The sequence below is a fragment of the Rivibacter subsaxonicus genome (assembly GCF_004217215.1).
Lineage (GTDB): Bacteria > Pseudomonadota > Gammaproteobacteria > Burkholderiales > Burkholderiaceae_C > Rivibacter > Rivibacter subsaxonicus.
Genome location: NZ_SHKP01000006.1, coordinates 282,789 through 336,285, shown reverse-complemented (window position 1 = coordinate 336,285; position 53,497 = coordinate 282,789). Strand labels below are relative to the sequence as shown.

Sequence of the window (53,497 nt, the reverse complement as noted above, 5' to 3'; positions counted from 1 at the left end):
ACCGGCTGGATCGTCTTCGACCCGTTGACGGCCAAGGAAACGGCGCGCGCCGCGCTCGCCTTCATCAACGAGAAGCTCGGCGCGCGGCCGGTGCTCGGCGTCGTCTATTCACACTCGCACGTCGACCATTTCGGCGGCGTGCGCGGCGTGGTCGACGAGGCCGACGTGGTCAGCGGCAAGGTCAAGATCATCGCGCCCGAGCACTTTCTGCAGGAGGCGATCTCGGAGAACGTCTTTTCCGGCAACGCGATGTCGCGCCGCACGCAGTACTCGTACGCCGTGCTGCTGCCGCGCGACCCGCATGGCCATGTGGACCAGTCGATCGGCAAGAACGTGGCCAACGGCAACACGGGCCTGATCGCGCCCAACCTGATCATCAGCAAGGACTTCGAGGAGGTGACGCTCGACGGCGTGAAGATGGTGTTCCAGAACACGCCGGACACCGAGGCGCCGGTCGAGATGAACACCTGGTTCCCGCAATTCAAGGCTTTCTGGGCGGCCGAGAACATCACCGGCACCATCCACAACATCTACACGCCGCGCGGCGCGCCGGTGCGCAACGCGCTGAACTGGTCCAAGCAGATCAACGTGGCGCTCTACAAGTTCGGCCAGGAGGCCGAGGTGATGTTCGCCTCGCACAGTTGGCCGCGCTGGGGCAACGATCGCATCCAGGAAGTGATGCGCGCGCAGCGCGACACCTACGCCAACCTGAACAACCAGTCGCTGCACTACGCCAACCTGGGCGTGACGATCAACGAGATCCAGAACGTCTACCAACTGCCCAAGAGCCTGCAGGGCCAGTGGCCGGCACGCAGCTACCACGGCTCCGAGATGCACAACAGCCGCGGCGTCATCAACCGCTTTCTCGGCTACTGGGACGGCAACCCGGTGAACATCACGCCGCTGTCACCCAAGGACTCGGCACCGCTCTACGTGGAGATGATGGGTGGCTCCGACAAGATCATGGCCAAGGGCAGGCAGCTGGTGGCGCAGGGCAAGTACCTCGACGCCTCGGAGATCCTCAACAAGCTGGTGTTCGCGCAGCCGCGCAACCAGCCGGCCAAGGACCTGCTGGCCAGCGCCTACGAACAGCTCGGCTACCAGAAGGAGAGCCCGACGCTGCGCAACATCTTCCTGCAGGGCGCCTTCGAGCTGCGCAACGGCCTGCCCGGCGGCTTGCCACCGCGGTCTTCCGGGCCCGACACCATCCGCGCGATGTCGACCGAGCAGTGGCTCGACTTCATCGGCATCAGCGTCGATCCGCGCAAGGCCGACGGCATGCGCTTCACCATCAACCTGCTTACGCCCGACAACGGCGAGAAGTACCTGGTGGAGATGAGCAACGCGACGCTGACCAGCATCAAGGGCGAGCAGGCCCGGCGGCCCGACCTGACGATCACCATCGACCGCGCCAACCTCAACCTGGTGATGATGGGCGCGAGCTCCTTCGACGATCTGCTCAAGGCCGGCAAGGCGAAGTTCGACGGCGACCGCAAGCCCTTCGATCAACTGCGCAGCATCGTCGTCGCGTTCACGCCGGACTTCGAGATCCTGCCGGGCACGGCGGCCACGAAGCCGTCCGCCGCCGGCAAGGCCTTCGAGGTACCCGACCTGCTGCCGCCGGAATCGGCCGGCGATTGAAGCTGGGCCGGGTCGTCGCGCGGCGCTGCGCGAAGGCCCGCTAGGAGCAGGTCGAGCGCAGCCTGCGCAAGGTCTCGTTCGAGGCCGGCAGCTTGGCCGGGTCCTCGTCGGCGAAGTAGCGCTTGCCGGCGGGCAACTCGTTGCTGCCCTTGGGCGGCCAGCCGCGCACCGCCACCACGGACGGCACCAGCGCATCGGCCCTGAGCTTGCCGTTGTCGATGTCGCGCCGGCACACCAGCAGCACACCGTTGGCGGCGACGACGCGATCGCGCACCACCGCACGCGCGCCGGTGGTGGTCGCGTAAAGCGCCTCGGTCTCGGGCGGCAACGACAGCAGGAAGAAGCGGCGCCCGCCCGGGTTCTGCGCCATCGCGCGCTCGGCCGCCGCCTCGAAGCCGAAGCCCGCGCCGGCGACATAGAGCCCACCCTGCGTCTGCGCCGCCGCGGCCACCGCCAGCAGGGTGGTCGCGACAGCAACCACGGCGAATCGCCACCCGGTTCGTGCGGCAGACGGATGCATGCGTGGTCTCCTCGTTTCAGGTGGTCGAGTCGGCAAGAGATTGCCGCGTGAACAGGCCCTAGGACCGCAGTCCCGTGATCCCCGCGTGCAGGAACAACAGGCCGAACAGCAGCGACACGGCGATCACGATGCCGCGTTCGTTGGCATCGAGCCAGCGGCCCACGGCGGCGATCGTCGGCGCGGATCGCTCGGGCAGCGCGGCGCGCAGCGCGATCGGCACCAGCACCAGCGACTGTGCGAACACGATGAACAGCAGGTAGACCGCCGCGCTGCCGGCCAGGCCGACGTGCGCGTCGGCGATGGTCGCCAGCGCTCCGAGCGTGAACACCCAGAGCTTGGCGCCGAGCAGCGGCAGGCCGAGCCCGAGCGCGAAGGCGCGCAGCGGTGTGGCCTCCTCGACCAGCACCCGCCAGCGCGACGGCGGGCCGTCCGGATCGTCGTCGCGGCGCCAGCTGCGCCACGCGGCCACGAGGAGGAGGATGCCGAGCACCAGCACTAGAGCAGAGATCACCGGCCTTTTGCCGTCCTCGCGCGCGGCCCAGTCGCCGAGCACGAGCAGGAACAGCAGGCCCTGGACCACGCGCGCGAGGCTCATGCCGCTCAGGTAGGCCGCCGCCTTGCGCAGGCCGGCCGAGGGGTGGTTCAGCAGCTTCAGGCCGATGATCACCTGCACCGGCACCAGCGCGCTGCCAACGATGTAGGGCGTCAGCGACAGCAGCAGGGCCGACATGGATCGAAGGTCAGCGGCGCGTCGAGGCGTCGAGCAGCCGGACCAGCCCGTAGACCGCCTCGATGGACGGCGTCGGCCGCCCGGTGATGCGACCGAGTTCGATCACCGAGCCGACCAGCGCCTCGAGTTCGAGCGCGCGGCCGGCTTCGAGGTCCTGCAGCATCGAGGTCTTGTGCGCGCCGACCGCCGCGGCGCCGGCGATGCGCTTCTCCAGCGAGACCTTGAACTCGACGCCGAGCGCCTCGCCGACGGCCTGCGCCTCGCGCATCATCTGCGCGACCAGCTGGCGCGTGGGCTCGAAGGCGCAGATGTCCTCGAGCGTCGCGCGCGTGAGCGCCGAGATCGGGTTGAAGCTCAGGTTGCCCCACAGCTTGAGCCAGATCTCGCTGCGGATGTCCTTGCTGACCGGCGCCTTGAAGCCGGCGCGGATGAAGGCCTGCGACAGCGCCTCGATGCGCTCGCTGCGGCTGCCGTCGAGCTCGCCGAGCGTGAAGCGGTTGCCCTCGATCACACGCACCACGCCGGGGGCTTCGAGCTCGGCCGCCGGGTAGACCACGCTGCCGATCACGCAGCCGGCATCGATGCTCGACGCCAGCAGCCCCTGCGGATCGACGCTCTGCAAGCGCTGCCCCTGGTACGGGCCGCCGAGCTTGTCGAAGTACCACCACGGGAGGCCGTTGATCATCGTCACCAGCATGGTCCGCGGGCCGACGAGCGCGCGCAGCTGCGGCAGCACGTCGACGACCTGGTGTGCCTTGACGGTCAGCAGCACCGCGTCCTGGGCGCCGACCTCCGCTCCGTCGGCCACGGCACGCACCGCGCGCGCGTGCTGCTCGCTGCCGTCCTCGCCGATCAGGCGGAAGCCACCCGCGTTGATCGCCTCGAGGTTGCGGTTGCGGGCGATGAAGCTCACGTCCTCGCCGGCCAGCGACAGCTTGGCGCCGAGGTAGCCTCCGATGGCACCGGCGCCGACGACCGTGATCTTCATGGTGCCGCCGCTCCCAGCTCACGCGCGCGGACCCGGCTCTTCAGCGCGCCCCACAGCGGCCACAGCAGCAGCGCGAGCGCCAGCGCCACCAGGCTGCCGACCAGCGGGTTCGACCAGAAGATCGCCAGACTGCCCTGGCTCAGCAGCATGGCCTGGCGGAAGCTGGCCTCGGCCATGTCGCCGAGCACCAGCGCCAGCACCAGCGGCGCCAGCGGGTACCTGAGCTTCTTGAACAGATAGCCGAGCACGCCGAACACCATCATCATCACCACGTCGAACATCGAACTGTGCACGGTGTAGGCACCGATCGCGCAGATCACGATGATCACCGGCGCGATCACCGAGAACGGGATGCGCAGGATCGCGGCCCACCATGGCACCGTGGTCAGCACCACGATCAGGCCGACCAGGTTGCCGAGGTACATCGAGGCGATCAGGCCCCAGACGAAATCCTTCTGCTCGATGAACAGCATCGGCCCCGGCTGCAGACCCCAGATCAGCAGGCCGCCGAGCAGCACCGCCGCGGTCGGCGAGCCGGGGATGCCGAGCGTGAGCATCGGCAGCAGCGCGGCGGTGCCGGCCGCATGGGCCGCGGTCTCGGGCGCGATGACGCCCTCGATGTTGCCCTTGCCGAAGCTGTGCGGGTCCTTCGCGAAGCGGCGCGCCATGCCATAGCCCATGAACGAGGCCGGTGTCGCGCCGCCCGGCGTGATGCCCATCCAGCAACCGATCGCGGTGGAGCGGATGAAGGTCTTCCAGTAGCGCGCGATCTCGGCCCAGGTCTGGAACACCACGCGCGGGCTGATCTTGGCGCTCTTGCCCTTGAAGGCGAGGCCCTCCTCCATCGTCAGCAGGATCTCGCCGATGCCGAACAGGCCGATCACCGCGATCAGGAAGTCGAAGCCCTTGAGCAGCGGCGGAAAACCGTAGGTCATGCGCAGCTGGCCGGTGACGGAGTCCATGCCGACCGCGGCCAGCGCGAAGCCGAACATCATCGCGCAGATGGTCTTGGCCGCCGGCTCGCGGCTCATACCGACGAAGCTGCAGAAGGTGAGCAACTGCACCGCGAAAAACTCGGCCGGGCCGAAGCGCAGCGCAAAGCTCGCCAGCAGCGGCGCCGTGAAAGTGATCAGCAGCACCGCGAACAGCGCACCGACGAAGCTCGAGGTGAAGGCCGCGGCCAGTGCCTGTGCCGCCTTGCCCTGCTGCGCCATCGGGTGGCCGTCGAAGGTGGTCGCCACGCTCCATGGCTCACCGGGAATGTTGAACAGGATCGAGGTGATCGCGCCGCCGAACAGGGCCCCCCAGTAGATGCAGCTCAGCATGATGATCGCCGAGGTCGGGTTCATGCTGAAGGTCAGCGGCAGCAGGATGGCCACGCCGTTGGCGCCACCCAGCCCGGGCAGCACGCCAATCAGCACGCCGAGCAGCAGGCCGACCAGCATGAACACCAGGTTGGGAACGGTGAGTGCGACGCCGAAGCCGCCGATCAAGTTGCCGAGTGCTTCCATGTCGCGATCAGAGTCCGATCAGGGCTTCGAGCGGTCCCTTCGGCAGCAGCACCAGGAACCAGCGCTCGAAGACGAAGTAGAAGAACAGCGGCACGCCGACGCTGACCGCCGCGATCAGGCGCCAGCGGTAGGCGCCGTGGCGGCGCATGAACCAGCCGATCAGCAACGCCGATGCAACGTAAATGCCGATCAGGGCGATCAGCGCCACGTAGACCAGCATCGGCACCAGCACCGCGATGACGCTGCCGAGTTGTGCGCGCGTGGCGAAGGCCGGATTGCGGGCGCGCCAATGGAGCAGCTGGCGCACGAGCAGGAAGCCACTGGCGCCGGCCAGGATCAGGCCGATGTAGAAGGGAAAGTAGCCGGCGCGCGGCCCGTCATCGGCCCAGCCGATGCCCACGCGCAGGCTGTCCTTGATGACGAGCAGCGCCACGCCGAGCAGGAACGCGGCGACCAGCAGTTCGGGCCATCGGCTGCCGACCGGCGCCTCTTCGGGTTGATCGCTCACGGCCCGGCTCACTGCGCGATGAAGCCGGCTTCCTTCATCAGCACGCGGTGCAACTGCTCGTTCTTGCCGAGCCACTCGAAGTACTCCTGGCCGCTCATCGTGGTCTGCTTGAAGGCGCCCTTGTTCATGAACTCCTTCCACTCCGGCAGCGCGCGCACCTTGGCCATCAGGTCGACGTAGTACTTCTGCTGCTCGGGCGTGACGCCGGGCGGCATGAAGATGCCGCGCAGCATGAGGTAGTCGACCGGAATGCCGGCGCTGGCGCAGGGCGGGATGTCGGCCCAGCTCTGGGTCGCCGTCATCTTGGCCGGGTACGGCATCTTCTCCTTGTCCATCACGCACAGCGCGCGCAGCTTGCCGGCGCGCCAGTGGCTCTCGGCCTCGATCGGGTTGTTGACCGTCGAGTCGACGTGCTTGCCGACCAGTTGCACCGCCACGTCGCCACCGCCCTTGAAGGGGATGTAGGTGATCTTCTTGCCGGCCGCCTTCTCGAACATCACGGTGATGATCTGGTCTTCCTGCTTGGAGCCGGTGCCGGCCATCTTGAACTGGTTGGGCGTGCCGGCCTTGACCGCGTCGAAGTAGGCCTTGGGCGTCTTGTACGGCGACTCCTCGTTGACCCACAGCACGAACTGGTCGAGCGCCATCATCGACACCGGCGTCATGTCGCGCCAGTTGAACGGCACGCCGGTGGCCAGCGGGGTGGTGAACAGGTTGGACAGCGTGATGACGATCTTGTGCGGGTTGCCCTTGTCGCCCTTGACGTCGAGAAAGCCTTCGGCGCCGGCGCCGCCCGACTTGTTGACCACCACCAGAGGCTGCGACATCAGCTTGTTCTTGGCGACCACGCCCTGGATGAAGCGCGCCATCTGGTCGGCGCCGCCGCCGGTGCCGGCCGGCACGACGAACTCGACCGGCTTGGTCGGCTCCCAGGCGTGGACGGCCGAGGCCAGGAGCAGCGTGGAGGCTGCCATCAGGGCCGAGGCGAGCCGGCGCGGCTGCAGCCTGGATGCACGGGTGCGGGTGGCGAAGGTCAGTCTCACGGTGTCTCCTCGTTGGATTGGATTCACAGAGCGCAACTCGTCGCGGCGCAGGGCGCGGCGACGCACAGTGTCACAGACCCAGCCACTGCCCCAGCTTGAGCATCGCGGCCTCGTCGTAGGCCTCGAAGCCGGACCACTTGGTCGGCTCGAGCTTCTTGCGTCCGTCGTCGTTGCCGTTGAGCTCGAGCAGGTACTCGCGCACCTTGGCGATCTCCTCGGCCGACAGGCTGGGCCCTGCGATCACATGCTTGATCGGCACGGGCCGTGACTTGATCAGAATCTTTCCGCCCTTGGCGGTCCAGGCCTTGATCACGCTGCCGGCCGCGGTGGCACCGGCCGGCGTGAGGTTGTTCTCGACGAAGAACGGCACCGCGTCCTGGTAGCGGGTGTAGACCATCTTGACGTCGCCCGGTTCGAGCCCGGCATCGCGCAGCACCGCGCGCACCATCCACGAGGTGATCGAGTCTTCGTCGGGTGCGCCGAGGCGCTTGCCCTTGAGATCGGCCAGCGACGTGATCGGCGAGTCGCTGCGGACCAGGAAGTTGGCCGAGTAGTTCTGGAAGCCCTTGGTCACCGCCACCAGGTGGTAGCCCGAGCCCTTGATCGCCTCGATCGAGACATGCGCCGGGTGCACCAGCGCCAGGTCGAAGCGCTTGTCGGCGAGACCCTTGCGCAGGCTCGTGTAGTCGCCGACCGGCTCGATCGTGACCGGCTGCTTGAGCAACTTGCTCAGGTCCGCCGCGATCAGGGCGTAGCGGCCGCGGATCTCTTCGAGCGGCACGCGGTAGGTCACGCCCTCGTTCACCGCAAAGACCAAGGCATTCGCCCAGGGCGCGAACAGCAACATCAGCGCCGCCAGCGCGAGCCGGCCTTGAACTGCAAACATTCGGAATCTCCCAACGACATGCACGGTGCGTGCTTCTTTCGGTACCGAACTCATCTTTGCACCGGCCACGTTGCACGCAAGCTGCAAGCTCTTACAGATGCAGGCATGCCGCGCCCGTGCCTCAACCCAGCCCCAGCTTCTGCGCCAGGCCGATGCGCTGCAGCTTGCCAGTGGCGCCCTTGGGGATCTCGTCCATGAAGAGGATCTTGGCCGGCACCTTGTAGTCGGCGACGCGGCCGGCGACGAAGGTCTGCAGATCACGCTCGCTCACCTGCTGCCCCTCGCGCAACACAACGCAGGCCGCGACCTCCTCGCCCAGCTTGGGATGCGGCATGCCGAAGGCAACGACCTGCGCCACCGCCGGGTGATCCATCAGGATCTCGTCGATCTCGCGCGGGCTGATCTTCTCGCCGCCGCGGTTGATGATCTCCTTGAGCCGACCAGTGATGCTGAGGTAGCCCTCGGCGTCCATCACGCCCTGGTCGCCGGTGCGGAACCAGCCGTTGCTGTAGGCCTCGGCGTTGGCGCCCGGATTGCTCTCGTAGCCGGCGGTCACGTTAGGCCCGCGGATGACGATCTCGCCGGTCTCGCCGCGTGCCAGCAGCGCGCCGCCGGGCGCCATGATCGCGATCTCGGGCCCAGCCGCGATGCCGACCGTGCCGGGCTTTCGGATGGCCGGCGGCAGCGGGTTGCTCGCCATCTGGTGGGTCGCCTCGGTCATGCCATAGGCCTCGACCAGCGGCGCGCCGAACACTTCCTCGAGCTCGCGGATCACCTGCGGCGGCATCGACGACGACGACGAGCGCAGGAAGCGCAGCGGATGCCGCGCGATCACCTCGCGGTTCTTGCCGGCGCGGCCGACGATCGCCTGGTGCATGGTCGGCACCGCCGTGTACCAGGTGGGCGCGGCCTCGTCCATCCAGCCGAAGAACTTCAGCGCATTGAAGCCCGGCGTGCAGAACACGCTGGATCCGGCCGACAGCGGCGCCAGCACCCCGGCGATCAGGCCGTGGATGTGGAACAGCGGCATGATGTTCAGCCCGCGATCGGCCGCGGTGAAGCGCAGCGTGTTTCGGATGTGCAGCGCCGAGGCCACCAGGTTGCGCTGCGACAGCGGCACGATCTTGGGCCGCGAGGTGGTGCCGGAGGTATGTAGCACCATCGAGATGTCGTCCGGCTCGGCGATGCCACCGAGCGCGGCGGGCCGGGTCGACGGCTCCGGCGCGGCGGCCAGCGCAAAGCTGCCGGCTCCGCCGTCGAGCTTCGGCACCAGTTCGATGACCCGCACGCCCAGCTTCTGCGCCACCGCGATCGCCGGCGTCGTGCTGCCTTGAGCGACGATCAAGGCCTTGGCGTTCAGGTCGCTCAGGTAGAACTCGAACTCCTCGGCCCGGTAGGCCGGGTTCAGCGGCGCGCTGGCGACCCCGCAGGCGCAGGCCACGAAACAGGCCGCCATCTCGGGGCCGTTGTCGAGCACGATCGCGACGCGGTCGTTGCGGCCGATGCCAAGCCCGTTGAGGCCGGCCAGCGTGGCGTCGACCAGCGCGCGCAGGCCGGCGTAGTCGAGTGCGGCGCGGCCGGGCGCCGACAGCGCGGGCGCGGTGGCAGCGGCGTCACCCAGCAAGTCTTTCAGGCTGCTCGTCATGCTTTCCTCACGGCGGCTGCGGCGCGCAGCCCGGCATGTGTATACCCGAGCCGAAGCGGCTCGGCCAGTGGGACTGGCAAGAAAGACACAGCGCCGCGAGGCGCGGATGAACTCGCCTCGGAGCGCGGCGCACGGTGTCGCGGCCGCAGCCCCGAAACGCAGGCTAGACGTCCACCTCGACCGCGTCCCCGTGCAGTTCCATCAGCTCGCGCCGCGCCGCGGCCTCGCCCTTGCCCATCAATTGGCCGAACAGTTCCGTGGTGCCGGCGGCGTCGATGGCGCCGAAACCCACCTGCAACAGGCGCCGGGTTTCGGGGTTCAGCGTGGTGTCCCAGAGCTGCTCGGCGCTCATCTCGCCGAGGCCCTTGAAGCGGCTGATGGTCCAGGCGTTCTCGCGGCAGCCTTCCTTGCGCAGCTTGTCGAGGATCGCGGTCAGCTCGCCCTCATCGAGCGCATAGAGCTTGGCCGGCGGCTTCTTGCCGCGCGCCGGCGCGTCGACGCGAAACAGCGGCGGCCGCGCCACGTAGATGTGGCCGCGGTCGATCAGCTTGGGGAAGTGGCGGTAGAACAGCGTCAGCAACAGCACCTGGATGTGCGAGCCATCCACATCCGCGTCGCTGAGGATGCAGACCTTGCCGTAGCGCAGGCCGGAGAGATCCGGCTCGTCGCTCACACCATGCGGATCGACGCCGATCGCCACCGCGATGTCGTGGATCTCGTTGTTGGCGAAGAGGCGATCCCGCTCGACCTCCCAGGCGTTGAGCACCTTGCCTCGGAGCGGCAGCACCGCCTGCGTCTCCTTGTCGCGGCCCATCTTGGCGCTGCCGCCGGCCGAGTCGCCCTCGACCAGGAAGACCTCGTTGAGGCTGATGTCGCGGCTCTCGCAATCGGTCAGCTTGCCGGGCAGCACCGCCACGCCGGAACCCTTGCGCTTCTCGACCTTCTGCCCCGCGCGCTGGCGCGCCTGGGCCTGCCTGATGACGAGCTCGGCCAGCTTGCGGCCCCACTCCACGTGCTGGTTGAGCCACAGCTCGAGCGCCGGCTTGACGTAGGCCGAGACCAGCCGCAGCGCGTCGCGGCTGTTGAGCCGCTCCTTGATCTGGCCCTGGAACTGCGGGTCGAGCACCTTGGCCGAGAGCACGAAGCTGGCGCGGCTCCAGACGTCGTCGGGCATCAGCTTGACGCCCTTGGGCAGCAAGGCGTGCATCTCGATGAAGCCCTTGACGGCCTGGAACAGACCGTCCTTCAGGCCGCTCTCATGCGTGCCGCCGGCCACCGTCGGAATCAGGTTGACGTAGCTCTCGCGCACCGCGAGCCCCTCGTCGGTGAAGGCGACGCACCAGGCCGCGCCCTCGCCCTCGGCGAAGTTCTCGGTCTCCCCGTCCTCGGCGTAATGCTCGCCCTCGAACAGCGGGATCACCGGCTCGGCATTCAGCGTCTGCAGCAGGTAGTCGCGCAGGCCGCCCTTGTAGAGCCAGGTCTGGATCTCGCCCGACTTCTCGTGCTTGAGCGTGACCGTCACGCCCGGCATCAGCACCGCCTTGCTGCGCAGCAGGTGCACCAGCTCCGGCTTCGGCAGCTCGGCGCTCTCGAAGTACTTCTTGTCGGGCCAGACGCGCACCGAGGTGCCCTGCTTGCGATCGGCGTTGGTGGCGGCGCGCACGGCCACCGGCTCGATCACATCGCCTCCGCTGAAGGCGATGGTCGCGGCCTGGCGCTCGCGGTACGACACCACCTCCAGCCGCGTCGACAGCGCGTTGGTGACGCTGACGCCCACGCCGTGCAGGCCGCCCGAGAAGCTGTAGGCGCCGCCCGCGCCCTTGTCGAACTTGCCGCCGGCATGCAGCCGGGTGAACACGATCTCGACCACCGGCACCTGTTCCTCCGGGTGCAGGCCGAAGGGAATGCCGCGACCGTCGTCCTCGACGCCGATCGAGCCGTCTGCGAACAGCGTGACGTTGATGCGCTTGCCATGGCCGGCCAGCGCCTCGTCAGCGGCGTTGTCGATCACCTCCTGCACGATGTGCAGCGGGTTGTCGGTCCGGGTGTACATGCCCGGTCGCTGCTTGACGGGCTCGAGGCCCTTGAGCACGCGGATCGAGGCTTCGCCGTAGGCGGCGGGAGTGTTCTTCTGCGGGGAGACTGCCATGGCGGCGGATTCTAGGCAGCGGGTGTTGCCAGCTCCGCGCGGCGCCTGCCGCGTCGTGTGCTAACGCCCGTAGCGTGCCATCGTCAGCCCATCGATCGGAATCTCCGGCGTCCGCCCCGAGAGCAGGTCGGCGATCACCCGCCCGGTGCCGGCCGCCATGGTCCAGCCCAGCGTCCCATGCCCGGTGGCGAGCAGCAGGTTCTGCACCGGCGTCGGTCCGATGATCGGCGTGCCGTCCGGCGTCATCGGCCGCAGCCCGCACCAGAAGCTGGCCTTGCCGACGTCGCCGCCGCGCGGGAACAGGTCGCTCACCACATGCTCGAGCGTGGCCCGACGCGGCTCGCGCAGCGCCAGACTGAAGCCCGCCAGCTCGGCGGTGCCGCCGACGCGGATGCGATCGCCCAGGCGCGTGACGGCCACCTTGTGGGTCTCGTCCATGATGGTCGACTCGGGCGCGTGGGCGGCATCGGTGATCGGCACCGTGATCGAGTAGCCCTTCACCGGATAGACCGGCAGCTTGAGGCCGAGCGGCGCCACCAGTTGCGGCGTGTAGCTGCCGAGCGCGGCCACGTAGCGGTCGGCCGTCAGCAGGCCGGCGCTGGTGCGTACGCCGGTGATGCGTCCGCCCTCGGTGGCGAGACCGTCGATCCTGGTATCGAACTTGAAGACCGCGCCCAGCCCCTGCGCCATCTCGGCCAGCCGGTTCGTGAACTTGAAGCAGTCGCCGGTCTCGTCGCCGGGCAGGCGCAGCGCGCCGACGAACTTGTCCTGGGTCAGCGCGAGGGCTGGCTCCACCTTGACGAAGCCGGGGCGGTCGAGCAGTTCCCAGGGCACGCCGTACTGCTTGAGGATCTCGATGTCCTTGGCGGTGCCATCGAGCTGCTTCTGGGTACGGAACAGTTGCAGCGTGCCGAGCGCGCGGTCGTCGTAGGCTATTGCCGTCTCGGTGCGCAGGGCTCTCAGGCAATCGCGGCTGTACTCGGCGATCGGCACCATCCGGCTCTTGTTGAGCGCGTAGGCGCGCTCGGTGCAGTTGGCCAGCATCTGCAATCCCCAGCGCCACATCTTGGGATCGAGCATCGGCCAGATCACCAGCGGGCTGTGGGTCATCAGCATCCACTGGATCGCCTTGGCCGGCACGCCCGGCCCGGCCCAGGGCGAGGAGTAGCCCGGCGAGACCTCGCCGGCGTTGCCGAAGCTGGTCTCCAGCGCCGGCCCGGGCTGGCGATCGACCACCGTGACCTCGTGGCCCGCCCTTGCCGCGTAGTACGCGATCGAGGTGCCGATCACCCCGCTGCCCAGCACCAGCACCTTCATGCCCTGCCTCCATCCGCTGTTGTCGGTTCGGATCATCCTTCAATACGTGGGGGTATTGGCGCAAGCCCGGTGTCAACAAGCTCAGCACAATGAAGCTGGAGGCAGCGCCGCTGCCGCAGGGAGCAGCCCATGAAGTACCGCAAGCGCACCCCGCCCAACCCCTGGAACCCGATGTTCGGCAACCAGCAACTCTGGCTGGACCTGGCCACCCGCAACACCGAGATGCTGATGGCCGCGGCCCAGGTGATCACGCATCGCACGCAACGCATGGCCAGCGCCGGCCCGCAGCCGAATGCACGCGACCGCCGCGAGTTCGTGCGCATGGGCAGCGAGAAGGTCGACGCGGCGCGCGAATCGGCCACCGCGATGGGCACCCAGATGATGGCGCTGCCCTGGGACCTGGGACTGCGCTGGTGGCAGGCCGCGAGCCGCGCCTCGGCCGCCGCCGGCGCGCTTGGCGCCAGCCGCACACCGGCCCAGGCCATGGCCCGCGGCAAGACGCTGGCCAACGCGCTGCAGGCCACCGGCAAGGCTGCGGCACATGCCTCCAACGCCGGCGCCCGGGTCGCCGGACGCGGCCTGGCACCGATCCACGCCAAGGCCACCGCCAACGCGCGCCGCCTCGCAAAGGGGTGATACGGCGGCCGCCGGCGGGCGGCGGCGCGCTTGGCTACATTGCCCGCCATGAGCGTGACTTCCAGCCCGGCCGCGGCCGAACACTCGCCGGCCCTTTCCCTCGGCCAGGTGCTGCTGTGCAGCGCGCTGATCGTCACGCTGAGCATGGGCATCCGCCACGGCTTCGGCCTGTGGCTGCAGCCGATCACGATGGAGCGCGGCTGGTCACGCGAGACCTTCTCCTTCGCGATCGCGCTGCAGAACCTGTGCTGGGGCCTAGCCGGGCCCTTTGCCGGCATGCTGGCCGACCGCTCGGGCGCTTTGCGCGTGCTGATGGGCTCGGCCGTGCTCTACGCGATCGGGCTGGCCGGCATGGCGCTGGCGAGCACGGTGCTGGTCTTCACGCTGAGCACGGGTGTGCTGATCGGCATCGCCCAGGCCGGCTGCACCTACGCCATCGTCTACGGGGTGATCGCGCGCAACGTGCCGGCGGCGCGTCGTTCATGGGCGATGGGACTGACCGCGGCGGCCGGCTCCTTCGGCCAGTTCCTGATGGTGCCGGTCTCGAACTGGCTGATCTCGAACGTCGGCTGGCAGGAATCGCTGGTGCTGCTGGGTGGCGCCGCACTGCTGATCGTGCCGCTGGCCTTCGGCCTGCGCGAGCCGGCACGGCCGGCGGCGCTGGCCGGCCATCATTCGCAGCCGATCGGCGAGGCGGTGCGCGAGGCCTTCGGTTACCGCAGCTTCCAGTTGCTGATGGCGGGCTACTTCGTCTGCGGCTTCCAGGTCGTGTTCATCGGCGTGCACATGCCGAGCTACCTCAAGGACCACGGCCTGTCGCCAACGGTGGCGACCACCGCGCTGGCGCTGATCGGCCTGTTCAACGTGTTCGGCACCTACGCCGCCGGCGTGCTCGGCCAGCGCCTGGCCAAGAAGCACATCCTGAGCGCCATCTACGCGCTGCGCTCGGTGGCGATCGTCACCTTCCTGCTGCTGCCGCTGACGCCGACCAGCGTCTATGTGTTCTCGGCCGTGATGGGCCTGCTGTGGCTGTCGACGGTGCCGCCGACCAACGCCGCGGTGGCGCAGATCTTCGGCGTGCAGCACATGTCGATGCTCGGCGGCTTCGTCTTCCTGGCGCACCAGATCGGCAGCTTCCTCGGCGTCTGGCTCGGCGGTCGGCTCTATGACTCGACCGGCAGCTACGACGTGGTGTGGTGGCTCGCGGTCGCGCTCGGCGTCTTCGCGGCGCTGATCAACCTGCCGGTACGGGAAAGCGCGATCCGGCGCCCGGTGCCGGTGGCGGCATGATGCGGCGCGCGCTGGCCTGGACGGTCGCCGTGGGCGCCTTGCTCGCGGTGTTCATGGCTTACCTCCAGCCTGGCGTCGTGGTCGATCTCGCCAACCGCATCTGGAGTTGCTTCTGATGACCGTGCCCCCAAGCTCACTTCGTTCGCAGCCCCCCGAGGGGGCGGCGAACGTCTTGGGGCGGCCCGGCGCCGGTCCGCAAGTTTTCGTCATCACCGGCGCCAGCGATGGCATCGGCGCCGAACTGGCGCGCCAGATCGCCGCGCGCGACAAGGCTGGCGCTGCCCTCGTGCTGGCCGCGCGCAGCGAGGACAAGTTGGCCAATGTCGCCGCCGAATGCGCCGCGCTCGGCGCGCAAACGCTGGTCCAGCGCTGCGATGTCGCCGTCGAGGCCGACTGCAAGACGCTGGTCGCCGCCACCGTGGCGCGCTTCGGCCGCATCGACGTGCTGGTCAACAACGCCGGCATGTCGGCCCACGCGCTGTTCGAGGACGTCACCGACCTCGGCTGGTACCGCCGGCTGATGGACATCAACCTCTGGGGCGCGGTCTGGTGCACCCAGGCCGCGCTGCCGCACCTGAAGGCCAGCCGCGGCCGCATCGTCGGGGTCTCGAGCCTGGCCGGCCTCAACGGCGTGCCCGGCCGCACCGCCTACAGCGCCAGCAAGTTCGCGATGAACGGCTTCTTCGAGGCGCTGCGCACCGAGGTTTCGGCGCACGGCATCAGCGTCACGCTGGCCTACCCGGGCGTGGTCGACACCCAGATCCGCCTGCGCGGCTTCAACGCCGCCGGCCAGCCGGCCGGCAAGAGCGGGCTCGACGAAAGCGACGCCATGCCGGTGGCCGAGTGCGCGCGCCTGATCCTCGACGGCATCGACCATCGCCGGCGCGACGTGGTGATGACCGCCAAGGGCAAGCTCGGCCGCTGGCTCAAGCTGATCGCACCGGGCGTGGTCGACCGCATCGTGATGGCCGCGCTGACGCGCGAGGCGCAGGCCGAGGCGGCGCACCCGAAGACCTCGTGAGCACCACCCCGCACGGCGCGCTGGCGCCGTCGCCCTGGGTGATGCGCTTCGCCCGCCACTGGCCGGCCGGCAGCCGGGTGCTCGACCTCGCCTGCGGCTCGGGCCGCCATGTTCGGGCGCTGGCGGCGCTCGGCCACCGGGTCACGGCGGCCGACCGCGACGCGGCGGCGCTGGCCGGTCTGCAGGGCGTTGCGGCCGAATTGCTCGCCGCCGACCTGGAGTCCGGCCCCTGGCCGCTCGAAGGCCGCCGCTTCGACGCGGTGATCGTCACCAACTACCTGTGGCGGCCGCGGCTGGAGGCCACGCTGGCCTGCGTCGCACCCGGCGGTTGGTGGCTGCACGAGACCTTTGCCGCCGGCAACGCCAGCGTGGGCCGGCCGTCGAACCCCGATTTCCTGCTGCAGCCGGGCGAACTGCTGGCGCTGGCGGCGCGCGAAGGGCTGCGCGTGGTGGCCTACGAGGACGGCTTTGTCGACGGCCCGCCGCGCTTCGTGCAGCGCATCGCGGCGCTGCGCGAGGACGTGGCGCCAGGCGCAGCACCGCCGCGCAACAGGCTCGACTGAGACCCCAAACCGGCGCCGGGCGCGCCAGTAGAATCGCGGGATTCGCAGGACACCGATCCCATGAAAGCAATTGTTGGCAGCATCGTCGCGCTCGTCACGCCGATGCGCGAGGATGGCAGCGTCGACTTCGAGGCGCTGCGCCGCCTGATCGACTGGCAGATTGCCGAAGGCACCGACTGCATCGGCGTCGTCGGCACCACCGGCGAGTCGCCCACGCTCACGCACGAGGAGCACCGCGAGGTGATCCGGGTCGCGGTCGAGCATGTGGCGGGTCGCGTGCCGGTGATGGCCGGCGCCGGCTCGAACAACACGCGCGAGGCGATCGAACTCAGCGAGTACGCCAGGCGCGTCGGCGCCGACTGCACGCTGCAGGTCGTGCCCTACTACAACAAGCCGAGCCAGCAGGGCATCTACGAGCACTTCAAGGCGATCGCCGAGGCCGTGGACATCCCGGTCGTGCTCTACAACGTGCCCGGCCGCACGGTGGCCGACATGTCGGTCGAGACCACGCTGCGCCTGGCGCAGGTGCCGGGCGTCGTCGGCGTCAAGGAAGCCAGCGGCAGCATCGAGCGCGCCGGCTGGCTGGTCAAGCAGGCGCCCAAGGGCTTCTCGATCTACTCCGGCGACGACAGCACCGCGGTCGCGCTGATGCTGCTCGGCGGCCATGGCAACGTCAGCGTCACCGCCAACGTGGCGCCGCGGCTGATGCACGAACTGTGCGTCGCCGCGATGAAGGGCGAGGCCCGCCGCGCCAGCGAGATCCACCTGCAGTTGCTGCCGCTGCACAAGCAGCTCTTCTGCGAGCCGAGCCCGGCGCCCACCAAGTGGGCGCTGGCGCGGCTCGGCCGCTGCGCCGCCGGCCTGCGCCTGCCGATCCTGCCGCTGACGGCGGCCGGCGAGGCCGCCGTCGAGCAGGCGCTGCGCGACAGCGCCCTGCTTTGAATCCGAGTCCCCCCTTCGCGCCGCGCGTGTCTTCCTTCTATCGTCTGTCGGCCCCCCGCTCGCTGGCGGCCTCCCTTGTCCGCCCTGCGTGGCCCCAGTTCCTTCCGGAGACTGCTCCCGTGATCCGTTCCCGTCTTTCGTCGCTGCTGCGCCTGTCGCCGCTGGCCCTGGCTGCCGCTCTTGCCGCCTGCTCGTCGATCAACTCCTCGCTCGAGGGTGACAAGGTCGACTACAAGAACTCGGGCACCAAGCAGGTGTCGCTCGAGGTGCCGCCCGACCTCAGCGCGCTGCAGCGCGACCAGCGCTACGCGCCGGTGGCCGGCGCCGTCAACGCCTCGGCACTGCAGGGTGGCGCGGCCCCGACCCCGGTGCTGCAAAGCGCCACCGGCGTGGCGCCGACGCAGGTCGGCAATGTCAAGCTGATGCGCGACGGCGATACGCGCTGGCTCAGCACCACGCTGACGCCCGACCAGGTCTGGCCGCAGCTGTCGCAGTTCTGGACCGAGAACGGCTTCACGCTGGATGTGGAACAGCGCGACGCCGGCGTGATGCAGACCAACTGGAACGAGAACCGGGCCAAGCTGCAGCAGGACATCATCCGCAACACGCTCGGCAAGGTGCTCGACAACTTCTACGACACCGGCGAACGCGACAGCTTCCGCACCCGCATCGAGCGCACGCCCACGGGCAGCGAGATCTTCATCTCGCACCGCGGCATGGTCGAGGTCTACATAGACCAGCAGAAGGTCAGCACGACCTGGCGCCCGCGCCCGGCCGACCCGCAGCTCGAGGCCGCCATGCTGGCGCGCCTGATGACCAAGCTTGGCGCCCAGGAAGAACAGGTCAAGGCCCAGGTCGCGGCGACCGGAGCCTCCGACCTGCCGGCCCGTGCCCGCATGCTGCCGGCCGCCACCGGCACCGCGATGCAGGTCGACGAGCCCTTCGACCGCGCCTGGCGCCGGGTCGGCCTCGCGCTCGACCGCAGCGGCTTCACGGTGGAAGACCGCGACCGCGCCCAGGGCCTGTTCTTCGTGCGCTACATCGACCCGAGCATGATCGGCAAGGGCGACCCGGGCTGGACCGACAAGGTCTTCGGCCTCTTCAGCGGCGGCGAGAAGAAACCCCAGAACTCGGGCCCGGCGCGCTATCGCGTCGCGCTCAAGGGCGAGGGCCAGGCGACGACGCTGGCGGTGCAGAACCTGCAGGGCGAGGTGCTCAACGACGACGCCGCGCAGGGCATCCTCAAGGTGCTGGTCAACGAGCTGAAATAGCCGCCGGCGCTCGCGCTGCCTGGGCCACCGGGTCAGACCATGCGCTTTCGCAGCCTCGGCAGCGGCAGCAGCGGCAACGCGACGCTGGTCGAGGCGCATGACGGCGCCGCCACCAGCCGCGTGCTGGTCGACTGCGGCTTCACGCTGCGCGAACTCGAGGGCCGGCTGGCCCGTTGCGGCCTCGCGGTCGACGCGCTGGAGGCCGTGTTCGTCACCCACGAGCATGGCGACCACGTGGGCTGTGCGATCGCCCTCGCGCGCCGCCATCGCGTTCCGCTGTGGATGAGCCGCGGCACCTGGCGCGCGATCGGTGAGCCGGTGCTGGACGCCGGCCTGCTCCACATCGCGCGCGATGGTGAAGCGATCACGCTGGCCGCGCTCGAACTGCGGCCCTACACCGTGCCGCACGATGCGGCCGAGCCGCTCCAGCTCAGCCTCGACGACGGCGTGGTTCGCCTGGGCATCCTGACCGACGCCGGCTCGATCACCGACCACCTGCTGCAGGCACTGCGCGACTGCAGCGCGCTGCTGCTCGAGTGCAACCACGATCCGCAGTTGCTCGCCGCTTCGCGCTACCCGGCCTCGCTGAAGGCGCGCATCGGCGGCCGCCTCGGCCATCTGGCCAACGCGAGCGCCGCCGAGATCCTGCGCCATGTGGCGCATCCCGGTCTGCGCCACGTCGTGGCGGCCCATCTGAGCGAACAGAACAACCGGCCCGAACTGGCATCACAGGCGCTGGCCGCAGCGCTGGGCACCGAGCCCGCCGACATCGTCGTCGCGGATGCGGCGCAGGGCTTCGACTGGCTCGGTCTGCGTTGAGCCGCAGCGCAACGACGACGCAGAAATGCAAAGAGCCGCCCGAGGGCGGCTCTTTGCATCGTCGGCAGGCCTTGCGGCCCGCCGGGAGACGATTACTTCGTGGCAGCGGCCGAGGCGGCGGCGTCGACAGCGCTGGCGGCACCGGCAGCGGCACCAGCAGCAGCGTTGGCAGCGGCGTCAGAAGCGCTCGACACGGCGCTGGCGGCACCCGAAGCGGTTTCGGCGACGGCCGAGGCGGCGGTAGCAGCAGCACCGGCGGCGGTGGCAGCGGCCTCTTCAGGCTTCTTGCCGCAAGCGGCAAGGGCGGCAGCGGCGATCAGGGCCAGCAGGAGCGACTTGTTCATGAATAGATCCTCAACGAAGAAGGGAGACGAACGATTTCCGGAATTGGAGCACCCGCTGGCGAGAGGATCGCCGGAACAGGGCAAGACGAGGAATGCCTGAAAAGCATTGCCATGCCTAGCCTCAAATTGTAGCCCGATTCCGTTGCTTTACTTCACAGGCCGAGGGTAGTGGCGGCAAAGTTGCCCTCGGCACGTTGCACCGCCGCGTCGATCAACTCGGCACTCGCCGTCAGGTCCGTGGCCGAGCGACTGCTGCGCCCGCGCATGCGCTCGGCATCCGAAAGGCGCAACTGCAGGTGGTCCGGCCACAGCAGCAGGCTTGGCAGGCGCGGAGCATCGTCGACATGGGCGATCAGGCAATCCACCACGTGCGACCACTGGCGACGCCAGGCGATGAAACGCGGCGCGTTCAGCGCGAGCCAGTCGTAGTGCGCCGCCACCAGGGTCAGGCGACGCCGCGAGTCGATCCACCCTGCCAGCAGTTCGACGATGCTGCGCTCGCCGAGCGGCCAGCCGCTGAAGTCTGGATCGCACAGCCACAGCTCGCTCGCGCCGGCGTCGCTCGCCTCCTGCAAGGCCGCACGGATTGCGGCGTGGAAGTCGACGCGCGAGTCGATCAGTTCGGTGTCCTCAAGTGCCTGCGGCGCAGCCGGCTCGGCGGTGCGCAGCAGCGGGCCGAGATCGGCGCCGTCACCCGGCTCCCAAGCCAGCGGCCCGAGCTCAGGCTCGGCGCGCGTTTCGTCGGTTCCGGACGGAGCTTGCAGATCGCTCGGACTCATCTCTCGCCTCTCCCATCATCGCTTCGGCCAGGCGCAACCAGCCGTCCTTGCACCAGCGTGCCAGCAGTTCGCGCGCACCGACACTGGCGCGCGCCAGTGCCCGCGGCTCGAGCCGCCGGGTGTCGGCCAGCGCACGCAGCAGGCGCGCATCGGCGCCCGCCGCGCGCCATGACTCGCCGTTGATGAACACATGGCGCGAGTCATACAGCATCCGCGTGCGCCGGTCGAGTGCCAGCGCCACGCCGGCAGCGATGGGCGCACCGGCCTCGAACCAGACGTTCGGCTTGGGCTCTGTCAGCCACTCGCCGAGGGCGATCGCGATCGCGTCGGCGTCGCGCAGTCGCCGCGCCACCGCCTCGGCGGCGAAGATCTGCAGGCGCGCCGGAATGTCGGCCGGGCTCGACGTGGCGACCTGGCTCGGATCGCGAAAGCGCGGCGAGGCATCGGGCGTCTCGTCGTCTTCCTCGTCGTCGAGCATGCGCTCGATCAGGGCGCGCGCCAGTTCGTCGCGGGTCGGGGCGCGAAAGCCGATCGAGGCCGTCAGGCACTCGCCCTCGGCCACGCCGTCGTGGGCCCAGCGCGGCGGCAGGTAGAGCATGTCGCCCGCCTCGAGCAGGAACTCTTCCTCAGCCTCGAAGTTGGCGAGGATCTTGAGCGGCAACTCGGGCAGCAGCTCGGGGTCGGCCAGGCGCCCGATGCGCCAGCGCCGCCGTCCCTGCAACTGCAGCAGGAACACGTCGTAGGAATCGAAGTGCGGGCCGACGCCGCCACCGTCGCTGGCCCAAGAGACCATCAGGTCGTCGAGGCGCGCGTCGGGCACGAAGCGAAAGCGCGCCAGCAGCTCGTGCGCCGCGTCCAGTTGCTGGTCGACGCCCTGCACCAGCAGCGACCAGCCGGCGCGCGCGACCGGCGGCAGCGCGCCGCGCTCGAAGGGACCGTGGCGCAGCTGCCAGCCCGACTTGCGCTGCTCGACCAGGCGCGACTCCACGTCCTCGCGCGCGGCCAGCGCGAACAGCGCGGCGCGATCGACGAAGGGCCGCGCGACGTCGACCGCGCCGCGGATCAGCAGCGGCCGCTTGTGCCAGTGCCGGCGCATGAAGCTGCGCGGGCTCAGGCCCGCGAGCAGCGGGGTGACGGTATCGAGTTCGGGCTGCGGCATGGGCGTGATTGTGCCGGCCGCTATCATTTCCGGATGCTGATTGCGAACCCCTGCGTCGTGAGCCTCACCTGGCGGCTCGAAGACACCCAAGCCCAGTTGATCGACGAGCTCAAGGAGCCGATGGAGTTCTTCGTCGGCGGCGAGGACCTGCTCGACAAGGTCGAGGAGGCCCTGATCGGCCAGGACGTCGGCTTCGAGGCCACTCTGCACCTCGAACCCGAGCATGCCTTCGGCGACTACGACTCTGCACTGGTCTGCTTCGAGGACCGCTCGCTGTTTCCCGAGCACATCGAGGCCGGCATGCAGTTCGACGGCCTGCCCGAGGGTGCCACCACGCCCGACATGCCGCGCGATGCGGTCTACTCGATCACCGAGATCTACGACAGCCACGTGGTGCTCGACGGCAACCACCCGCTGGCCGGCGTCGCGCTGGTGCTCGCGCTCAAGGTGCGCGACGTGCGCGAGGCGACCGACGAAGAGATCGAGCAGGGCAGCGTCGGCTCGCCGGCACTGACGGTGCTGGCCACCGCACCCGGATCGCAGCAGTTGCACTGATGTCGCCCGACATCCAATGGGCGCTGTTCCTCGGCGCCTCGCTCGCGCTGGCGCTGACGCCCGGACCGGACATGATCTACGTGGTCTCGCGCGCGCTGGCGCAGGGGCCGCGCGCCGGGCTGGTCTCGGCGGCCGGGCTCACGCTCGGGCTGGCCGCCCACATCCTGCTCGCGGCCTTCGGCGTCAGCGTGCTGTTGCGCACCTCCGAGACCGCGTTCATGGTGCTCAAGATCGCCGGCGCGCTCTACCTGCTGTGGATCGGCATCCAGCTCTGGCGCGCCGACCCGCGCTTCGACGTGCAGGCCGCCGGCGACCGCGCGGGCGCCGCGACGCTGTTCCTGCAGGGCTCGCTGTCGGCGCTGCTGAACCCGAAGCTGGCGCTGTTCTTCCTCGCCTTCCTGCCGCAGTTCGTACCGCGCACAAGCAGCACGCCGACCGCCGACGCACTGGCGCTCGGCCTGGCCTTTGCCGTGATCGGCATCGCTGTGCAGGCCGCCGCGGGACTCGCGGCCGGCGTGCTCAGCGAGCGCCTGCGCCGCAGCGACCGCGCACTGCGCGCCGTGTTCCGCACCAGTGGCGCGGTGATGATCCTGCTCGGGCTGCGGCTGCTGTTCCAGCCGCGCTGATCAACGCGTCCCCGTCGAGCCGAAGCCGCCCTCGCCGCGCGCGCTGGCCTCGAAGCTCTCGACCACGCGGAACGCCGCCTGCACCACCGGCACGATCACCAGCTGCGCGATGCGCTCCAGTGGCGGGATCGTGAAGGCCGTGCTGCCGCGGTTCCAGCAGCTCACCATCAGCGGCCCCTGGTAGTCGGAGTCGATCAGGCCGACCAGGTTGCCGAGCACGATGCCGTGCTTGTGGCCCAGGCCCGAGCGCGGCAGGATCATCGCCGCCAGGCCGGGGTCGCCGATGTGGATCGACAGGCCGGTCGGGATCAGCACCGTGGCGCCGGGTTCGAGCACCAGCGGCGCGTCGATGCAGGCGCGCAGGTCGAGGCCGGCGCTGCCGGGGGTGGCGTAGGCGGGCAGGCAGTCCTGCATGCGTGCATCGAGCACGCGCACGTCGATCGTCGGGGTCATCGGAGTCTGGAGAAGGGAAAGAAAACTCAGCGCGCCACCGCCAGCCGACGCGCGATCTCGGCCACCAGCGCACGCGCCAGCGTGAGCTTGTCGGCCTGGCTGCCGTCGGCGGGCAGCGATTGTTCGCCGTCGGCGTCGACCAGTAGCAGGGCGTTGTCGTCGCGGCCGAAGGTGGCCGGGCCGAGGTTGCCGACCACCAGCGGCAGCTTCTTGCGCACGAGTTTTTCACGCGCGTGCGCCGCGAGGTTCTCGCTCTCCGCCGCGAAGCCGACGCAGAACGGCGGCCTGGGCAGCGCGGCGACGGCGGCGAGGATGTCGGCGTTCTCGGTGAGCTCGAGCGCCGGTGGCTGCTTCTTGCCGTTCTTCTTGATCTTGTGTTCGGCCAGTTGCAGCGGGCGCCAGTCGGCGACGGCGGCGGTGGCGATGAAGAGCTCGTGCGCCGCGGCACGCGCCAGCACCGCGTCCTGCATCTGCTGCGCGCTCTGCACGTCCACGCGTGCCACGCCGCGCGGCGTGTCCAGGTGCACCGGGCCGGCGACCAACGTCACCGTGGCGCCGGCCTCGCGCGCGGCGCGGGCCAGCGCGAAACCCATCTTGCCGCTCGATCGGTTGGTCAGGCCGCGCACCGGGTCGATCGCCTCGAAGGTCGGGCCGGCGGTGATCAGCACGCTGCGCCCGGCCAGCGGCTTGAGGCTCAGGGCCGCGACGATGTCCTCGAGCAGCGCCTCGGGCTCGAGCATGCGGCCGTCGCCGATCTCGCCGCAGGCCTGGTCGCCGGCGTCGGGGCCGAGCACCAGCGCACCGTCGGCGCGCAACTGGGCGACGTTGCGCTGCGTCGCCGGGTGGGCCCACATCTCGCGGTTCATCGCCGGCGCCACCAGCAGCGGCACCAGGCCATGGCCCGTGGCCAGCGGCCGCGCCAGGCAGGTCAGGCTGACGATCTCGTCGGAGCGGCCCTGAGCCAGGCGCGCGATCATCTCGGCGCTGGCCGGCGCCAGCACGATGGCATCGGCGCCGCGCGTGAGGTTGATGTGCGGCATCGCGTTGGCCTCGCCGGACGCGTCCCACTGCGAGGTCACGACCGGCCGGCCCGACAGCGCCTGCAGCGTGGTCGGCGTGATGAAGCGCTGCGCGCCATCGCTCATCACGACCCGCAGCTCGGCGCCGGAGCGCACCAGCAGCCGGCACAGCTCGGCCGCCTTGTAGCAGGCGATGCCGCCCGAGAGCGCCAGCACCAGGCGCTTGCCGGCAAGGTCGGGGCGGACGGGGGCGAGGCTCATGCGGGTGTGATGCGAGGCTGGCAGGGCGCCGCGATTATGGCGGCGCGCCGAAGGCTCGCGCCGCGGCTGCCAGCGCCGCTGCCAGCAGCGGGTCGTCGAGCCGGTGGCCGGCGCCGGGCACGATCTGCAGCAAGGCCTGCGGCCATAGCGTTGCCAGCCGCCGCGCCAGGGCCGGATCACAGCAGGCGTCCTCGGCGCCGGCAACGATCGACACCGGCCCGCTCCAGGCCCGCGACAGTTGCTCAGCCTCGGGCCAGGCACCTGCCCCCGGGTCGGCGCAGCCCCAGTGCGCCAGCGCGTGCCAGGCATGGACGCGCCAGGACGCGAGGCCATCGTCGCGGCCGGTCGCCGAGGTCGGCTCGGTGAAGAGCTTCCCCGCACGACGCACGCCGCCCGGCAAGGACTGCCCGTCATCGAACTCGGCCCAGGCGCGGGCCAGGCGCGTGTCGTCGAGCCACTCCGGCAAGGTCTGGGCCGGATCGCCGCCGCGGGTGAACCCTGTGTCAGCGTCGAACGAAGCCGGCGCGGCCTGGTACAGCCTGCTCAGCGACTGCGCCGCCGCCTCGCCCACCCAGGCCCGGCCACGCATCCCCAGCCAGTCGAACCAGGGCTCGATGTAGCGGGCGGTCTCGGCCCGCGAGCCCAGAAAGGGGCTGCGCAGGAACAGGCCGTTGACGCGCTGCGGGTGCTGCGCCGCGTAGGCCAGCGCCAGCCGCGCGCCCCAGGAACCGCCGGCCAGCGCCCAGCGCCCGACACCAAGTTCGACCCGCAAGGCCTCGATGTCCTCGACCAGCGCCGCCAGCGTGTTGTGCTGTAGCGAACCACTCGGCTGGCTGCGGCCACAGCCGCGTTGGTCGAAGGCGAGCACGCGCAGCGGCAGGCCCTGCCACCAGGCCAGCGTGGGCTCGCGCGTGCGGCCGCCGGGGCCGCCGTGGAGCACCAGCAGGGCGGGCGCGGCCGGATCGCCGCGCTCGGTCCACCACAGGCGGTGGCCGTCGCCGACCGTGAGCCGGCGGCGGCCACCGGCTATCTCGTCGATAGCGTCGGGATCAGGAGATGGCGAAAGCGGCATGCGTCTTGCAAATTTGAAGGGTCCGGACCGTTATCGCATCGACCGGGCACATGAGCTCATGTTGCGACATCCATCAGAAGGAAATCGGTATGAAGTGGACGAAACCTGCTTTCCAGGACCTGCGCTTCGGCTTCGAGATCACGATGTACATCTCGTCGCGGTGAATGCGCATCAGGTCGGATCCCCAGGCACAAGCGCTTCGAAGCTGTCACCATCGCTCGCCGGCTGCAGGGCCGGTGTCCCGTTCCCGGGTGATGGAGGTGGCATGAAGCGTAGCTGGCTGTCAGGGAAACGACCCCGCGGTGCGGTGCGCCTCGCTTCGAGGTCTCCGCATCGCCCCGAGGGCCGCACCGCGGTTCTCGCTCGGTTGTCCGCCCCGGCGGCCGATCAACATTCCCCCCTCCCATGAAGCTGCTCGTGCTCGGCTCCGGTGCCGGCGGTGGTGTGCCGCAGTGGAACTGCGGCTGCCCGCTATGCCGTGGCGCGCGCGACGGCAGCCGCCACATCCAGGCACGCACCCAGAGTTCGATCGCGGTCTCGCCCGATGGCGAGCACTGGATCCTGCTCAACGCCTCGCCCGACGTCGGCACCCAGTTGCGCCGCCAGCCGCTGCTGCATCCGCGGCATGGCCTGCGCCACACGCCGATCGAGGCAGTCGTGCTGATGGACGCCCAGATCGACCACGTGACCGGCCTGCTGAGCCTGCGCGAAGGACCTCCGATCGAACTCCACGCCACGCCCTGCGTGCGCGAGGACCTGACGACCGGGCTGCCGCTGGCCGGCGTGCTCTCGCACTACTGCGGCGTGCGCTGGCACGAGATCCCGGTGGCCGGCGATCGGCATGTCGCCGAGTTCGACATTGCCGGTTTCGAAGACAGCCTGCAGCTGCGCGCGATCGCGATTCCCGGCAAGGCGCCGCCCTACTCGCCGCACCGTAACAACGGCCAGGTCGGCGACAACATCGCCCTGGAGATCACCGACCGCGCCAGCGGCAAGCGCACCTTCTACGCACCCGGCCTGGCCGCGGTCGGGCCGGCCGAGATGGAGTGGATGCGCGACGCCGACTGCCTGCTGGTCGACGGCACCTTCTGGACCGAGGACGAGATGATCACGGCCGGCCTCGGAATCAAGCGCGCCGCCGACATGGGCCACCTGCCGCAGACTTCCGCTGCCGGCAGCCCGAACATGATCGACGCGCTGGCCGCCTGTCGCGGCGCGCAGAAGTGGCTGATCCACATCAACAACAGCAACCCGATCCTCGATGAACGCGGGCCCGAGCGGGCACGGCTCGATGCGGCCGGCATCGACGTGGCCTACGATGGCTTGTTGATAGAGGTTTGACCCAGCATGACCGCCGCCCTGCCCCACGATGCCCTGCCCTGGTCGGCCGCCGAGTTCGAGGCGCGGCTGCGTGCGCTCGAATCGCGCTATCACATCCACCATCCCTTCAACCGCCGCCTCAACAGTGGCGCACTCGCGCCGTTCCAGGTGCGCGGCTGGGTCGCCAACCGCTTCTATTACCAGCACGCGATCCCGATGAAGGACGCCGCGATCATGGCCAACTGCGAGGATCGCGCGACGCGCCGGCGCTGGGCGCTGCGCCTGCTCGACCATGACGGCCGCGACGACTTCGCGGGCGTCAACGCTGGCGGCATCGAGACCTGGTCGGCGCTTGGCACCGCGGTCGGGCTGTCGCGCGAGGATCTGTGGACCTTCAGGCATGTCCAACCCGGCGTACGCTTCGCGGTCGATGCCTACGTGAACTTCGCGCGTCGCGCGCCATGGCAGGAGGCGATCATTTCCTCGCTGACCGAGATGTTCGCGCCGAAGATCCATGCCGACCGCCTGGCCGGCTGGCCGAGCCACTACCCGTGGATCGACGCCAGCGGCCTCGGCTACTTCCGCAGCCGCATCCCGCTGGCGCAGCGTGACGTCGAGCATGGCCTGGAGGTGGCGCTGGCCTACGGCGACACGCGGGCGAAGCAACAGCGCGCGGTCGCGATCCTCGGCTTCAAGCTCGACGTGCTGTGGTCCCTGCTCGACGCCGTGGACCGCGCCTACCCCGACGATCTGGCGCCGGAGTTGCGGCCATGACGGACCGAGCGCCGGGCCGCCCCAAGCCGGGCCGCATCCCCTCGGGGGATCGACCGGCGTACCCGCCGGACGAGGGGTCGGCATGACCGGCAACGTACCGCGTATCGCGCCGGGCTTCCGCCTGCAGTTCGAGCCGGCGCAGGAGGCCTGGGTGCTGCTCTACCCCGAGGGCATGGTCAAGCTCAACGGGCCGGCGAGCGAGATCCTGCAGCGCTGCAATGGCAACACCAGCGTCGAGGCGCTGACCGCCGACCTCGAACGCAGCTTCGGCGAGCCGGACCTGCGCGCCGACGTCGACGAGTTCCTGGCCGATGCCCGCTTGCGCGGCTGGATCGCCTGATGGCTGCCGCGACCACCGTCGGCCCGCCGCTCTGGCTGCTCGCCGAGCTGACCTACCGCTGCCCGCTGCACTGCGTGTTCTGCTCGAACCCGGTCGACTACGCGGCGCATGCAAGCGAACTCTCGACCGAGGAGTGGAAGAAGATCTTCCGCGAGGCGCGCGCGCTCGGCGCGGTGCAACTCGGCCTCTCGGGCGGCGAGCCGCTGCTGCGCGACGATCTCGAGGAACTGGTGGCCGAGGCGCGCGCGCTCGGCTTCTACACCAACCTCATCACCTCGGGCGTCGGCCTCACCGAGGCACGCGCCCGCGCGCTCAAGGACGCCGGGCTCGACCACATTCAGCTCAGTTTTCAGGATTCGACGAAGGAGCTGAACGACTTTCTTTCCAGCACCCGCACCTTCGAGCTCAAGCAGAAGGTCGCCGCCACGATCAAGAGCCTCGGCTACCCGATGGTGATGAACTGCGTGCTGCATCGCTACAACCTGCCGCACGTGGGCCGCATCATCGAGATGGCCGAGCAGATCGGCGCCGACTACCTCGAGCTCGCCAACACCCAGTACTACGGCTGGGCCTGGCTCAACCGCCAGGCGCTGATGCCGGCGCCCGACGACCTGATCGCCGCCGAGAAGATCGTCGATGAGCACAAGGCACGTCTGGCCGGCCGCATGAAGATCTTCTGGGTGTCGCCCGACTACGTGGACGCCAAGCCCAAGCCCTGCATGGCCGGCTGGGGTGCGGTGTTCATGGTCGTGGCACCCGACGGCCTGGCGCTGCCCTGCCACAGCGCGCGCATGTTCGAGAGCAGCGGCATGCAGTTCCCGAACCTCAGGCACGACAGCGTGGCCGCGGCCTGGCACGAGAGCGAGGCCTTCAACCGTTACCGCGGCACGGCCTGGATGAGCGAGACCTGCCGCTCCTGCGACCAGCACGAGATCGACCACGCCGGCTGCCGCTGCCAGGCCTTCCTGGTCACCGGCGACGCCACCGCCACCGACCCGGTCTGCCCCAAGAGCCCGGATCGCGGGCTGATCGACGCGGTGCTGGCTCAGGCCTCGCAACCCGTGGCGACCGAGCATCCGCTGCGCTTCGTGCCCGGTGCGGGCAAGGCCGGCGCGCTGTGGTTCCGCACCGATGTCAACTCGCGCGCGCTCGACGAGCTGCCGGCGCGCGCCACCCAGGACGCTGCCACCACGGCGCCTGTGCTGGCAAACGCTGAGCGCTGATGGCAGCGGCGATGGCCAGAATCGCCGCATGCTGAGCATCCGCGGCCTGACCAAGCGCTATGGCGAGCGCACCGCGCTCGACGCCCTCTCGCTCGAGATCGGCGCCGGCAGCTTCTGCGTGCTGCTCGGCCCCAACGGCGCCGGCAAGAGCACGCTGTTCCAGCTCGTCACCGGGCTGTTCGCCGCCGACGCCGGCGAGATCATCGTCGGTGGCCATTCGCTCAAGCGCGAGCCCTCGGCCGCGCTGCGCTCGCTTGGTGTGGTCTTTCAACAGGCCTCGCTCGACCTCGATCTCTCGATCCGGCGCAACCTGCTGTTCCAGGCCGACCTGCAGGGCCTGCCGCGGGCGCTTGCAGAGCAACGCATCCGCGACGACTGCGCGCGACTGTCCATCGACGCCGACCTCGGCCGCAAGGTTCGCGAGCTCTCGGGCGGCAACCGACGCAAGATCGAACTGGTGCGCGCCAGCCTGCACCGGCCGCCGCTGCTGCTGATGGACGAGGCCACCGTCGGACTCGACCCAAAGTCGCGGCGCGACCTGCTCGGCACGCTGCAGGCCGATGTGCGCGAGTTGGGCGTCTCGGTGCTGTGGGCCACGCACTGGGTGGAAGAGGCCGAGCAGGCCGATCGCGTGCTGGTGCTGCACAAGGGCAAGCTGCTGGCCGACGGCACTCGGGAAGAAGTCACGAGCGCGCTCGGGGAACCCACGCTCGAAGCCGGGTTCATCTCGAAGACCAGCCACTGAATCTCACGAGGAGACCATGAGAAACCTTGTTGCCCTCGCCGCGCTGACCGCTGCAATCGTCGTCCCGGCCTCGGCCCAGACCGCCTTCATCTCGAGCGAGAAGGACAACTCGCTCGCCGTCATCGACCTCAAGACCCTGGCCGTCACCGGCACCGTGCCGACCTGCAAGCGCGCGCGCCACGTTCAGCTCACGCCCGACCGCAAGCAGATCATGGTGGCCTGCACCGACTCCAGCCAGCTCGACTTCATCGACATCGCCACGCGCAAGTCGGTGCGCCGCATTCCCTTCGGCGAGGAACCCGAGGCCTTCGACCTCTCGCCCGACGGCAAGGTGGCCTACGTCTCCAACGAGGACGAGGCAAGCGCCAGCTTCATCGACGCCGCCAGCGGCAAGGTGCTCAAGACCGTCAAGGTCGGCGAGGAGCCCGAGGGCGTGAAGGTGAGCCCGGATGGAAAGCGCGTGTTCGTCACCAGCGAGGTCGCGAGCATGGTGCACGTGATCGACACCGCCACCGCCAAGGTCGAGAAGAACATCGCGGTCGGCAAGCGCCCGCGCCGCATGGCGATCACGCCTGACGGCAAGGAGCTGTGGATCACCAACGAACTCGACGCCAGCGTCAGCATCGTCTCGCTGGCCGACCTGAGCGTGAAGGACACGATCCGCTTCTCGCTCAAGGGCGCGCGCGCCGAGGACATCACGCCGGTCGGCGTGACGATCAGTGCCGACGGCAAGCGCGCCTTCGTGGGCCTCGGCAAGGCCAACCACGTGGCCTTCGTCGACGTGGCTACGCGCAAGGTCACGCACAACGTGCTGGTCGGCAAGCGCGCCTGGAACGTGGCGCTCGACAAGAGCGAGTCGAAGCTGCTGGTGGTCAACGGCATGAGCGACGACGTGACGGTGGTCGACGTCGCGGCGGCCAAGGCCATCAAGAGCATCCCGGTCGGGCGCGTGCCCTACGGCGTGGTGATCGTGGAATGAGGCTGCCGCTGCGCAACTCCTTTGCCGGCGGCGTGCTGTGGCTGGCGGCGGCCGTCGCCGTCGCCGCACCGCTCAAGGCCACGCTGATCAGCATCGAGGACGACCCGCGCCTGGAGCGGACGCGGCTGGAGCGCGACTTCCTCGGCCATCCGGGTGGCAGCGCCGAGCAGGGTCTGCAGATGGCGCTGGCCGACAGCAGCTTCGAGCTCGATGCGGCCGGCACCCAGGTGCAACTCGACGCCAAGGCAGCGCGCGACGCCGCCTCGGCCCGCGCGTTGGCGCTGGCGGCCGAGAAGTCGGGTGCCGCGGTACTGGTCACCGACCTGCCCGCCGACTGGCTGCTGGCGGTGGCCGACGCGGTAAAGATCCCGCTGCTCAACGTCGGCGCCGCCGACGACCGGCTGCGCCAGCAGGACTGCCGTGCGCGCCTGTATCACCTGCTGCCGAGCGAGCGCATGCGAGCCGACGCGCTGGCGCAGACCCTGGTCGCGCGCAAATGGTCCAAGCTGCTGCTGCTCACCGGCCCCAGCGCCGAGGACGCGCTACGCGCCCAGGTGGCGCAGGCCGCACTCAAGCGCTACGGGCTGCAGGTGGTGGCCACCCGCCCCTTCAAGCTCTCGGCCGATCCGCGCGAGCGCGAGCTGGCCAACCCGCTGCTGCTCACCGCGGGAACCGCCTACGACGTGGTCTGGGTGGTCGACAGCGATGGCGAGTTCGCGCGCAGCCTGCCCTTTCGCACCGTGCTGCCGCGACCGGTGGTCGGCGATGCCGGCCTGGTGCCGCTGGGCTGGCATGCGCAGTTCGAACGCTTCGGCGCACCGCAGGTTTCGCGCCGCTTTGCCAAGAGCGCGAAGCGACCGATGCTGGCGCAGGACTGGGCCGCGTGGATGGCCGGCAAGGCGCTGGTGCAACTCGCCGCCGGCGCCCCCAAGGGCACGCCGGCGAGCTGGGCGCAAGCCTTGCCCAAGCTGCAGCTCGACGGCAGCAAGGGCGTGCAGATGAGCTTTCGCGCCTGGGACGGCCAGTTGCGCCAGCCGATGCTGCTCAGCGACGGCCAGGGCGTGATCGCCACCGCGCCGATCGAGGGCATCCTGCATCCGAGCAACGTGCTCGACACGCTCGGCGCCGATGCCGGGGAGAAGCTGTGCAAGACGCCGCGCTGAAGACTCCCGCCGTCGCGGCGCCTCGCAGCGAGGCGCGCCACGGTGTGCTGCACTTTCTGCAGGCGCTGCGCGCGATCTCGCTGCGCGAACTGCTCAAGTTCAGCCAGCAGTACGGTCGCCTGGTCTCGGCGCTGGTGCGACCGCTGCTGTGGCTGGCGGTGTTCGCGGCGGGTTTTCGCAACGTGTTCGGCATCGCGATCGTCGAGCCCTACGACACCTACATCCCCTACGAGGTCTACATCGTGCCGGGGCTGATCGGCATGGTGCTGCTGTTCAACGGCATGCAGTCGAGCCTGGCGCTGGTCTACGACCGCGAGATGGGCCTGATGCGCCTGCTGCTCACCGCGCCGCTGCCGCGGCCGTGGATCCTGTTCTGCAAGCTGTTCGCGACCGCGCTGCTCTCGGTGCTGCAGGCGCTGGCCTTCGTCGCGGTCGCGCTGCTGATCGGCACCGAGCTGCCGGTCTTCACCTGGCACGCGTTCCCGGCGCTGCTCGCCATCGTGGCCGGCGCCTTCATGCTCGGCGCGCTCGGCCTGCTGCTGAGCGTGCACATCAAGCAGCTCGAGAACTTTGCCGGCACCATGAACTTCGTGATCTTCCCGATGTACTTCATCTCCACCGCGCTCTACCCGCTGTGGAAGCTGCAGGAGGCCGGCGCCGACTGGGTCTACCAGCTCGCGCGGCTCAATCCCTTCACCCACGCGATCGAATGGATCCGCTTCGCCATCCACGGCAAGGACCCCGGCATCGCGCCGTGGGTGGTGCTGGGCTGCGCGGTCGCGTTCTTCGTGCTGGCCTGCTGGGGCTACGACCCGCAGCGCGGCTTTGGCCAACTCGCCAAGCGCGGCGGTGGCGGTCCACCATGACCCGGCGCCGCTTCCTCGCCGCAGCGGCCGCGTCCGTCGGCCTGGGCAGCGCGCGTGCGCAGGAGCCCTTCCTCGCGCGCCCGGTCACGCTCTGGCTGCCCTGGCCGGCCGGCGGCGGCACCGACCTGTCGATGCGGGTGCTGGCCGAGGCCGCCTCGCACCACCTGGGCACCCGCGTCATCGTCGAGAACCGGCCCGGCGCCGGCGGCACGCTGGCGATGCCGGTGCTGCAGCAGGCCGCGCCCGACGGCCACACCATCGCCCAGATGCCGCAGACGGTGTTCCGCGCGCCGCACACGCAGAAGCTGCTGTGGGATCCGATCCGCGACACCACGCCGATCATCCAGCTCTCCGGCACCACCTTCGGCATGGTGGTCGCGACCGACAGCCCCTGGCGCAGCGTCGAGGAGGTCTTCGCCGCGGTCAAGGCGCGGCCGGGCCAGGTCTCGATCGCCAGCAACGGCGTCGGCACCACGCCGCATGTGGTGCTCGAGGAACTGATGCTGCAGCGCGGCCTCAGCTACATCCACGTGCCCTACAAGGGCGCGGCCGAGCAGGCGCTGGCGGTGGCCGCGGGGCAGGTGATGGCGGCGGTGGGCTCGACCGCCTTCGGCCCTTTCGTCGACAACGGCAAGCTGCGCCTGCTCGCCACCTTCGGCGAGCAGCGCAGCCGGCGCTGGCCGCAGGTGCCGACGCTCAAGGAACTGGGCTACGGCATCGCAGCCAGCTCACCCTACGGACTGGCCGGCCCGCGCGGGCTGAGCCCGCAACTCGTCACCACGCTGCACGACGGCTTTCGCGCCGCGATGCTGGAGCCGGCCTTCGCGGCCGAACTCGCGCGCTCCGACCAGGAGCTGGCCTACCTCGGCCCGGCCGACTACGCACAGGCCTGCCGCGAGGCCTTCGCCTACGAGAAGCGGGTGGTGGAGCGCCTGGGCCTGGCCAGGCAGGGCGGCTGAGCGCCGCGGCCGACGCGCGGCAACCGCCGCTCAGGCCTCGGTCTTGTGCATCAGGTACTTGACGATGCCGTTCGGGTAGCCCGTGATCTGCGCCAGCACGGCGTAGCGATGCTTGCGATAGAAGTCTGGCGCCTGGAAGCTCAGAGTGGTGAGATAGAACACGGTGCAGGCCCGAGCCCTGGCGTGAGCCTCGAAGGCCTCGAGCAGCCTCGATCCGACGCCGGCGCCCCGGTAGGCCGGCGCAACCCAGAGCTGCAGCAGCTCGCAGCAGGCGCCCCAGGTCCGCCCGACGGCGCCGCCGACGATCTGCCCCGAGGGCTCGGTCGCGAAGGCCGCCAGCGGCCTGACGTCGGCGAGCGGCGCCACCGCGTGGTTGTGCTGCTCCAGCCCGGTGTCGACGACCAGCAGTTGCTCGTCCGACGGCGTGTCGGTGCTGCCAAAGAGGAGTGGTGCGGCGCTGCTCATTCGAGGCGGAGCCTAGGCCGCGCCGCGACCCGCGTAAAGCGGCACAAGCATGTGCTCGAGCATGCCGGCCGCCTCCACGTCGTGGCCGGGCCCATCGCGTTCGAGACGCATCGATGCCCGGCCCGGCTGCGGCTGGAAGCCCCCCGCTCGCCCGGGGGCACCGCATCCTCCGAAGCCGCCGCCGCCGTACCCTCGATGTCGGTTGGCGTTCCCTGAAAACCCTGGAGCACACGATGGCAAACCGCAGACAGTTCCTGCAGACCCTTCCGGCCGCAGGAGCCACGCTCGCCACGGCGGGTCAGCTGGCCAGCGCCGAAGCTGCCGCGCCTACCGCGGCACCTGCCTCGGCGAAGGAGCTTGCTCGCACTGCCTTCGAACGCCGTGCCATCGAGGCCATGGTCTGGGGCATGCCCGCGGTCAATCTGGACCTGATGTACCAGGCGATGCTGCGCGAGACCAAGGCGCGCGCCAACCAGATGCTCTACTGGTCGGCCCTGCTCGACTGGAAGAACCAGACGCTCACGCCAAACACCGACGTCGTCTACCTCACGCCCTACTACGACACCAAGGACGGTCCGGTCGTGCTCGAGATCCCGCCCGCCGACGACGGGATCATCAACGGCACCCTCATGGACGCCTGGCAGATGCCGCTCGAGGATGTCGGGCCGGCCGGCGTCGACCGCGGCCGCGGCGGCAAGTACCTGATCCTGCCGCCCGGTCACAAGGAGCCGGTCCCGCTCGGCTTCATCCCGCTGCAGTCGCTCACCTACAAGGGCTACGCGCTGTTGCGCTCGATCCTGCGCAGCGGCAGCCCGACCGATCTCGCCAAGGCGGTCGAGTACGGCAAGCGGATCAAGATCTATGCGCTGTCGCAGGCCGCCAGCCCGCCGCCGACGGTCTTCGTGGACGCGGCCGGCGTCTTCTATGACGCCACGATCCCCTACGACAACCGCTTCTACGACTCGCTCGACCGCGTGGTGCAGATCGAGCCGTGGTTGCAGCGCGACCGCGCGATGATCGACAAGCTCAAGACCCTCGGCATCGAGAAGGGCAAGCGCTTCGCCCCCGATGCCGCCACCCGTCAGGCGCTCGACGCGGCCGCGGCCCAGGCCCACGCGCTACTGGACTATCGCTTCGTCGAACTCTTCAAGACCTACTTCGCGCCGGGCAGCCGCTGGGCCTTCCCGGCGTCGCCTGAGTTCGCAGAAGCGGCGCAGTCGGGTTACGCCGATCCCGACGTCTATCCGATCGACGACCGCGGCCTGCTCTTCACCTACATCTTCTTCACGCCCAAGCGACTGGGCGAGGGCCAGTTCTACCTGATGGTGATCGACGACAAGGCCGGGGCGGTGCTGGACGGGAGCAGGAACTATCGCCTCAACGTGCCGGCCGACGCGCCGGTCCGCCAGTACTGGTCGGCCACGGTCTACGACCGCGCCACCCATGCGCTGATCCGCAAGATGTCCCACGCCGGCCGCTCCTCGCAGAGCCCGGGCTTGCAGAAGAATGCCGACGGTTCGGTGGATCTGTACTTCGGGCCCAAGGCGCCCGCCGGCAAGGAAGCGAACTGGGTCGCCACGGACGCCGCAGGAAAGTTCGAGGTCCTGTTCCGCTTCTACGGCCCGACGAAGGCGCTGTTCGACAAGACCTGGGTGTTGCCGGACATCGTCGAAGTGAAGTGAGGGCGACGGCACGAGGCGGCAGGCCGGGCCGAGGTCAGGGCCGGCAGCTCTAGCCCGCCCCCTTCGCTGGCCCCGCATCAAGCCCGCCCAGGCGCAGCAGCTCCATGCCCTTGCGGGCGCCCAGTGGGCGCAGGCCCGTCTCGTCGCTCTGCGGGTGATCAGCGCACGCTCCTCCTCGCCCATCGTCAGCAACTCGTAGAGCCCGGCGCGGCCGCGGTAGCCGGTGTGGCGGCATTCGAGGCAACCGACCGGCTTGCAGGGCCGCGCGTCGGCCGGCAGTTCCCAGGGCCTGGCGGTTTCGCGCAGCAGTTCTAGCCCGACCTCGCCGTCGGCCTGCTTGCAGCACAGCGTGGGCACAAGGCGCTGCGCCAGCAACGCGCTGGCGGTGGCGCCGATCAGCGTGCCGAGCGAGTAGCCGGAGGCACCGATCGCGAAGGCAGCGCCGATGACGATGAACTTCGGCCGGCCACGAAGCCGCGTTGACTGCCGATCCCCACGCGCTGTCTCGTCCTCGATTGCCATGGCCGGCGGGCGACGGGCACCTCCGACCTGTGCGAGGCCCTCAAGGAGCCGGACCGATGCCAATGCCGTGGAGCTTCCACGTAGCACGGCACCCACGGACACCGCCGGGCGTTGCGGTCGGCAAGGCAGCTTAAGGCGCCCCTAATGTTGGCCGTCGATGCTCCGCCCCAGGCGCCCGGACTTCGGGTGCATGCAGGGAGTACGGATGACCAAGGCCTCATGCTCGGGCGAAGCGCTCCGCTCGTTCGCCGACGAATCGGCAATGCCGGCTCGACCCATGTTCTGCGAGCATCCTCCGGGCAACGCCGGCCGCTCCGAGGTCGAGACCTTCATCCGGCGCGTCTACGCCGATCGCTTCGGCGCCGACGTGCGCCAGTTCGCGCCGGTGCTGGCCAGCCTGCGCGACAACGGCGAGATCGTGGCCGCGGCCGGCTTTCGCGCCGGCTCCAGCGGCCCGATGTTCCTCGAGCGCTACCTGGATGCGCCGGTGGAGCGGCTGCTGGGCGGCGCGACCGGGCGCCCTCCGCGCCGCGATCGCATCGTCGAGGTCGGACATCTGGCCGCAGTGCGCCCCGGCGAGGGCCGCCGCCTGATCCACTTGCTCGGCGTGCACCTGAGCCAGCGCGGCTTCGAGTGGGTGGTCAGCACGCTGACCAGTGAGCTCAGGCACCTGCTGCTGCGCATCGGCGTCACGCCGCTGGCGCTGGGCGTGGCCGATCCGGCGATGCTGGGTGCCGATGCCGGCCATTGGGGCAGCTACTACGACCACCGCCCGGTCGTGCTGGCCGGCCAGCTGCAGCAGGCGATGCACCAGCTCGCGCGCCGACTCGGCGGCAACGGAGCCCACGAATGAGCGCCGCCGCGGGCTTCGACCTCGCGCCGGACGCCGCCGTCGACGACGGGCGGCGCTGCTGGTCGCGCCCCGAGCTGCTGGCGCAGTCCGAGGCGCTGGCCGACCGCTTCCGCGCGCGCGGCACGCGCGTCGTCGCCACGCTGATGGACAACTCGGCGGCCTGGGTCGTGGCCGATCTCGCCGCCGCCCAGGCCGGCGTGGTGCACGTGCCGCTGCCGCTGTTCTTCAGTGCCGACCAGATCACGCACGCGCTGGCGGCGGCCGGCGTCGACAGCCTGCTGGCGCCCGCCATCGCGGCGTCGCGCTGGCCAAAGGCACCGGCCGAGGCCCTGGTCTGCGCCGACCAGCAGCTGGTGCTGGTCGGGCTGCCGGTGGCGCCGGTGCCGCTGCCGGCGCAGACCGCCAAGATCACCTTCACCTCCGGCACGACCGGCGCACCCAAGGGCGTCTGCCTGAGCGCCGCCGGGCTGCGCCAGGTGAGCGCCGGACTGGTGGCCGCACTCGCGCCGCTGCAGGTGCGGCGCCACCTCTGCGCGCTGCCGTTCGCGGTGCTGCTCGAGAACGTGGCGGGGCTGATGGCGCCGCTGGCCGCCGGCGCCACCTGCATCGCGCCGCCGCTGGCGGAACTCGGGTTGAGCGGGTCGTCCGGCTTCGACGCCGCGCGCTTCCAGGCCGCCGTCGAGCGCTTCGAGCCGAACAGCATCATCTTGCTGCCGCAGATGCTGCGCGCCTGGGCCGGTCACCTGCAGCAGACCGGCGCGCGCGTGCCGGCGTCACTGCGGCTGGTCGCGGTCGGCGGGGCGGCGGTCGGTGCGCGGCTGATCCAGGCCGCGCGCGCGGTCGGCATCCCGGCCTACGAGGGCTACGGGCTGTCGGAAGGCGGCTCGGTGCAGACGCTCAACCTGCCCAGCGCCGACTACCCCGGCTCGGCCGGCCGGCCGCTGCCGCACGCAAGGGTGCGGCTGGCCGGCGACGGCGAGATTCAGATCGCCGGCAGCCTGTTCGTCGGCTACCTCGGCGCCAGTGAGGCGCCACCGCGCTGGTGGCCCACCGGCGACCTTGGCAGCTTCGACGCCGAGGGCTTCCTGCATGTCAGCGGGCGCAAGACGAATGTGCTGATCACCGCCTTTGGCCGCAACGTCTCGCCCGAGTGGGTCGAGACCGCGCTGCGCGCCGAGCCGGTGGTGGCGCAGGCGGTCGTGCTGGGCGAGACCCAGCCCGCGCTCAGCGCGGTGCTGTGGCCGGTGCGGCCCGAGGTGCCCGATGCGGCGCTGCAGGCCGCGGTGGACGCGGCCAACGTGACGCTGCCCGACTACGCCCGCATCCACCGCTGGACCCGTGCCGAGGCCACGTTCAGCGCCGAATCCGGACTCGCCACCACGAACGGCCGGCCCCGCCGCGGCGCCGTGCTGCGCCTCCACGCCGAGGCTCTGGGCCTGGCCGAAACCTCCACCACCTGAACCCCGACCATGTCATTTCACGCCCAACTCCAGGCCCAGACCGCCGATGCCCGCATGGGCCTGCTCAGCACGCCGATCATCCAGGGCTGCCTGCGCGGCGAGGTGTCGCTGCTGAGCTACCTAGCCTTCCTGCGCGAGGCCTACCACCACGTGAGCCACACCGTGCCGCTGCTGCGCGCCTGCAAGGCGGCGCTGCCGGCGCGCCATGCCTGGCTCGAGCCGGCGCTGGACGAGTACATCGAGGAGGAATCCGGCCACGACGAGTGGATCCTCGACGACATCCGGACCTGCGGCGGCGACGCCGAGGCGGTGCGCCACGGCCGGCCCGGCCACGCCACCGAGGTGATGGTGGCCTATGCCTACGACACGATCGCGCGCCGCAATCCGCTCGGCTTCTTCGGCATGGTGCACGTGCTCGAGGGCACCAGCGTCTCGCTGGCGCTGATGGCGGCCGACCAGATCCAGAAGCCACTCGGCCTGCCCGATGCGGCCTTCAGCTACCTGCGCTCGCACGGCACGCTCGACATCGAGCACACGGCGCACTTCGGCCTGCTGATGGACCAGATCGACGACCCGCAGGACCAAGCCGACATCGTGCATGCCGCGCGCGCCTTCTATCGCCTCTACGGCGATGTGTTCCGCGGCCTGCCGATGCCCGAGCGCAGCGCGCGCGTCGCGGCCGGGGTGGCGGCATGAAGGCGGCGCAGGCTCGCGTGCTACTCACCGGTGCCGGCGGCGGCATCGGCCAGGCCATGGCCGCGGCGCTGGTGCAGGCCGGCGCCGCAGTGATGCTGGTCGGCCGCTCCGGCGAACGACTGGCGGCCCAGGCCGCCGCGCTGCGGCTGCGCGCCGGGGCGCGGTCGCCGGAGCTGGCCTGTGTCACCGCCGACCTGCTAGCCGGCGACGACCTCGCGCGGCTCGGCCGCGCCGCCGCGGACTGGGACTGCAACGTGGTGATCCACAACGCCGGCGTGCCCAGCTTCGGCCGGCTCCAGTCGCTCGATGCCGACGCGGTGGCGCGCGTGCTCGACACCAACCTGCGCGCGCCGATCCTGCTGACGCAGGCGCTGCTGCCGCACCTGCTGCGCCGGCCGCGGGCGCAGGTGATCTGCGTCGGCTCGGCGCTCGGTCGCATCGGCCTGCCCGGCTTCAGCGTCTACAGCGCCAGCAAGTTCGGCCTGCGCGGATTTGCCGAGGCGCTGCGGCGCGAGCTGGCCGATTCCGCGGTCCGGGTCCAGTACTTGGGCCCGCGCAGCACCCGCACCGGCTTCAACTCGGCCGAGCTCGACGCCTACAACCTGCTCACCGGCACCGCCACCGACGCGCCAGAGACCGTCGCCGCGGCACTGCTGAGGCTGCTGGAAGACGAGGTCGCCGAGCGCTTCATCGGCATGCCCGAGGCCGCCGCCGTGCGTCTCAACGGCCTGGCGCCGACGCTGCTCGACGGCGGCTTCGACAAGCATCGCCGCCACCTGCCCCCCATCGACGAGCGCGCCGACGACGCTGCGCCGAACACCGCCCTGCAAGGAGCCAGAACATGATGCCGATCCGATGGAAACCCCTGCTCGCCAACGCCGCGACGACGGCGCTGCTCGCGCTGATGCCGATCGCGCCCTCGCATGCCGAAACGGTGGACGAGGCGGTCGGCTCGCTGCAGCGCGACTGGGAAGTGATCCGCTACCAGACGCCTGCCGCGGCGCGCGAGAAGCGCTACGAGGCGCTGGCGGCGCGCGCGCACAAGGTCAGCGAGGAGCATGCCGGCCGCAGCGAGCCGCTGGTCTGGGAGGGCATCGTCCTCAGCTCGCTGGCCGGCGAGAAGGGCGGCCTCGGCGCGCTCGGCCTGGCCAAGCAGGCCAAGGCCTTGTACGAGGCCGCAATCCAGATCGACGGCAATGCGCTCGACGGCTCGGCCTACAACAGCCTCGGCGTGCTGTACTACAAGGTGCCCGGCTGGCCGATCGGCTTCGGCGACAAGGCCAAGGCCAGGGAACTGCTGCAGAAGGCGCTGGCGATCAACCCGAAGGGCATCGACCCGAACTTCTTCTACGGCGAGTACCTGCTGGAGACCCGCAGCCCGCAGGAGGCCACGCCCTATCTCGAGGCCGCGCTGCGCGCCCCGGCCCGCCCGGGCCGCACCGTGGCCGACAGCGGCCGCCGCGAGGAGGCGCGCGAACTGCTGGAGAAGGCGAACAAGGGTCGCTGAGTCGCGCTGCGGCTCAGGCCTCGAAGCTCGGCGTGCTGCGCAGCACTTCCTCGAGCGTCGTCTGCCCCTCGGCCACCTTGAGCAGCCCGGCCAGGCGCAGCGGCTTCATGCCCTTGCGGGCGCCCAGGCGGCGCAGGCCGGTTTCGTCGCTCTGCGGGTGGATCAGCGCGCGCTCTTCCTCGCCGATGGTCAGCAACTCGTAGAGGCCGGCACGGCCGCGGTAGCCGGTGTGGCGGCACTCGAGACAGCCGACCGGCTTGTACGGCCGCGCCTCGGCCGGCAGTTCCCACGGCGCCGCGGTCTCGCGCAGCAGCGCGAGGCTGGCATCGGTATCGGGCTGCTTGCAGGCCGGGCACAACGTGCGCACCAGCCGCTGTGCCAGCACCGCGTTGACGGTGGCGCCGATCAGGAAGGGCTGCACGCCGAGGTCGACCAGGCGCGTGATCGCGCTGGCGGCGTCGTTGGTGTGCAGCGTCGAAAAGACCAGGTGGCCGGTCAGCGCGGCCTGGATCGCCATCTCGGCGGTGGCGAGGTCGCGCACCTCGCCGACCATGATGATGTCCGGGTCCTGCCGCATCAGCGAGCGCAGGCCCTCGGCAAAGCCGAGGTCGAGCGCCGGCTGCACTTGCGTCTGGTTCAGCGCCGGGTCGATCATCTCGATCGGATCCTCGATCGTGCAGACGTTGACCTCGTCGGTCGCCAGTTGCCGCAGGGTCGAGTAGAGCGTGGTGGTCTTGCCCGAGCCGGTCGGCCCGGTGACCAGCACGATGCCGTGCGGGCGCGCGATCAGCTCGAGCCAGCGCGCCGCGTCGTGCGCCGGGAAGCCCAGCGCGCGCACATCCTTGCCCACTGTCTGCGGATCGAAGATGCGCATCACCAGCTTCTCGCCGAAGGCGGTCGGCAGCGTCGACAGCCGCAGCTCGACCTCGCCGCCCTCGCCCGGCCGCAGCGTCTTGATGCGGCCGTCCTGCGGCCGCCGCTTCTCGACCACGTCCATGCGGCCGAGCAGCTTGACGCGCGCCGTCATCGCCGACATCACCACCGGTGGCACCTGGTAGGCGGTGTGCATCACGCCGTCGATGCGAAAGCGGATCACGCCCAGGTCGCGGCGCGGCTCGAGGTGGATGTCCGAGGCGCGCTGGTCGAAGGCGTACTGCCACAGCCAGTCGACCACCTGCACCACGCCCTGGTCGTTGGCGTCGAGCTGCTTGTTGGTCTTGCCGAGCTCGACCAGCTGCTCGAAGCTGGCCGCGCTCGCGTTCTCGCCGCGCTTGACGGCGTTGCGCACCGACTTGGCGAGCGCGTAGAACTCGGTCGTGTAGCGCCGGATCTCGTCCGGGTTGGCCACCACCAGCCGCACCTTGCGGTGGGTGTGGGCCTCGATCTCGGGCAGCCAACCGGTGTCGAAGGGCTCGGCGGTGGCGATCGTCAGCTCGTGCGCGGCAAAGCCCACCGGCAGCGCGAGTCGCGCCTGCGCGTAGGCCGGCGACATGGCCTCGGCGACGCGGCCGACATCGACCTTGAGCGGGTCGATGCGCAGGTAAGTCAAGCCAAAGCGACCGGCCAGCCACTCGGTGAGCAGCTCGCAATCGATAGGCGTCTGGGTGCCGGCGCGCACCAGGCCAAGCCCGCCCAGGCGCACCAGCGGATGCAGGCTGCTGGCCGAGGAGCCAAAGCGCTGCGCGATGCGCTTGGCCTCGTCGCCGGCAATCCAGCCGTCTTCGTAGAGCCACTTGAGCAGCGCGCGCCAGTCGAGCTTGCCCGGAGGCGGAAGACGCGCCGAGGTTTTGGCGTCCGGCCTGGAGTCGGGCTTGGGCAGAGGGCGCGGTGCCGAAGAGACGGTAGCTGTCATCGCAGGTCCAGGATCGCCGGGTCGAGTGGCTTCACCATCCGCAGCCACTTGCGGGCCGGCAGCTTGTAGCGCGCCTCGATGCTATCCGCTCGCCGCAGCAGCTCCTCGCGATCTGGTACCAAGACGTTGCGCGCGGCCACCACCACCGTGTTGCCTTCCCGCGTGGGCCGCAGCGACCAGCATTGATCCAGGCCGAAGGCACGTGCAATGCGCGCCGCGCTGGCGGCAAAGCTGGCATGGCGACCGAAGAGGTTGACGCTCATAAGCCCGCCCTCGGGATCGAGCGCCTCGCAGCAGGCGCGGTAGAAGGCCGCGTCGTCGAGCACCGGCGCCGCGGCCTCGTGGTCGTAGAGGTCGACCTGCAGCACAGCGATCTGGTGCGCACCGGCATCGGTCTGCAACCAGTCCATCGCATCGGCTTGCACGAGCCCGAAGCGCGGGCCGGGCTCCGGCAGCCTGAAGGACTGGCGACAGGCCGCGATCACGGCCGGGTTGAGCTCGACCGCGGTGGTGTCCATCTTCAGCGCGCCATGCGTGAAGCGGGTGATCGCGGCCGCACCGAGGCCGAGCTGCACCGCGCGGCCCTGCGCCAGCTCGGCGCTCGGGCGCCACAGCATCCAGGCCATCATGCGCTGCACGTACTCGAGCTCGATCGCCAGCGGCCTGGCGATGCGCATCGCGCCCTGCACCCAGGGCGTACCCAGGTGCAGGAAGCGCACGCCGTTCCACTCGGAGACGGTCACTTCGGGCAGTTCGGCGGCGGCGGCCTGGGCTCGTGGGTTCATCCGCCGATTGTCGCGATGCCGCTGGCCTCGAAGGCCGCGCGCCAGGCGGCGAGCTTGCGCTCGAAGCTCCAGCTCGCGTTGGCCGGGCTGGTTGACGGCAGCCGATGCACGCTCAGGCCGAGCGCGGCGCTGACGCGCGCGGCGCGCGCCGACTCGCCGCCGTTGTGAGCCACCGCCTGCAGCTTTGGTGCGCGGCGCTTCAAGCCGACCAGGTCGTTCGGCTCGGCGTCGCTGATCGCCACGTCGAGGCTGCCCTCGCGCCGGCAGCGGGCGTAGATGTCCCACAGCCCCAGGCCGTGGGTCTTGATGACGGCGAGCCGCTCGCGGTACGGCAGCGCCGCGAGATCGACGCCGATCAGCGCACCGACGATCGGCCAGAAGTGATTGCGCGGATGCGCGTAGTACTGGCTCGCCGCGAGCGAGGCGGCACCGGGAAAGCTGCCGAGCACGACCAGGCGCGTCGCGCGGCCCACCACCGGCGGCAAGCCTTCGAGCAACTCGCCGCTCATGCGGGAGCGAACCCCGCCAGCCGTGGCAGCGCCGCGCGCACGTTGGCCTCGGTGGCGGCGGCCAGCGCGTCGAGGCCGATGCCGCGCACTTCGGCCAGCACGGCGGCGATGCGCGGCAGCTCGGCCGGTTCGTTGCGGCCCATCGCCTCGCCGGCGGCGCGCCGCTCGGCGTTGGTGTAGAGCCATTGCGGCGGGATGTCGGGCGCGTCGGTCTCGAGCACGATGGCATCGAGCGGCAGCTCGGCCGCGAGCCGGCGCAGGTTGAGCGCACGCTCGAAAGTCATCGCGCCGCCGAAGCCGAGCCGGAAGCCGAGATCGACGAAGGCCTGCGCCTGTTGCGGGCTGCCGTTGAAGGCATGGGCGATGCCACCGCTGAGGCGCACGCGGCGCAGTCCGGCCAGCAGCGCATCGGCCGAGCGCCGCACATGCAGGATCACCGGCAGGCCGGCCTCGGCGGCGATCTCGAGCTGGGCCCGGTAGAAGCGCCGCTGCAGTTCGGGGTCGAGTCCGGCGACGAAATGATCGAGGCCGATCTCGCCGACCGCCACCAGGCGCGGATCGTCGAGCTGCGCGCGCAGCGCAAGGCGCAGCGTGTCCAGGTCGGCCTCGGTCGCGCGCTGCACGTAGAGCGGATGGATGCCGAGCGCGTAGGCGCAGCGGTGGCGGTGCGCGAGCGCGCGCACCGTCTCGAAGTTGGCGGCTTCCACCGCCGGCAGCACGATCTGCGCGACGCCGGCGGCGCGGGCGCGCGCCACCACCGCGTCACGGTCGGGGTCGAACTCGGCCGCGTCCAGGTGGCAGTGGCTGTCTGTCCAGCTCATGTCCAGCCAGCGTCCGCTTCGTCGCGCCGCCTACGCAGCAGGGGGGTGCTCCGGATGCGCGGGTTGATCCGGTGGAGTGCGCGCTTGCGCGGTCTGATGATGAGGCTCGTTCTTTCCACTGCTGCGAGGATGCCATGCGAACCCAGCTGCATTCAGTCCTTTCCCTGGCCGCTGTTGCGGCGGCGCTTGCCGGCCTCGTCGCCGGTTGCAGTTCGCCGATGGAGGCGGCCAAGCCGGTCGCCGTGCTCAAGGACGGCGAACTGGCGGTGCCGGCCGACTACAAGAGCTGGCCCAAGTTCCTCACCGCCATCCAGCGCCCCGACGCCAAGCAGGTGCGCGAGATCTACATGCACCCGCTGGCCAAGGGCGCCACCGCGGCCGGCGGCTTTCCGCAGGGCACGGTGTTCGTGATGGAGAACTGGGCGGCCCAGGCCAACCCCGACGGCAGCCTCGTCACCGGGCCCGACGGCAAGCTGGTCAAGGGCGCGCTGCAGAAGGTCTTCGTGATGGGCAAGAACAAGGGCTGGGCCGAGGACTTCACGCCGGTCGAGATGCGCAATGGCAACTGGGTCTACGCCGCCTACATGGCCGACGGCAGCAAGGCGCCCGACAACCTGCTGACCTGCCGTGCCTGCCACGCGCCGCTGACGAGCAAGGACTTCGTGCACCGCTACGACGAGCACTTCGCGCAGAAGGGCAGCGCCGGTGGCTACTAGCGCTTGAAGCCGCGGCGGCCACGCCCGCCGCGCCTGCGGTTCTTGGGGGTGGCGCTGCGCTTGCGGGCGTCCGGGCACGGGTCTATCGTGCGCCAGCCACCCCACCGGAGATCTGCCATGGTGACTCTCGTCGTCAACGGCCAGTCGGCATCCTTCGAAGGCGATCCGCAGATGCCGCTGCTCTGGTATCTGCGCGACGTGCGCCAGATGACCGGCACCAAGTTCGGATGCGGCATGGCACTGTGCGGTTCCTGCACCGTGCACCTCGACGGCGTCGCCACCCGCTCCTGCGTCACGCCCGTCAGCGCGGTCGGCAACCGCAAGATCACCACCATCGAGGGCCTGCACGCGCAGGGCCGCCATCCGCTGCAGGTGGCCTGGCGCGAGCAAGGCGTGCCGCAGTGCGGCTACTGCCAGTCGGGCCAGATCATGCAGGCCGCCTCGCTGCTGGCGCAAAACCCCAAGCCGAGCGATGCCGACATCGACGCCGCGATGGCCGGCAACCTCTGCCGCTGCGGCACCTACACCCGCATCCGGGCCGCGATCAAGCAGGCCGCAGGCGCCAAGAAGGGAGCCTGAACATGGACGCCACCACCACCCTCATCGCCGGCGTCCGCAAGCCCACGCGGCGCGAATTCCTCGCCGCCGGCGCCAGCTTCGGCGGCTTCGCGCTCGTCGCCGGCCTCTCCGATGCCGATGCCGCCGACGCTCCGGCCGCCGCACCGAAGTACGGCGCCTACGGCATGCCCAACGGCGTGGTCGAGAACCCCCTGGTGTTCGTGTCGATCGCCGACGACGGCGTTGTCACGATCACCTGCCACCGCGCCGAAATGGGCCAGGGCGTGCGCACCGGCGTTCCGCTGATCGTGGCCGACGAGATGGAGGCCGACTGGGCCATGGTGCGCGTGGCGCAGGCCCCCGGCGACGAGCCGCGCTACGGCAACCAGGACACCGACGGCTCGCGCACCACGCGCCACTTCTTCATGCCGATGCGGCGCTGCGGCGCCGCCGCGCGCCAGATGCTCGAGGCGGCGGCGGCGGCGCGCTGGTCGGTGCCGGCCACCGAGGTCGAGGCACGCAACCACCAGCTGGTGCACAAGCCCAGCGGCCGCACGCTCGGCTTCGGTGCGGTGGCACGCGAGGCCGCCACGCAGCCGGTGCCTGCGGGCGATGCCCTGCGGCTCAAGAACCCCTCGCAGTTCCGCTACATCGGCAAGGGCAAGCTCGGCCTGATCGACGGCTTCGACATGTCGACCGGGCGCGCCATCTACGGTCAGGACGTGGTGCTGCCCAACATGCTGTTCGCGGTGGTGGCGCGGGCGCCGGTGCTCGGCGCCACGCTGTCCGGCTTCGACGGCGCCGAGGCGATGAAGGTCGCCGGGGTGCGCAAGGTCGTCGCGATCAAGGGCTCGCCGATCCCGAGCGCCTTCCAGCCGCTCGAAGGCGTGGCGGTGATCGCCGACAGCACCTGGGCCGCGATGCAGGGCCGGCGTGCGCTCAAGCTCGACTGGCAGGACGGGCCGAACGCGAGCTACAACTCGGCCACGTACCGCGCCTCGCTCGAAGCTGCCGCGCGCCAGCCCGGCAAGGAGATCCGCAACGACGGCAACGTCGCCGAGGCGATGAAGGGTGCCGCCAAGACGGTGGCGGCCGAGTACTACACGCCGCACCTGACCCAGGCGCCGATGGAGCCGCCGGCCGCGACCGCGCGCATCGACGGCGACCGCTGCGAGGTCTGGGCCTGCGTGCAGAGCCCGCAGGCCGCGCGCAACGACATCGCCAAGCGGCTCGACATGCCGGCCGACAAGGTCAAGGTCAACGTCACGCTGCTCGGCGGCGGCTTCGGCCGCAAGTCAAAGGCCGACTTCGCGACCGAGGCCGCGCTGCTGGCCAGGGAGACCGAGGGCCGACCGGTCAAGGTGGTGTGGACGCGCGAGGACGACCTGCACCATTCCTTCTATCACACGGTCTCGGTCGACCGGCTCGAGGCCGGGCTCGACGCCAAGGGCAAGCCGGTGGCCTGGCTGCACCGCAGCGTGGGGCCGACGATCATGTCGCTGTTCATGCCCGACCCCAAGCAGATGGCGGGCTTCGAACTCGGCATGGGCCTGACCAACGTGCCTTTCGAGATCCCGAACCTGCGCATCGAGAACCCGCCGGCGCCGGCCTACACCCGCATCGGCTGGTACCGCGCGGTGGCCAACATCCCGCATGCCTTTGCGATCCAGTCCTTCGTCGCCGAACTGGCGCAAGCCGCCGGGCGCGACCCCAAGGACTACCTGCTCGAGCTGATCGGCCCGCCGCGCAAGTTGGACCCGCGCTCGCTCGGCGACCAGTGGAACCACGGCGAGAACCCCGAGCTGTACATGGTCGACACCGGCCGCCTGCGCCGCGTCGCCGAGACCGCGGCCAAGGGCGCCGGCTGGGGCCGCAAGCTGGCCAAGGGCCACGGGCTGGGCATCGCCGCCCACTACAGCTTCGTCAGCTACGTGGCGGCGGTGGTCGAGGTCGCGGTCGACGCGCAGGGCCGGCTGGAGATCCCGCGCATCGACATCGCGATCGACTGCGGCGCGATGGTCAACCCGGAGCGCGTGCGCGCGCAGATGGAGGGCGCCTGCATCATGGGCCTGAGCAACGCGATGCTGGGCGAGGTCAGCTTCGACAAGGGCCGCGTGCAGCAGGACAACTTCAATGGCTACCAGCTGCTGCGCATGAACGCGGCGCCGCGCCGGATCGAGGTGCACCTGATGCCGGGCGGCGACTACGCGCAGCCGATGGGCGGCGTCGGCGAGCCCGGCGTGCCGCCGATCGCGCCGGCGCTGTGCAACGCGATCTTCGCCGCCGGCGGCAAGCGGATCCGGCAGCTGCCGATCCGCAATCAGTTGCAGGCCTGAGCCCCGCTCATCGCGCCCTTCATCGCCTCCTGGATCTGCTCCGGGCTCAGGTCGCGCAGGTGCGTGGCCACCGACCAGCGGTGGCCGAAGGGGTCCTCGACCTGGCCGTAGCGGTCGCCCCAGAACTGGTCGGCCACCGGCATCGTGAGCTTGGCGCCGGCCGCCACCGCCTGCGCGACGGTGGCATCGACGTCCTTGACCTGCAGGTGGATGGTCACGGCCGAGCCGTTCAGCGCCTTCGGGCCATGGCAGCCGAACTCGGGCATCTCGTCGACCAGCATCAGCATCGAGTCACCGATCTGCACCGCGGCATGCATCAGCCTGCCATCAGGAGCGGGCAGGCGCATCAGCTCGACCGCGCCGAAGGCCTTCTTGTAGAACTCGATCGCGTCGGCGGCGCCGGCGCACACGAGGTGCGGGGTGATCGAATGCATCCCGTCGGGAATCGGCTTGACGGCGGACTGGGGCATGGTGAGGCTCCTCGGATCAACGGTGGGTGATGCGGAGCCCTCGCGCGCGGGGACTCCACCAGCACGACGAACGAACCGGGCCGGAATCGACACGGCGACCGGAATTTACGCTCAGGTCACCAGCAACCCGCGCTCCAGGTGCGCGACACGGTCGCAGCGCCGCGCCAGCGACTCGTCGTGCGTCACCAGCACGTAGGCGGTGCCGTGCGCGCGGGCCAGTTCCAGCATCAGCGCGAAGACCACGTCGGCGCTGCCGCGATCGAGGTTGCCGGTCGGCTCGTCGGCCAGCACGCAGGCCGGCTGCGTGACCAGCGCGCGCGCCAGCGCCACCCGCTGGCGCTCGCCGCCGGAGAGTTCCGAGGGCCGGTGCTGCACCCGGTGCGCCAGGCCCACCGCGGCCAGCGTCTGCTGCGCCTGCGCGCGCGCCTCGGCCTTGGGCAGGCGGCGGATCAGCAGCGGCATCGCGACGTTGTCGAGCGCGCTGAACTCGGGCAGCAGGTGGTGGAACTGGTAGACAAAGCCGAGCTGCCGGTTGCGCCAGGCGCCCTGCTCGGCCGGACCCATGGTCGAGCCCTCGCCGTTGAAGGCACGCCCGGCCAGCGCCACCGAACCCGCGCTCGGCGCATCGAGCCCGCCCAGAAGATGCAGCAGCGTGCTCTTGCCCGAGCCCGAGGCGCCGACGATCGCCAGCGTCTCGCCGCGCGTGACCTCCAGGTCGACGCCGGCCAGCACCGTGACGTCGATCGGCCCTTCGTGAAAGCGCTTGTGCAGGCCGCGGCCGGTCAGCACCGGCCCGTTCGCCTTTGGCTCACTCATAACGCAGGGCCTGGGCCGGTTGCACGCGGCTCGCGCGCCAGCTCGGGTAGAGCGTGGCGAGGAAGGCCAGCACCAGCGAGATGATCGCGATCGGCACGATGTCGGCGCTCTGCGGCTCGCTCGGCATGCGCGTGATCAGGTAGATGCTGCCGGGCAGGAAGCTGGCGCTGAGCAGCCGCTCCAGCGCCGGCACGATGACGTCGATGTTGAAGGCCACCAGCAGCCCGAGCCCCAGCCCGCCGAGCGTGCCGATCACGCCGGCCGCCGCGCCCTGGACCATGAAGATGCCCATGATCGAGCGCGGGCTGGCGCCGAGGGTGCGCAGGATCGCGATGTCGGCCTGCTTGTCGGTCACCGTCATCACCAGCGTGCTGACCAGGTTGAAGGCCGCGACCGCGACGATCAGCGTGAGGATGATGAACATCATCCGCTTCTCCAACTGCACCGCGGCGAACCAGTTCTGGTTGGTGCGGGTCCAGTCACGCACCAGCACCTCGGGTCCGAGTTGCCGAGAGAGCTCGTCGGCCACGCGGCGCGCGTCCTGCTGGTCCTTAAGGCGCAGCTGCACGCCGGTCGGACCCTCGGTGCGAAAGAGCTTGATCGCGTCGTCGATGTGGACCAGCGCCAGCGAGCTGTCGTACTCGTAGTGGCCCGAGTCGAAGCGGCCGGCCAGCGTCATCTGCTTGAGGCGCGGCACCACGCCGGCCGGCGTGACCTGGCCGTTGGGGGTGACGATGGTCACCGGCTCGCCGATCTCCAGGCCGAGCTGGCGGATCAGCTCGCCGCCGAGGATCAGGTTCCAGGCGCCGGGTTGCAGCTTGGCCAGCGTGCCCTCGGCCTCCAGCGTGCGGGCGATCGGCGTGACCTGCGGCTCCAACGCCGGGTCGATGCCGCGCACCATGGCGCCGCGCATCGTCTCGCCGCGCGCGATCAGCGCCTGCGTCGCCACGAAGGGCGCGGCGCCGACCACCTCCGGATGCAGCTTCGCGCTGGCCGCCAGCGCCTCCCAGTCGGCCAGCGGGCCGCCGCGCGCGTCGACGATCTCCACATGCGGGATCACGCCGAGCATGCGGTCGCGCACCTCCTTCTGGAAGCCGTTCATCACCGACAGCACGATGATCAACGCCGCCACCCCGAGCGCGATGCCGAGCATCGCGACGAAGGAGATGAAGGAGATGAAGCCGTTGCGTCGCCCGGCGCGGCCGGCGCGGGTGTAGCGCCAGCCGATGCGCAGCTCGTAGGGAAGGTTCTGCAGGAAAGACGACAAGGGCGGCCTTGGGAATCGCGATTCGGGAGCCGGGCGATGCTACCCGAGGCGGCCTTCGTGCCTACGGCCGGTCGCGCTCGACCAGCGCCAGATATTGCTCGGTCGTGCCGCCGGCCAGCGGCTTCATCATCACGCGCACGGTGTTGATCCGTTGCCCCATCGCGATGCCCTCGCGCCGGCACATCTGCGCGTAGCCGTTGCGCTCCCAGAAGCGCTCGGCGCGCTCGTTGCCGAGCACCACGCCCAGGCGCAGCCATTGCGCGCCCTGCGCGCGCATCCAGTCCTCGAGCGCGGCGTACAGCGCGCGGGGGGCGCCGCCGCCGTGCAGCGGCGTGGCCACGACGAACAGGCCGATGTGCCAGACGCCCGGAGCCAGAAGGTCCACCACCAGGTCGGTCATCGCGACCAGCTCGCCGCCGGCGTCGACGAAGCCGAACTGCCACTGGCGCGTCCAGGGCCAGTCGGCCGGCGGCTGACCGTGCAACTCCTCGTGCGCGGCGTCGGCCGCCGCCGGCTCGCCCTGCACCGCCAGGAAGTAGCCGGGATTGGCCTCGAAGAAGCGCTGCAGCGCGGCCTCGTCGGCCGGGCCGAGCTCCACCGCGCGAAACGCACCGGCGCTGAACGCGGCCGGCTTCACGGCTTGGCGGCGGCTGCCGCGGCCAGCCGCTGCTGCAGCGCCGCCCGGCGCTCCAGGCTGGCGGCGGGCCAGTGGGCCGAGGCCTTGTAGTACTCCGCCACCGCCGGCGTGCCGGGCGGCAGCAGCACCCAGGGCTGCTTGGTCGTCGTGAAGATGTGGATGTCGGGCGGGCAGCGTGCCGGCTCGTCGAGCGTGCCGACGCGCACGAAGCAGACCGAGTCGCCGGCGCCCGCGTAGTGGCTCCAGACCGCGACCCGGCAGATCGGGCAGCGCGCGATCTTCTGGCCGGCGCCGCTGAGCGAGGGCGTGTCGACCAGTTCGGGCTCGCCCTGGAGCAGTTGCACGCGATCGGCCTCGATCATCGCGTTGAGCGCGAAGGCCGAGCCGCTCTCGCGCTGGCACCAGGTGCAGTGGCAGCAGTTGACGAACAGCGGGCCGCTCGCGAGGCGGTAGCGCACGGTGCGGCAGGTGCAGCCGCCGTCGAGGGAGGTCGATGCGTCATGCATGAGGGGCTCCGGGGGTGTGGCGTCGGGGGCGGCCCACGACGGGCCGCCCGTCTCAACGCTCCTCGCTGCCGATGAAGCGGTAGGCGAAGGCTCCGATCACGCCGCCCACGATCGGGGCGAGCCAGAACAGCCAGAGCTGGGCGACGGCCCAGTCGCCGACGTAGAGCGCCACGCCCGTGCTGCGCGCCGGGTTGACCGAGGTGTTCGTGACCGGAATGCTGACGAGGTGGATCAGCGTCAGCGCCAAGCCGATGGCGATCGGCGCAAAGCCGGCCGGTGCCCGCTTGTCGGTGGCGCCGAGGATCACCAGCAGGAAGAACATGGTCATCACGACCTCGGTGAGCAGCGCCGCGAACAGCGAGTAGCCGCCCGGCGAGTGCGCCCCGAAGCCGTTGCTGGCAAAGCCCTTGGACACGTCGAAGCCCGGTGCGCCGCTGGCGATCAGGTACAGCACGCCCCCCGCCGCCACCGCGCCCAGCACCTGGGCCACGATATAGGGCACGAGCTGCGCGGCCGGAAAGCGCCCACCGGCCCACAGGCCGATCGAGACGGCCGGGTTGAGGTGGCAGCCAGAGATGTGGCCGATGGCGAAGGCCATCGTGAGAACGGTCAGCCCGAAGGCCAGCGACACGCCGACGAGGCCGATGCCCACCTCCGGGAACGTGGCCGCGAGCACCGCGCTCCCGCAGCCGCCAAGAACGAGCCAGAACGTTCCAAGGAATTCAGCGCCGTATTGCTTCATTGGATCCTCCGTTGATGGGTGGGCGGATTCTCAACTCAGACGGGATCGGAAGCACGCGTTGGCACGCAGGTTGGTGCTGGGGCTGCGGGCGATTGAGCTGTGGCGCGGCTTAGCGTGGGGGCACCTCCGCTTGACCAACAAGCTAGACCTGAGCTTTGGCGCGAATTGACTTAGCACTCA

57 protein-coding genes and 1 pseudogene (2 of these 58 only partly in view) are annotated in these 53,497 nt (G+C 70.3%); 29 read left to right on the top strand and 29 right to left on the bottom strand.

The genetic code is table 11. The features are described 5' to 3' along the window. Positions 1-1,641: the 3' portion of an alkyl/aryl-sulfatase gene (locus EV670_RS11500; RefSeq protein ID WP_130432163.1), read on the top strand. The gene continues 450 nt to the left of window position 1, outside the view; only the last 1,641 of its 2,091 coding nucleotides appear in the window; its start codon lies beyond the left edge, outside the window; it ends in the stop codon at positions 1,639-1,641. 40 nt (positions 1,642-1,681) lie between these two features. Here EV670_RS11500 and EV670_RS11495 read toward each other — a convergent pair whose 3' ends face one another. The 10 genes from EV670_RS11495 to EV670_RS11450 all read right to left on the bottom strand — a co-directional run bounded on the left by EV670_RS11495 (position 1,682) and on the right by EV670_RS11450 (position 12,938). Beyond that, positions 1,682-2,161, bottom strand: a complete 480-nt coding sequence (locus tag EV670_RS11495; RefSeq protein ID WP_130432161.1) for a hypothetical protein — start codon at positions 2,159-2,161, stop codon at positions 1,682-1,684. 58 nt (positions 2,162-2,219) lie between these two features. Beyond that, on the bottom strand, positions 2,220-2,891 hold the full coding sequence (locus EV670_RS11490) for a GAP family protein (protein ID WP_130432159.1): 672 nt from the start codon (positions 2,889-2,891) through the stop codon (positions 2,220-2,222). A 10-nt stretch (positions 2,892-2,901) separates the two neighbouring features. Then, a complete protein-coding gene (locus EV670_RS11485; protein WP_130432157.1) occupies positions 2,902-3,879 on the bottom strand; it encodes a 2-dehydropantoate 2-reductase in 978 nt (325 codons plus the stop codon). Then, positions 3,876-5,390 (bottom strand): tripartite tricarboxylate transporter permease, encoded by a 1,515-nt coding sequence (locus EV670_RS11480; protein ID WP_130432155.1) that lies wholly within the window; start codon positions 5,388-5,390, stop codon positions 3,876-3,878. The genes EV670_RS11485 and EV670_RS11480 overlap by 4 nt, the downstream gene beginning before the upstream one ends. A 7-nt stretch (positions 5,391-5,397) precedes the next feature. After that, positions 5,398-5,898 (bottom strand): tripartite tricarboxylate transporter TctB family protein, encoded by a 501-nt coding sequence (locus EV670_RS11475; protein ID WP_130432153.1) that lies wholly within the window; start codon positions 5,896-5,898, stop codon positions 5,398-5,400. Positions 5,899-5,906: 8 nt separating this feature from the next. Continuing rightward, the gene (locus EV670_RS11470; RefSeq protein ID WP_130432820.1) at positions 5,907-6,872 is read right to left on the bottom strand and encodes a Bug family tripartite tricarboxylate transporter substrate binding protein; all 966 of its coding nucleotides are present in this window, start codon (positions 6,870-6,872) and stop codon (positions 5,907-5,909) included. 139 nt (positions 6,873-7,011) lie between these two features. Further along, complete coding sequence (locus EV670_RS11465; RefSeq protein WP_130432151.1) at positions 7,012-7,827, bottom strand: phosphate/phosphite/phosphonate ABC transporter substrate-binding protein; 816 nt, start codon at positions 7,825-7,827, stop codon at positions 7,012-7,014. 121 nt (positions 7,828-7,948) lie between these two features. After that, positions 7,949-9,472, bottom strand: a complete 1,524-nt coding sequence (locus EV670_RS11460) for an acyl--CoA ligase (protein ID WP_130432149.1) — start codon at positions 9,470-9,472, stop codon at positions 7,949-7,951. A gap of 163 nt (positions 9,473-9,635) precedes the next feature. After that, positions 9,636-11,621, bottom strand: a complete 1,986-nt coding sequence (locus EV670_RS11455; protein WP_130432147.1) for a DNA topoisomerase IV subunit B — start codon at positions 11,619-11,621, stop codon at positions 9,636-9,638. 60 nt (positions 11,622-11,681) lie between these two features. Then, positions 11,682-12,938 (bottom strand): D-amino acid dehydrogenase, encoded by a 1,257-nt coding sequence (locus tag EV670_RS11450; RefSeq protein WP_130432145.1) that lies wholly within the window; start codon positions 12,936-12,938, stop codon positions 11,682-11,684. A gap of 129 nt (positions 12,939-13,067) precedes the next feature. Here EV670_RS11450 and EV670_RS11445 point away from each other — a divergent pair, with 129 nt between their 5' ends. From EV670_RS11445 to EV670_RS11415, 7 genes are all read left to right on the top strand, one after another. Further along, the gene (locus EV670_RS11445; RefSeq protein WP_130432143.1) at positions 13,068-13,574 is read left to right on the top strand and encodes a polyhydroxyalkanoate granule-associated phasin; all 507 of its coding nucleotides are present in this window, start codon (positions 13,068-13,070) and stop codon (positions 13,572-13,574) included. 48 nt (positions 13,575-13,622) lie between these two features. After that, positions 13,623-14,864, top strand: a complete 1,242-nt coding sequence (locus EV670_RS11440) for an MFS transporter (protein ID WP_130432141.1) — start codon at positions 13,623-13,625, stop codon at positions 14,862-14,864. Between the two features lie 115 nt (positions 14,865-14,979). Beyond that, the gene (locus tag EV670_RS11435) at positions 14,980-15,885 is read left to right on the top strand and encodes an SDR family oxidoreductase (RefSeq protein WP_130432139.1); all 906 of its coding nucleotides are present in this window, start codon (positions 14,980-14,982) and stop codon (positions 15,883-15,885) included. A 41-nt stretch (positions 15,886-15,926) separates the two neighbouring features. After that, a complete protein-coding gene (locus EV670_RS11430; protein ID WP_130432818.1) occupies positions 15,927-16,448 on the top strand; it encodes a class I SAM-dependent methyltransferase in 522 nt (173 codons plus the stop codon). A gap of 60 nt (positions 16,449-16,508) precedes the next feature. Further along, the gene (gene dapA, locus EV670_RS11425) at positions 16,509-17,390 is read left to right on the top strand and encodes a 4-hydroxy-tetrahydrodipicolinate synthase (protein WP_130432137.1); all 882 of its coding nucleotides are present in this window, start codon (positions 16,509-16,511) and stop codon (positions 17,388-17,390) included. 119 nt (positions 17,391-17,509) lie between these two features. Continuing rightward, positions 17,510-18,661 (top strand): outer membrane protein assembly factor BamC, encoded by a 1,152-nt coding sequence (bamC, locus tag EV670_RS11420; protein ID WP_242616928.1) that lies wholly within the window; start codon positions 17,510-17,512, stop codon positions 18,659-18,661. A 39-nt stretch (positions 18,662-18,700) separates the two neighbouring features. Then, on the top strand, positions 18,701-19,480 hold the full coding sequence (locus EV670_RS11415) for an MBL fold metallo-hydrolase (RefSeq protein ID WP_130432135.1): 780 nt from the start codon (positions 18,701-18,703) through the stop codon (positions 19,478-19,480). A gap of 92 nt (positions 19,481-19,572) precedes the next feature. Here the strand turns inward: EV670_RS11415 and EV670_RS11410 are convergent, their stop codons facing one another. The 3 genes from EV670_RS11410 to EV670_RS11400 all read right to left on the bottom strand — a co-directional run bounded on the left by EV670_RS11410 (position 19,573) and on the right by EV670_RS11400 (position 21,762). Continuing rightward, positions 19,573-19,824 (bottom strand): hypothetical protein, encoded by a 252-nt coding sequence (locus EV670_RS11410; protein ID WP_130432133.1) that lies wholly within the window; start codon positions 19,822-19,824, stop codon positions 19,573-19,575. Positions 19,825-19,976: 152 nt separating this feature from the next. Next, positions 19,977-20,603 (bottom strand): hypothetical protein, encoded by a 627-nt coding sequence (locus EV670_RS11405; RefSeq protein ID WP_130432131.1) that lies wholly within the window; start codon positions 20,601-20,603, stop codon positions 19,977-19,979. Then, a complete protein-coding gene (locus tag EV670_RS11400; protein ID WP_130432129.1) occupies positions 20,545-21,762 on the bottom strand; it encodes a JmjC domain-containing protein in 1,218 nt (405 codons plus the stop codon). The genes EV670_RS11405 and EV670_RS11400 overlap by 59 nt, the downstream gene beginning before the upstream one ends. A 33-nt stretch (positions 21,763-21,795) precedes the next feature. On the opposite strand from EV670_RS11400, the gene EV670_RS11395 reads away from it, so the two are divergent. Together EV670_RS11395 and EV670_RS11390 are read left to right on the top strand one after the other, a co-directional pair. Then, complete coding sequence (locus EV670_RS11395) at positions 21,796-22,317, top strand: FKBP-type peptidyl-prolyl cis-trans isomerase (protein WP_130432127.1); 522 nt, start codon at positions 21,796-21,798, stop codon at positions 22,315-22,317. After that, on the top strand, positions 22,317-22,943 hold the full coding sequence (locus tag EV670_RS11390; protein ID WP_130432125.1) for a LysE family translocator: 627 nt from the start codon (positions 22,317-22,319) through the stop codon (positions 22,941-22,943). Before EV670_RS11395 ends, EV670_RS11390 begins: the two co-directional genes overlap by 1 nt. On the opposite strand, the gene dut is transcribed toward EV670_RS11390, so the two are convergent. The 3 genes from dut to EV670_RS11375 are packed head-to-tail and all read right to left on the bottom strand — an operon-like array spanning position 22,944 to position 25,748. Continuing rightward, positions 22,944-23,396, bottom strand: a complete 453-nt coding sequence (gene dut / locus EV670_RS11385) for a dUTP diphosphatase (RefSeq protein ID WP_130432123.1) — start codon at positions 23,394-23,396, stop codon at positions 22,944-22,946. Between the two features lie 26 nt (positions 23,397-23,422). Further along, positions 23,423-24,676 carry a bifunctional phosphopantothenoylcysteine decarboxylase/phosphopantothenate--cysteine ligase CoaBC gene (gene coaBC / locus EV670_RS11380; protein ID WP_130432121.1) on the bottom strand — a complete coding sequence of 418 codons (1,254 nt, stop codon included), beginning with the start codon at positions 24,674-24,676 and terminating at the stop codon, positions 23,423-23,425. A 34-nt stretch (positions 24,677-24,710) separates the two neighbouring features. Further along, positions 24,711-25,748: an alpha/beta fold hydrolase gene (locus EV670_RS11375; RefSeq protein WP_130432119.1), complete on the bottom strand. Its 1,038-nt coding sequence runs from the start codon at positions 25,746-25,748 to the stop codon at positions 24,711-24,713. Positions 25,749-25,798: 50 nt separating this feature from the next. On the opposite strand from EV670_RS11375, the gene pqqA reads away from it, so the two are divergent. The 10 genes from pqqA to EV670_RS11325 all read left to right on the top strand — a co-directional run bounded on the left by pqqA (position 25,799) and on the right by EV670_RS11325 (position 34,117). Then, the gene (gene pqqA, locus EV670_RS19000; RefSeq protein WP_207225057.1) at positions 25,799-25,912 is read left to right on the top strand and encodes a pyrroloquinoline quinone precursor peptide PqqA; all 114 of its coding nucleotides are present in this window, start codon (positions 25,799-25,801) and stop codon (positions 25,910-25,912) included. Positions 25,913-26,153: 241 nt separating this feature from the next. Beyond that, positions 26,154-27,089, top strand: coding sequence for a pyrroloquinoline quinone biosynthesis protein PqqB (gene pqqB, locus EV670_RS11365; protein WP_130432117.1), 936 nt, complete (start codon positions 26,154-26,156; stop codon positions 27,087-27,089). A 6-nt stretch (positions 27,090-27,095) separates the two neighbouring features. Next, the gene (pqqC, locus tag EV670_RS11360) at positions 27,096-27,842 is read left to right on the top strand and encodes a pyrroloquinoline-quinone synthase PqqC (protein ID WP_130432115.1); all 747 of its coding nucleotides are present in this window, start codon (positions 27,096-27,098) and stop codon (positions 27,840-27,842) included. 82 nt (positions 27,843-27,924) lie between these two features. Next, on the top strand, positions 27,925-28,182 hold the full coding sequence (gene pqqD / locus EV670_RS11355) for a pyrroloquinoline quinone biosynthesis peptide chaperone PqqD (RefSeq protein ID WP_130432113.1): 258 nt from the start codon (positions 27,925-27,927) through the stop codon (positions 28,180-28,182). Then, the gene (gene pqqE / locus EV670_RS11350; RefSeq protein ID WP_130432111.1) at positions 28,182-29,405 is read left to right on the top strand and encodes a pyrroloquinoline quinone biosynthesis protein PqqE; all 1,224 of its coding nucleotides are present in this window, start codon (positions 28,182-28,184) and stop codon (positions 29,403-29,405) included. The genes pqqD and pqqE overlap by 1 nt, the downstream gene beginning before the upstream one ends. 28 nt (positions 29,406-29,433) lie before the next feature. Beyond that, complete coding sequence (locus EV670_RS11345; protein ID WP_130432109.1) at positions 29,434-30,150, top strand: ABC transporter ATP-binding protein; 717 nt, start codon at positions 29,434-29,436, stop codon at positions 30,148-30,150. 16 nt (positions 30,151-30,166) lie between these two features. Then, positions 30,167-31,129: a PQQ-dependent catabolism-associated beta-propeller protein gene (locus EV670_RS11340; protein WP_130432107.1), complete on the top strand. Its 963-nt coding sequence runs from the start codon at positions 30,167-30,169 to the stop codon at positions 31,127-31,129. Next, a complete protein-coding gene (locus tag EV670_RS11335; protein WP_130432105.1) occupies positions 31,126-32,292 on the top strand; it encodes a type 1 periplasmic-binding domain-containing protein in 1,167 nt (388 codons plus the stop codon). The genes EV670_RS11340 and EV670_RS11335 overlap by 4 nt, the downstream gene beginning before the upstream one ends. Further along, a complete protein-coding gene (locus tag EV670_RS11330) occupies positions 32,274-33,158 on the top strand; it encodes an ABC transporter permease (RefSeq protein WP_130432103.1) in 885 nt (294 codons plus the stop codon). The genes EV670_RS11335 and EV670_RS11330 overlap by 19 nt, the downstream gene beginning before the upstream one ends. Further along, positions 33,155-34,117: a tripartite tricarboxylate transporter substrate binding protein gene (locus tag EV670_RS11325; protein WP_130432101.1), complete on the top strand. Its 963-nt coding sequence runs from the start codon at positions 33,155-33,157 to the stop codon at positions 34,115-34,117. The genes EV670_RS11330 and EV670_RS11325 overlap by 4 nt, the downstream gene beginning before the upstream one ends. Before the next feature lie 30 nt (positions 34,118-34,147). Here the strand turns inward: EV670_RS11325 and EV670_RS11320 are convergent, their stop codons facing one another. Continuing rightward, positions 34,148-34,582 carry a GNAT family N-acetyltransferase gene (locus EV670_RS11320; RefSeq protein ID WP_130432099.1) on the bottom strand — a complete coding sequence of 145 codons (435 nt, stop codon included), beginning with the start codon at positions 34,580-34,582 and terminating at the stop codon, positions 34,148-34,150. A 233-nt stretch (positions 34,583-34,815) separates the two neighbouring features. Between EV670_RS11320 and EV670_RS11315 the strand changes: the two genes are divergently transcribed. Next, entirely contained in the window at positions 34,816-36,264 is a 1,449-nt protein-coding gene (locus EV670_RS11315; protein WP_130432097.1) for a DUF1214 domain-containing protein, read from the top strand. Positions 36,265-36,402: 138 nt separating this feature from the next. On the opposite strand, the pseudogene EV670_RS19020 reads toward EV670_RS11315, so the two are convergent. Further along, a pseudogene (locus tag EV670_RS19020) lies at positions 36,403-36,786 on the bottom strand (ATPase, T2SS/T4P/T4SS family); the annotation flags it as partial. Positions 36,787-37,048: 262 nt separating this feature from the next. Between EV670_RS19020 and EV670_RS11310 the strand changes: the two are divergent. The 5 genes from EV670_RS11310 to EV670_RS11290 are packed head-to-tail and all read left to right on the top strand — an operon-like array spanning position 37,049 to position 41,302. Then, positions 37,049-37,639: a thermostable hemolysin gene (locus tag EV670_RS11310; RefSeq protein ID WP_130432096.1), complete on the top strand. Its 591-nt coding sequence runs from the start codon at positions 37,049-37,051 to the stop codon at positions 37,637-37,639. Beyond that, positions 37,636-39,099 (top strand): AMP-binding protein, encoded by a 1,464-nt coding sequence (locus EV670_RS11305; RefSeq protein ID WP_130432094.1) that lies wholly within the window; start codon positions 37,636-37,638, stop codon positions 39,097-39,099. Before EV670_RS11310 ends, EV670_RS11305 begins: the two co-directional genes overlap by 4 nt. A gap of 9 nt (positions 39,100-39,108) precedes the next feature. After that, positions 39,109-39,795 (top strand): iron-containing redox enzyme family protein, encoded by a 687-nt coding sequence (locus EV670_RS11300; RefSeq protein ID WP_130432092.1) that lies wholly within the window; start codon positions 39,109-39,111, stop codon positions 39,793-39,795. After that, entirely contained in the window at positions 39,792-40,640 is an 849-nt protein-coding gene (locus tag EV670_RS11295) for an SDR family oxidoreductase (protein ID WP_130432090.1), read from the top strand. The genes EV670_RS11300 and EV670_RS11295 overlap by 4 nt, the downstream gene beginning before the upstream one ends. Next, complete coding sequence (locus EV670_RS11290; RefSeq protein ID WP_423213582.1) at positions 40,640-41,302, top strand: tetratricopeptide repeat protein; 663 nt, start codon at positions 40,640-40,642, stop codon at positions 41,300-41,302. The genes EV670_RS11295 and EV670_RS11290 overlap by 1 nt, the downstream gene beginning before the upstream one ends. A gap of 13 nt (positions 41,303-41,315) precedes the next feature. Here the strand turns inward: EV670_RS11290 and EV670_RS11285 are convergent, their stop codons facing one another. The 4 genes from EV670_RS11285 to EV670_RS11270 are packed head-to-tail and all read right to left on the bottom strand — an operon-like array spanning position 41,316 to position 45,269. Further along, positions 41,316-43,154 (bottom strand): GspE/PulE family protein, encoded by a 1,839-nt coding sequence (locus EV670_RS11285; RefSeq protein ID WP_130432088.1) that lies wholly within the window; start codon positions 43,152-43,154, stop codon positions 41,316-41,318. Beyond that, positions 43,151-43,939, bottom strand: coding sequence for a class I SAM-dependent methyltransferase (locus EV670_RS11280; protein ID WP_130432086.1), 789 nt, complete (start codon positions 43,937-43,939; stop codon positions 43,151-43,153). The genes EV670_RS11285 and EV670_RS11280 overlap by 4 nt, the downstream gene beginning before the upstream one ends. Further along, complete coding sequence (locus tag EV670_RS11275; RefSeq protein ID WP_130432084.1) at positions 43,936-44,448, bottom strand: DNA-deoxyinosine glycosylase; 513 nt, start codon at positions 44,446-44,448, stop codon at positions 43,936-43,938. The genes EV670_RS11280 and EV670_RS11275 overlap by 4 nt, the downstream gene beginning before the upstream one ends. Then, positions 44,445-45,269 (bottom strand): TatD family hydrolase, encoded by an 825-nt coding sequence (locus tag EV670_RS11270; protein ID WP_130432082.1) that lies wholly within the window; start codon positions 45,267-45,269, stop codon positions 44,445-44,447. The genes EV670_RS11275 and EV670_RS11270 overlap by 4 nt, the downstream gene beginning before the upstream one ends. A gap of 134 nt (positions 45,270-45,403) precedes the next feature. Between EV670_RS11270 and EV670_RS11265 the strand changes: the two genes are divergently transcribed. The 3 genes from EV670_RS11265 (at position 45,404) to EV670_RS11255 (ending at position 48,879) form a co-directional block, all read left to right on the top strand. Then, positions 45,404-45,985: a cytochrome P460 family protein gene (locus tag EV670_RS11265; protein ID WP_130432080.1), complete on the top strand. Its 582-nt coding sequence runs from the start codon at positions 45,404-45,406 to the stop codon at positions 45,983-45,985. A gap of 117 nt (positions 45,986-46,102) precedes the next feature. After that, the gene (locus EV670_RS11260; protein ID WP_130432078.1) at positions 46,103-46,564 is read left to right on the top strand and encodes a (2Fe-2S)-binding protein; all 462 of its coding nucleotides are present in this window, start codon (positions 46,103-46,105) and stop codon (positions 46,562-46,564) included. Positions 46,565-46,566: 2 nt separating this feature from the next. Continuing rightward, positions 46,567-48,879 (top strand): xanthine dehydrogenase family protein molybdopterin-binding subunit, encoded by a 2,313-nt coding sequence (locus tag EV670_RS11255; protein WP_130432076.1) that lies wholly within the window; start codon positions 46,567-46,569, stop codon positions 48,877-48,879. On the opposite strand, the gene EV670_RS11250 is transcribed toward EV670_RS11255, so the two are convergent. From EV670_RS11250 to EV670_RS11220, 7 genes are all read right to left on the bottom strand, one after another. Next, positions 48,864-49,349: a VOC family protein gene (locus EV670_RS11250; RefSeq protein WP_130432074.1), complete on the bottom strand. Its 486-nt coding sequence runs from the start codon at positions 49,347-49,349 to the stop codon at positions 48,864-48,866. The genes EV670_RS11255 and EV670_RS11250 overlap by 16 nt on opposite strands. Positions 49,350-49,460: 111 nt before the next feature. Then, a complete protein-coding gene (locus EV670_RS11245; RefSeq protein ID WP_130432072.1) occupies positions 49,461-50,165 on the bottom strand; it encodes an ABC transporter ATP-binding protein in 705 nt (234 codons plus the stop codon). Continuing rightward, positions 50,158-51,432, bottom strand: coding sequence for a lipoprotein-releasing ABC transporter permease subunit (locus tag EV670_RS11240; RefSeq protein ID WP_207225056.1), 1,275 nt, complete (start codon positions 51,430-51,432; stop codon positions 50,158-50,160). Before EV670_RS11240 ends, EV670_RS11245 begins: the two co-directional genes overlap by 8 nt. A gap of 61 nt (positions 51,433-51,493) precedes the next feature. Continuing rightward, on the bottom strand, positions 51,494-52,069 hold the full coding sequence (locus EV670_RS11235) for a GNAT family N-acetyltransferase (protein WP_130432070.1): 576 nt from the start codon (positions 52,067-52,069) through the stop codon (positions 51,494-51,496). After that, a complete protein-coding gene (locus tag EV670_RS11230; protein ID WP_130432068.1) occupies positions 52,066-52,575 on the bottom strand; it encodes a GFA family protein in 510 nt (169 codons plus the stop codon). Before EV670_RS11230 ends, EV670_RS11235 begins: the two co-directional genes overlap by 4 nt. 52 nt (positions 52,576-52,627) lie before the next feature. After that, a complete protein-coding gene (aqpZ, locus tag EV670_RS11225) occupies positions 52,628-53,317 on the bottom strand; it encodes an aquaporin Z (protein WP_130432066.1) in 690 nt (229 codons plus the stop codon). A gap of 142 nt (positions 53,318-53,459) precedes the next feature. Then, positions 53,460-53,497, bottom strand: the 3' end of a protein-coding gene (locus EV670_RS11220) for a hypothetical protein (protein ID WP_130432064.1). It continues 313 nt past the right edge of the window; only the last 38 of its 351 coding nucleotides appear in the window; the start codon falls outside the window, past its right edge; it ends in the stop codon at positions 53,460-53,462.

Excerpts from the sequence above, each read along its gene's own strand:
- EV670_RS11390 (WP_130432125.1), top strand. The coding sequence starts at position 22,317 with ATGTCGCCCGACATCCAATGGGCGCTGTTCCTCGGCGCCTCGCTCGCG.
- EV670_RS11325 (WP_130432101.1), top strand. The coding sequence starts at position 33,155 with ATGACCCGGCGCCGCTTCCTCGCCGCAGCGGCCGCGTCCGTCGGCCTG.
- EV670_RS11315 (WP_130432097.1), top strand. The coding sequence starts at position 34,816 with ATGGCAAACCGCAGACAGTTCCTGCAGACCCTTCCGGCCGCAGGAGCC.
- EV670_RS11470 (WP_130432820.1), bottom strand. The coding sequence starts at position 6,872 with ATGGCAGCCTCCACGCTGCTCCTGGCCTCGGCCGTCCACGCCTGGGAG.
- EV670_RS11310 (WP_130432096.1), top strand. The coding sequence starts at position 37,049 with ATGCCGGCTCGACCCATGTTCTGCGAGCATCCTCCGGGCAACGCCGGC.
- EV670_RS11230 (WP_130432068.1), bottom strand. The coding sequence starts at position 52,575 with ATGCATGACGCATCGACCTCCCTCGACGGCGGCTGCACCTGCCGCACC.
- EV670_RS11260 (WP_130432078.1), top strand. The coding sequence starts at position 46,103 with ATGGTGACTCTCGTCGTCAACGGCCAGTCGGCATCCTTCGAAGGCGAT.
- EV670_RS11255 (WP_130432076.1), top strand. The coding sequence starts at position 46,567 with ATGGACGCCACCACCACCCTCATCGCCGGCGTCCGCAAGCCCACGCGG.
- dapA (WP_130432137.1), top strand. The coding sequence starts at position 16,509 with ATGAAAGCAATTGTTGGCAGCATCGTCGCGCTCGTCACGCCGATGCGC.
- EV670_RS11300 (WP_130432092.1), top strand. The coding sequence starts at position 39,109 with ATGTCATTTCACGCCCAACTCCAGGCCCAGACCGCCGATGCCCGCATG.
- coaBC (WP_130432121.1), bottom strand. The coding sequence starts at position 24,676 with ATGAGCCTCGCCCCCGTCCGCCCCGACCTTGCCGGCAAGCGCCTGGTG.
- EV670_RS11290 (WP_423213582.1), top strand. The coding sequence starts at position 40,640 with ATGCCGATCCGATGGAAACCCCTGCTCGCCAACGCCGCGACGACGGCG.
- EV670_RS11245 (WP_130432072.1), bottom strand. The coding sequence starts at position 50,165 with ATGAGTGAGCCAAAGGCGAACGGGCCGGTGCTGACCGGCCGCGGCCTG.
- EV670_RS11445 (WP_130432143.1), top strand. The coding sequence starts at position 13,068 with ATGAAGTACCGCAAGCGCACCCCGCCCAACCCCTGGAACCCGATGTTC.
- EV670_RS11465 (WP_130432151.1), bottom strand. The coding sequence starts at position 7,827 with ATGTTTGCAGTTCAAGGCCGGCTCGCGCTGGCGGCGCTGATGTTGCTG.
- EV670_RS11280 (WP_130432086.1), bottom strand. The coding sequence starts at position 43,939 with ATGAACCCACGAGCCCAGGCCGCCGCCGCCGAACTGCCCGAAGTGACC.
- EV670_RS11375 (WP_130432119.1), bottom strand. The coding sequence starts at position 25,748 with ATGCCGCTTTCGCCATCTCCTGATCCCGACGCTATCGACGAGATAGCC.
- EV670_RS11460 (WP_130432149.1), bottom strand. The coding sequence starts at position 9,472 with ATGACGAGCAGCCTGAAAGACTTGCTGGGTGACGCCGCTGCCACCGCG.
- EV670_RS11265 (WP_130432080.1), top strand. The coding sequence starts at position 45,404 with ATGCGAACCCAGCTGCATTCAGTCCTTTCCCTGGCCGCTGTTGCGGCG.
- EV670_RS11335 (WP_130432105.1), top strand. The coding sequence starts at position 31,126 with ATGAGGCTGCCGCTGCGCAACTCCTTTGCCGGCGGCGTGCTGTGGCTG.
- EV670_RS11450 (WP_130432145.1), bottom strand. The coding sequence starts at position 12,938 with ATGAAGGTGCTGGTGCTGGGCAGCGGGGTGATCGGCACCTCGATCGCG.
- pqqA (WP_207225057.1), top strand. The coding sequence starts at position 25,799 with ATGAGCTCATGTTGCGACATCCATCAGAAGGAAATCGGTATGAAGTGG.
- EV670_RS11400 (WP_130432129.1), bottom strand. The coding sequence starts at position 21,762 with ATGCCGCAGCCCGAACTCGATACCGTCACCCCGCTGCTCGCGGGCCTG.
- pqqB (WP_130432117.1), top strand. The coding sequence starts at position 26,154 with ATGAAGCTGCTCGTGCTCGGCTCCGGTGCCGGCGGTGGTGTGCCGCAG.
- aqpZ (WP_130432066.1), bottom strand. The coding sequence starts at position 53,317 with ATGAAGCAATACGGCGCTGAATTCCTTGGAACGTTCTGGCTCGTTCTT.
- EV670_RS11285 (WP_130432088.1), bottom strand. The coding sequence starts at position 43,154 with ATGACAGCTACCGTCTCTTCGGCACCGCGCCCTCTGCCCAAGCCCGAC.
- pqqD (WP_130432113.1), top strand. The coding sequence starts at position 27,925 with ATGACCGGCAACGTACCGCGTATCGCGCCGGGCTTCCGCCTGCAGTTC.
- EV670_RS11490 (WP_130432159.1), bottom strand. The coding sequence starts at position 2,891 with ATGTCGGCCCTGCTGCTGTCGCTGACGCCCTACATCGTTGGCAGCGCG.
- EV670_RS11340 (WP_130432107.1), top strand. The coding sequence starts at position 30,167 with ATGAGAAACCTTGTTGCCCTCGCCGCGCTGACCGCTGCAATCGTCGTC.
- EV670_RS11410 (WP_130432133.1), bottom strand. The coding sequence starts at position 19,824 with ATGAACAAGTCGCTCCTGCTGGCCCTGATCGCCGCTGCCGCCCTTGCC.
- EV670_RS11395 (WP_130432127.1), top strand. The coding sequence starts at position 21,796 with ATGCTGATTGCGAACCCCTGCGTCGTGAGCCTCACCTGGCGGCTCGAA.
- EV670_RS11455 (WP_130432147.1), bottom strand. The coding sequence starts at position 11,621 with ATGGCAGTCTCCCCGCAGAAGAACACTCCCGCCGCCTACGGCGAAGCC.
- EV670_RS11495 (WP_130432161.1), bottom strand. The coding sequence starts at position 2,161 with ATGCATCCGTCTGCCGCACGAACCGGGTGGCGATTCGCCGTGGTTGCT.
- dut (WP_130432123.1), bottom strand. The coding sequence starts at position 23,396 with ATGACCCCGACGATCGACGTGCGCGTGCTCGATGCACGCATGCAGGAC.
- EV670_RS11270 (WP_130432082.1), bottom strand. The coding sequence starts at position 45,269 with ATGAGCTGGACAGACAGCCACTGCCACCTGGACGCGGCCGAGTTCGAC.
- EV670_RS11405 (WP_130432131.1), bottom strand. The coding sequence starts at position 20,603 with ATGAGTCCGAGCGATCTGCAAGCTCCGTCCGGAACCGACGAAACGCGC.
- EV670_RS11480 (WP_130432155.1), bottom strand. The coding sequence starts at position 5,390 with ATGGAAGCACTCGGCAACTTGATCGGCGGCTTCGGCGTCGCACTCACC.
- EV670_RS11485 (WP_130432157.1), bottom strand. The coding sequence starts at position 3,879 with ATGAAGATCACGGTCGTCGGCGCCGGTGCCATCGGAGGCTACCTCGGC.
- pqqC (WP_130432115.1), top strand. The coding sequence starts at position 27,096 with ATGACCGCCGCCCTGCCCCACGATGCCCTGCCCTGGTCGGCCGCCGAG.
- EV670_RS11345 (WP_130432109.1), top strand. The coding sequence starts at position 29,434 with ATGCTGAGCATCCGCGGCCTGACCAAGCGCTATGGCGAGCGCACCGCG.
- EV670_RS11430 (WP_130432818.1), top strand. The coding sequence starts at position 15,927 with ATGCGCTTCGCCCGCCACTGGCCGGCCGGCAGCCGGGTGCTCGACCTC.
- pqqE (WP_130432111.1), top strand. The coding sequence starts at position 28,182 with ATGGCTGCCGCGACCACCGTCGGCCCGCCGCTCTGGCTGCTCGCCGAG.
- EV670_RS11415 (WP_130432135.1), top strand. The coding sequence starts at position 18,701 with ATGCGCTTTCGCAGCCTCGGCAGCGGCAGCAGCGGCAACGCGACGCTG.
- EV670_RS11250 (WP_130432074.1), bottom strand. The coding sequence starts at position 49,349 with ATGCCCCAGTCCGCCGTCAAGCCGATTCCCGACGGGATGCATTCGATC.
- EV670_RS11435 (WP_130432139.1), top strand. The coding sequence starts at position 14,980 with ATGACCGTGCCCCCAAGCTCACTTCGTTCGCAGCCCCCCGAGGGGGCG.
- EV670_RS11295 (WP_130432090.1), top strand. The coding sequence starts at position 39,792 with ATGAAGGCGGCGCAGGCTCGCGTGCTACTCACCGGTGCCGGCGGCGGC.
- EV670_RS11275 (WP_130432084.1), bottom strand. The coding sequence starts at position 44,448 with ATGAGCGGCGAGTTGCTCGAAGGCTTGCCGCCGGTGGTGGGCCGCGCG.
- EV670_RS11440 (WP_130432141.1), top strand. The coding sequence starts at position 13,623 with ATGAGCGTGACTTCCAGCCCGGCCGCGGCCGAACACTCGCCGGCCCTT.
- EV670_RS11305 (WP_130432094.1), top strand. The coding sequence starts at position 37,636 with ATGAGCGCCGCCGCGGGCTTCGACCTCGCGCCGGACGCCGCCGTCGAC.
- EV670_RS11320 (WP_130432099.1), bottom strand. The coding sequence starts at position 34,582 with ATGAGCAGCGCCGCACCACTCCTCTTTGGCAGCACCGACACGCCGTCG.